Annotated in this window: 57 protein-coding genes and 1 tRNA gene (2 of these 58 cut by a window edge); 27 read left to right on the top strand and 31 right to left on the bottom strand. The window is 62.0% G+C overall.

What is annotated here, in order from left to right; genetic code table 11:
* The 5 genes from AACZ65_RS04240 to AACZ65_RS04220 all read right to left on the bottom strand — a co-directional run.
* Positions 1-101, bottom strand: partial view of a PepSY domain-containing protein gene (locus tag AACZ65_RS04240; protein WP_339668296.1) — the start only. Its footprint begins 2,107 nt before the window's first position; the window shows 101 of its 2,208 coding nt (coding positions 1-101); its start codon is at positions 99-101; its stop codon lies beyond the left edge, outside the window.
* A gap of 11 nt (positions 102-112) precedes the next feature.
* On the bottom strand, positions 113-583 hold the full coding sequence (locus tag AACZ65_RS04235) for a DUF2271 domain-containing protein (protein WP_339668294.1): 471 nt from the start codon (positions 581-583) through the stop codon (positions 113-115).
* Positions 584-655: 72 nt separating this feature from the next.
* Entirely contained in the window at positions 656-982 is a 327-nt protein-coding gene (locus tag AACZ65_RS04230; protein WP_339668292.1) for a hypothetical protein, read from the bottom strand.
* Between the two features lie 171 nt (positions 983-1,153).
* Entirely contained in the window at positions 1,154-1,810 is a 657-nt protein-coding gene (locus AACZ65_RS04225; RefSeq protein WP_339668291.1) for a cytochrome b/b6 domain-containing protein, read from the bottom strand.
* Positions 1,803-2,084 carry a PepSY domain-containing protein gene (locus AACZ65_RS04220; RefSeq protein ID WP_339668290.1) on the bottom strand — a complete coding sequence of 94 codons (282 nt, stop codon included), beginning with the start codon at positions 2,082-2,084 and terminating at the stop codon, positions 1,803-1,805. Before AACZ65_RS04220 ends, AACZ65_RS04225 begins: the two co-directional genes overlap by 8 nt.
* Before the next feature lie 145 nt (positions 2,085-2,229).
* On the opposite strand from AACZ65_RS04220, the gene AACZ65_RS04215 reads away from it, so the two are divergent.
* The gene (locus tag AACZ65_RS04215; protein ID WP_339668289.1) at positions 2,230-2,889 is read left to right on the top strand and encodes a response regulator transcription factor; all 660 of its coding nucleotides are present in this window, start codon (positions 2,230-2,232) and stop codon (positions 2,887-2,889) included.
* Positions 2,886-4,253 (top strand): ATP-binding protein, encoded by a 1,368-nt coding sequence (locus AACZ65_RS04210; protein WP_339668288.1) that lies wholly within the window; start codon positions 2,886-2,888, stop codon positions 4,251-4,253. The genes AACZ65_RS04215 and AACZ65_RS04210 overlap by 4 nt, the downstream gene beginning before the upstream one ends.
* Before the next feature lie 266 nt (positions 4,254-4,519).
* Here AACZ65_RS04210 and AACZ65_RS04205 read toward each other — a convergent pair whose 3' ends face one another.
* Complete coding sequence (locus AACZ65_RS04205; protein ID WP_339668286.1) at positions 4,520-5,374, bottom strand: DUF4394 domain-containing protein; 855 nt, start codon at positions 5,372-5,374, stop codon at positions 4,520-4,522.
* A gap of 194 nt (positions 5,375-5,568) precedes the next feature.
* Here AACZ65_RS04205 and AACZ65_RS04200 point away from each other — a divergent pair, with 194 nt between their 5' ends.
* The 4 genes from AACZ65_RS04200 (at position 5,569) to AACZ65_RS04185 (ending at position 8,554) form a co-directional block, all read left to right on the top strand.
* Positions 5,569-6,111 (top strand): sigma-70 family RNA polymerase sigma factor, encoded by a 543-nt coding sequence (locus AACZ65_RS04200; protein WP_339668481.1) that lies wholly within the window; start codon positions 5,569-5,571, stop codon positions 6,109-6,111.
* Entirely contained in the window at positions 6,108-6,803 is a 696-nt protein-coding gene (locus AACZ65_RS04195; RefSeq protein WP_339668284.1) for an anti-sigma factor, read from the top strand. Before AACZ65_RS04200 ends, AACZ65_RS04195 begins: the two co-directional genes overlap by 4 nt.
* 167 nt (positions 6,804-6,970) lie before the next feature.
* Positions 6,971-8,260, top strand: coding sequence for a Gfo/Idh/MocA family oxidoreductase (locus AACZ65_RS04190; protein WP_339668282.1), 1,290 nt, complete (start codon positions 6,971-6,973; stop codon positions 8,258-8,260).
* A 36-nt stretch (positions 8,261-8,296) separates the two neighbouring features.
* Positions 8,297-8,554: a CDGSH iron-sulfur domain-containing protein gene (locus tag AACZ65_RS04185; protein WP_339668480.1), complete on the top strand. Its 258-nt coding sequence runs from the start codon at positions 8,297-8,299 to the stop codon at positions 8,552-8,554.
* A 54-nt stretch (positions 8,555-8,608) separates the two neighbouring features.
* Here the strand turns inward: AACZ65_RS04185 and AACZ65_RS04180 are convergent, their stop codons facing one another.
* Positions 8,609-9,931 carry an acetamidase/formamidase family protein gene (locus tag AACZ65_RS04180; protein WP_339668280.1) on the bottom strand — a complete coding sequence of 441 codons (1,323 nt, stop codon included), beginning with the start codon at positions 9,929-9,931 and terminating at the stop codon, positions 8,609-8,611.
* Positions 9,932-10,104: 173 nt separating this feature from the next.
* Between AACZ65_RS04180 and AACZ65_RS04175 the strand changes: the two genes are divergently transcribed.
* Positions 10,105-11,052 (top strand): DMT family transporter, encoded by a 948-nt coding sequence (locus AACZ65_RS04175; protein WP_339668278.1) that lies wholly within the window; start codon positions 10,105-10,107, stop codon positions 11,050-11,052.
* Positions 11,053-11,222: 170 nt separating this feature from the next.
* Here AACZ65_RS04175 and AACZ65_RS04170 read toward each other — a convergent pair whose 3' ends face one another.
* Together AACZ65_RS04170 and AACZ65_RS04165 are read right to left on the bottom strand one after the other, a co-directional pair.
* Positions 11,223-11,957 (bottom strand): hypothetical protein, encoded by a 735-nt coding sequence (locus AACZ65_RS04170; protein WP_339668276.1) that lies wholly within the window; start codon positions 11,955-11,957, stop codon positions 11,223-11,225.
* Positions 11,958-12,101: 144 nt separating this feature from the next.
* Entirely contained in the window at positions 12,102-13,283 is a 1,182-nt protein-coding gene (locus AACZ65_RS04165) for a hypothetical protein (protein WP_339668274.1), read from the bottom strand.
* A 322-nt stretch (positions 13,284-13,605) separates the two neighbouring features.
* Between AACZ65_RS04165 and AACZ65_RS04160 the strand changes: the two genes are divergently transcribed.
* Complete coding sequence (locus AACZ65_RS04160) at positions 13,606-14,577, top strand: LysR family transcriptional regulator (RefSeq protein WP_339668478.1); 972 nt, start codon at positions 13,606-13,608, stop codon at positions 14,575-14,577.
* Here AACZ65_RS04160 and AACZ65_RS04155 read toward each other — a convergent pair.
* Entirely contained in the window at positions 14,561-16,087 is a 1,527-nt protein-coding gene (locus AACZ65_RS04155; RefSeq protein ID WP_339668273.1) for a trimethylamine methyltransferase family protein, read from the bottom strand. The genes AACZ65_RS04160 and AACZ65_RS04155 overlap by 17 nt on opposite strands.
* 181 nt (positions 16,088-16,268) lie before the next feature.
* Here AACZ65_RS04155 and AACZ65_RS04150 point away from each other — a divergent pair, with 181 nt between their 5' ends.
* Complete coding sequence (locus AACZ65_RS04150; protein ID WP_339668271.1) at positions 16,269-18,704, top strand: FAD-dependent oxidoreductase; 2,436 nt, start codon at positions 16,269-16,271, stop codon at positions 18,702-18,704.
* Positions 18,705-18,866: 162 nt separating this feature from the next.
* Here AACZ65_RS04150 and AACZ65_RS04145 read toward each other — a convergent pair.
* Positions 18,867-18,952 (bottom strand) — tRNA-Leu (locus AACZ65_RS04145).
* A gap of 72 nt (positions 18,953-19,024) precedes the next feature.
* On the bottom strand, positions 19,025-19,504 hold the full coding sequence (locus tag AACZ65_RS04140; protein ID WP_037273900.1) for an Lrp/AsnC ligand binding domain-containing protein: 480 nt from the start codon (positions 19,502-19,504) through the stop codon (positions 19,025-19,027).
* 104 nt (positions 19,505-19,608) lie between these two features.
* Between AACZ65_RS04140 and putA the strand changes: the two genes are divergently transcribed.
* Positions 19,609-23,040: a bifunctional proline dehydrogenase/L-glutamate gamma-semialdehyde dehydrogenase PutA gene (gene putA, locus AACZ65_RS04135; protein ID WP_339668267.1), complete on the top strand. Its 3,432-nt coding sequence runs from the start codon at positions 19,609-19,611 to the stop codon at positions 23,038-23,040.
* Between the two features lie 12 nt (positions 23,041-23,052).
* Here putA and AACZ65_RS04130 read toward each other — a convergent pair whose 3' ends face one another.
* Positions 23,053-23,655 carry a LysE family translocator gene (locus tag AACZ65_RS04130; protein ID WP_339668266.1) on the bottom strand — a complete coding sequence of 201 codons (603 nt, stop codon included), beginning with the start codon at positions 23,653-23,655 and terminating at the stop codon, positions 23,053-23,055.
* A 125-nt stretch (positions 23,656-23,780) separates the two neighbouring features.
* Here AACZ65_RS04130 and AACZ65_RS04125 point away from each other — a divergent pair, with 125 nt between their 5' ends.
* Together AACZ65_RS04125 and AACZ65_RS04120 are read left to right on the top strand one after the other, a co-directional pair.
* Entirely contained in the window at positions 23,781-24,527 is a 747-nt protein-coding gene (locus AACZ65_RS04125) for a rhomboid family intramembrane serine protease (protein WP_339668265.1), read from the top strand.
* On the top strand, positions 24,524-24,892 hold the full coding sequence (locus AACZ65_RS04120; RefSeq protein ID WP_297539993.1) for a GFA family protein: 369 nt from the start codon (positions 24,524-24,526) through the stop codon (positions 24,890-24,892). The genes AACZ65_RS04125 and AACZ65_RS04120 overlap by 4 nt, the downstream gene beginning before the upstream one ends.
* Before the next feature lie 96 nt (positions 24,893-24,988).
* Here AACZ65_RS04120 and AACZ65_RS04115 read toward each other — a convergent pair whose 3' ends face one another.
* Together AACZ65_RS04115 and AACZ65_RS04110 are read right to left on the bottom strand one after the other, a co-directional pair.
* Positions 24,989-25,774, bottom strand: a complete 786-nt coding sequence (locus tag AACZ65_RS04115) for an inositol monophosphatase family protein (protein WP_339668264.1) — start codon at positions 25,772-25,774, stop codon at positions 24,989-24,991.
* A gap of 65 nt (positions 25,775-25,839) precedes the next feature.
* Positions 25,840-28,146 carry a DNA topoisomerase IV subunit A gene (locus tag AACZ65_RS04110; RefSeq protein ID WP_339668263.1) on the bottom strand — a complete coding sequence of 769 codons (2,307 nt, stop codon included), beginning with the start codon at positions 28,144-28,146 and terminating at the stop codon, positions 25,840-25,842.
* A 157-nt stretch (positions 28,147-28,303) separates the two neighbouring features.
* Between AACZ65_RS04110 and AACZ65_RS04105 the strand changes: the two genes are divergently transcribed.
* The 6 genes from AACZ65_RS04105 (at position 28,304) to AACZ65_RS04080 (ending at position 32,517) form a co-directional block, all read left to right on the top strand.
* Positions 28,304-28,924 (top strand): SH3 domain-containing protein, encoded by a 621-nt coding sequence (locus AACZ65_RS04105; protein ID WP_339668262.1) that lies wholly within the window; start codon positions 28,304-28,306, stop codon positions 28,922-28,924.
* 39 nt (positions 28,925-28,963) lie between these two features.
* Positions 28,964-29,794, top strand: coding sequence for an SDR family NAD(P)-dependent oxidoreductase (locus tag AACZ65_RS04100; protein ID WP_339668260.1), 831 nt, complete (start codon positions 28,964-28,966; stop codon positions 29,792-29,794).
* Positions 29,795-29,883: 89 nt separating this feature from the next.
* The gene (locus AACZ65_RS04095) at positions 29,884-30,090 is read left to right on the top strand and encodes a twin transmembrane helix small protein (protein ID WP_339668258.1); all 207 of its coding nucleotides are present in this window, start codon (positions 29,884-29,886) and stop codon (positions 30,088-30,090) included.
* A 3-nt stretch (positions 30,091-30,093) separates the two neighbouring features.
* Positions 30,094-30,666 (top strand): cob(I)yrinic acid a,c-diamide adenosyltransferase, encoded by a 573-nt coding sequence (locus tag AACZ65_RS04090; RefSeq protein WP_037273881.1) that lies wholly within the window; start codon positions 30,094-30,096, stop codon positions 30,664-30,666.
* 166 nt (positions 30,667-30,832) lie between these two features.
* Positions 30,833-31,591, top strand: a complete 759-nt coding sequence (locus AACZ65_RS04085) for an electron transfer flavoprotein subunit beta/FixA family protein (RefSeq protein WP_339668256.1) — start codon at positions 30,833-30,835, stop codon at positions 31,589-31,591.
* Positions 31,591-32,517: an FAD-binding protein gene (locus tag AACZ65_RS04080; RefSeq protein WP_339668255.1), complete on the top strand. Its 927-nt coding sequence runs from the start codon at positions 31,591-31,593 to the stop codon at positions 32,515-32,517. Before AACZ65_RS04085 ends, AACZ65_RS04080 begins: the two co-directional genes overlap by 1 nt.
* 48 nt (positions 32,518-32,565) lie before the next feature.
* On the opposite strand, the gene AACZ65_RS04075 is transcribed toward AACZ65_RS04080, so the two are convergent.
* Positions 32,566-33,426: a DUF6473 family protein gene (locus AACZ65_RS04075; protein WP_339668254.1), complete on the bottom strand. Its 861-nt coding sequence runs from the start codon at positions 33,424-33,426 to the stop codon at positions 32,566-32,568.
* Positions 33,427-33,559: 133 nt separating this feature from the next.
* Between AACZ65_RS04075 and AACZ65_RS04070 the strand changes: the two genes are divergently transcribed.
* Positions 33,560-34,435 carry a 3-hydroxybutyryl-CoA dehydrogenase gene (locus AACZ65_RS04070; protein ID WP_339668253.1) on the top strand — a complete coding sequence of 292 codons (876 nt, stop codon included), beginning with the start codon at positions 33,560-33,562 and terminating at the stop codon, positions 34,433-34,435.
* A gap of 3 nt (positions 34,436-34,438) precedes the next feature.
* Here AACZ65_RS04070 and AACZ65_RS04065 read toward each other — a convergent pair whose 3' ends face one another.
* Genes AACZ65_RS04065 through AACZ65_RS04035 form a run of 7 tightly spaced genes read right to left on the bottom strand, consistent with a single transcriptional unit; the run spans position 34,439 to position 39,874 of the window.
* Entirely contained in the window at positions 34,439-35,326 is an 888-nt protein-coding gene (locus AACZ65_RS04065) for a lysophospholipid acyltransferase family protein (RefSeq protein ID WP_037273871.1), read from the bottom strand.
* Between the two features lie 48 nt (positions 35,327-35,374).
* Positions 35,375-35,650 (bottom strand): HPr family phosphocarrier protein, encoded by a 276-nt coding sequence (locus AACZ65_RS04060; RefSeq protein WP_037273870.1) that lies wholly within the window; start codon positions 35,648-35,650, stop codon positions 35,375-35,377.
* A gap of 16 nt (positions 35,651-35,666) precedes the next feature.
* On the bottom strand, positions 35,667-36,059 hold the full coding sequence (locus AACZ65_RS04055) for a PTS fructose transporter subunit IIA (protein ID WP_339668251.1): 393 nt from the start codon (positions 36,057-36,059) through the stop codon (positions 35,667-35,669).
* Complete coding sequence (gene rapZ / locus AACZ65_RS04050) at positions 36,056-37,003, bottom strand: RNase adapter RapZ (protein ID WP_339668249.1); 948 nt, start codon at positions 37,001-37,003, stop codon at positions 36,056-36,058. The genes AACZ65_RS04055 and rapZ overlap by 4 nt, the downstream gene beginning before the upstream one ends.
* A 12-nt stretch (positions 37,004-37,015) precedes the next feature.
* Complete coding sequence (locus AACZ65_RS04045; protein ID WP_037273865.1) at positions 37,016-37,456, bottom strand: serine kinase; 441 nt, start codon at positions 37,454-37,456, stop codon at positions 37,016-37,018.
* A gap of 4 nt (positions 37,457-37,460) precedes the next feature.
* Positions 37,461-39,173: a sensor histidine kinase gene (locus tag AACZ65_RS04040; RefSeq protein WP_339668246.1), complete on the bottom strand. Its 1,713-nt coding sequence runs from the start codon at positions 39,171-39,173 to the stop codon at positions 37,461-37,463.
* Positions 39,173-39,874: a response regulator transcription factor gene (locus AACZ65_RS04035; RefSeq protein WP_037273860.1), complete on the bottom strand. Its 702-nt coding sequence runs from the start codon at positions 39,872-39,874 to the stop codon at positions 39,173-39,175. Before AACZ65_RS04035 ends, AACZ65_RS04040 begins: the two co-directional genes overlap by 1 nt.
* Positions 39,875-40,244: 370 nt before the next feature.
* Here AACZ65_RS04035 and AACZ65_RS04030 point away from each other — a divergent pair, with 370 nt between their 5' ends.
* From AACZ65_RS04030 to AACZ65_RS04010, 5 genes are all read left to right on the top strand, one after another.
* Positions 40,245-41,843, top strand: a complete 1,599-nt coding sequence (locus AACZ65_RS04030) for a phosphoenolpyruvate carboxykinase (RefSeq protein WP_339668244.1) — start codon at positions 40,245-40,247, stop codon at positions 41,841-41,843.
* Positions 41,844-41,993: 150 nt separating this feature from the next.
* Positions 41,994-42,455, top strand: a complete 462-nt coding sequence (locus AACZ65_RS04025; RefSeq protein WP_037273858.1) for a RidA family protein — start codon at positions 41,994-41,996, stop codon at positions 42,453-42,455.
* Positions 42,452-43,219: a glycerophosphodiester phosphodiesterase family protein gene (locus AACZ65_RS04020; protein ID WP_339668241.1), complete on the top strand. Its 768-nt coding sequence runs from the start codon at positions 42,452-42,454 to the stop codon at positions 43,217-43,219. Before AACZ65_RS04025 ends, AACZ65_RS04020 begins: the two co-directional genes overlap by 4 nt.
* 56 nt (positions 43,220-43,275) lie before the next feature.
* Positions 43,276-44,460, top strand: a complete 1,185-nt coding sequence (locus AACZ65_RS04015) for a GNAT family N-acetyltransferase (RefSeq protein WP_339668239.1) — start codon at positions 43,276-43,278, stop codon at positions 44,458-44,460.
* Complete coding sequence (locus AACZ65_RS04010) at positions 44,457-44,753, top strand: 4a-hydroxytetrahydrobiopterin dehydratase (RefSeq protein WP_297540031.1); 297 nt, start codon at positions 44,457-44,459, stop codon at positions 44,751-44,753. Before AACZ65_RS04015 ends, AACZ65_RS04010 begins: the two co-directional genes overlap by 4 nt.
* Positions 44,754-44,817: 64 nt before the next feature.
* Here AACZ65_RS04010 and AACZ65_RS04005 read toward each other — a convergent pair whose 3' ends face one another.
* Genes AACZ65_RS04005 through AACZ65_RS03985 form a run of 5 tightly spaced genes read right to left on the bottom strand, consistent with a single transcriptional unit; the run spans position 44,818 to position 47,835 of the window.
* On the bottom strand, positions 44,818-45,198 hold the full coding sequence (locus tag AACZ65_RS04005) for a hypothetical protein (protein WP_037273849.1): 381 nt from the start codon (positions 45,196-45,198) through the stop codon (positions 44,818-44,820).
* 13 nt (positions 45,199-45,211) lie between these two features.
* Positions 45,212-45,514 carry a flagellar biosynthesis anti-sigma factor FlgM gene (gene flgM / locus AACZ65_RS04000; RefSeq protein WP_037273846.1) on the bottom strand — a complete coding sequence of 101 codons (303 nt, stop codon included), beginning with the start codon at positions 45,512-45,514 and terminating at the stop codon, positions 45,212-45,214.
* 60 nt (positions 45,515-45,574) lie between these two features.
* Positions 45,575-46,273, bottom strand: coding sequence for a flagellar basal body P-ring formation chaperone FlgA (gene flgA, locus AACZ65_RS03995; RefSeq protein ID WP_339668237.1), 699 nt, complete (start codon positions 46,271-46,273; stop codon positions 45,575-45,577).
* Positions 46,270-47,313, bottom strand: a complete 1,044-nt coding sequence (locus AACZ65_RS03990; protein WP_339668236.1) for a flagellar assembly protein T N-terminal domain-containing protein — start codon at positions 47,311-47,313, stop codon at positions 46,270-46,272. The genes flgA and AACZ65_RS03990 overlap by 4 nt, the downstream gene beginning before the upstream one ends.
* 48 nt (positions 47,314-47,361) lie before the next feature.
* Entirely contained in the window at positions 47,362-47,835 is a 474-nt protein-coding gene (locus tag AACZ65_RS03985; protein WP_339668235.1) for a hypothetical protein, read from the bottom strand.
* Between the two features lie 217 nt (positions 47,836-48,052).
* Between AACZ65_RS03985 and flhA the strand changes: the two genes are divergently transcribed.
* The 3 genes from flhA to AACZ65_RS03970 are packed head-to-tail and all read left to right on the top strand — an operon-like array spanning position 48,053 to position 52,031.
* Complete coding sequence (flhA, locus tag AACZ65_RS03980; protein WP_339668234.1) at positions 48,053-50,203, top strand: flagellar biosynthesis protein FlhA; 2,151 nt, start codon at positions 48,053-48,055, stop codon at positions 50,201-50,203.
* A gap of 11 nt (positions 50,204-50,214) precedes the next feature.
* Positions 50,215-51,306 (top strand): hypothetical protein, encoded by a 1,092-nt coding sequence (locus AACZ65_RS03975; RefSeq protein WP_339668232.1) that lies wholly within the window; start codon positions 50,215-50,217, stop codon positions 51,304-51,306.
* Positions 51,303-52,031 (top strand): FliA/WhiG family RNA polymerase sigma factor, encoded by a 729-nt coding sequence (locus tag AACZ65_RS03970; RefSeq protein WP_037273833.1) that lies wholly within the window; start codon positions 51,303-51,305, stop codon positions 52,029-52,031. Before AACZ65_RS03975 ends, AACZ65_RS03970 begins: the two co-directional genes overlap by 4 nt.
* 20 nt (positions 52,032-52,051) lie before the next feature.
* Here the strand turns inward: AACZ65_RS03970 and AACZ65_RS03965 are convergent, their stop codons facing one another.
* The 3 genes in view from AACZ65_RS03965 to AACZ65_RS03955 are tightly spaced (at most 59 nt apart) and all read right to left on the bottom strand, a layout consistent with a single transcriptional unit that may run on beyond the window.
* Entirely contained in the window at positions 52,052-53,062 is a 1,011-nt protein-coding gene (locus AACZ65_RS03965) for a Hint domain-containing protein (protein ID WP_339668230.1), read from the bottom strand.
* A 53-nt stretch (positions 53,063-53,115) separates the two neighbouring features.
* Positions 53,116-54,741 (bottom strand): flagellar filament capping protein FliD, encoded by a 1,626-nt coding sequence (gene fliD / locus AACZ65_RS03960; protein WP_339668228.1) that lies wholly within the window; start codon positions 54,739-54,741, stop codon positions 53,116-53,118.
* A 59-nt stretch (positions 54,742-54,800) separates the two neighbouring features.
* Positions 54,801-55,790: the 3' portion of a flagellar motor protein MotB gene (locus AACZ65_RS03955; RefSeq protein ID WP_339668226.1), read on the bottom strand. Its footprint extends 162 nt past the window's final position; the window shows 990 of its 1,152 coding nt (coding positions 163-1,152); the start codon falls outside the window, past its right edge; the stop codon is at positions 54,801-54,803.

Below are 55,790 nucleotides of genomic sequence, written 5' to 3'. Positions count from 1 at the left end.
TCGGCCGCAGGAAAGACCGACAGCGCCGCGCCGCTCAGGGACAGGATACACATGAGCGCCAAGGCCAACAGACCCGGCCAGCGGTGGATTGCGCGGATCATGGTCCCTCTCCTCACATATCGTAGGCAAAGCTGGCAACGTAGCGGCGACCACGCACCGGCGTGCCAACGCCCGTCGTTGTCAGGGGCACAGCCACCTCATTGGGACTGTCGCGCATGTCCTCGACGGCCGCATCAATGTGGAGCGTATAGCCCGCGTCAAAGAGCGCATCCGCGAGATCAAGGGAAATTTCAAGCGTCCGGCCCGCCCCGACGCTGGCACCCGTGATGCCGTTGACCTGCGCCGTGTCGCCACCCGTGGCGCGATGCCAGTCGCTCAGATGTTTGTAATATTTAGATTTTCCGCCTGCCATCCACAGGCTACCGGCATAGGCTCCCGACGCATCAGTGACGTAGAGCACGAGATATGCGCCATCTCCACCATAATTGGTCAGAGCGGTGGTCAGCGTCACGGGACGGGCCATGGCAAGGCCGGGGAGCGTCAGCGCGGTGGTCAGGGCAAGTGTTGCGAGAAGCGATTTCATCTATGAATTCCTTGTTTTGGTGCGTGGTGTTCAACGTGCGGCGCAGCAGCTTCCGCCGCGCCGCAGAATGGATCAGTTGACTTTGACTTGCGGCGGGGTGCCGGTACCGAAAAGGCCGTTCTGCGGCGGGGCAACGGTGCCGGCAGGGGCGGGATTGCGGGCACCACCGCGATCATCGTCGTCATCGTCGTCATCGTCGTGATCACGGTCATCACGGTCGTCGTCATCGTCATCATCGCTAACCCGCACGAGCGGCAGCGCTTGCGTGCCCTCGTCGAAATGCGCAGCGAGCGGCCAGAGGTCCTCGCCTCCAGAGACGCGCATCGTACTCCAAGCCGGGACACCAATGGCGGCGGTCAATGCGGTCGAGGCGACAAGAAGTGTCAGGGTCTTTTTCATGGCAGGGTCTCCTTTCGTCTGCTGTGCCCAATCTCGGGTGCAGACCTGAGGAAACCCTGACATCACAGCGTTTTTCGCTTCAGCTTGACGTAAGCAAAAAAAAGGCCCCGCAGTTGACTGCGAGGCCAGTTGCAATCTCAGGGGCGGCCAAGACTTGCGGTATGTCGCCCTTTAGCCAATATCATCAGGACCGGCCCCACGTTTTTCCCCTGTGACCATCGCCCGAACAAGGTTTTCGCGGTGCCGGACTGAGGCCAACACGACACCGCCGACGTGCAGCGCCACCAGCACGAGCATCAGGTTGGCCAGTGTTTCGTGGACCTCCTCCAGCACGCCTTCGGCCCCGGATTCCCTGTCGCCGTCATCATCGGCCCAGGCGGGGGCGACGATCTGTGGCATATCCGGCAAGAGTGCCAGACGGCCGGGCTCTGCCATGAGCCAACCGGTAAAGGCGGTGCCCGAGAGCGTCACCAGAAGGGCTATCACCATGGCTGCACCCGCCGGGTTGTGGCCAATGTAGCGCCGCTCGCTGCCACGTGCCATGTCCCCGAGATAGGATACGATCACGCGCGGCCCCCTCAGAAACTGGGCAAACCGGGCGTAGTGACTTCCGACAAAGCCCCAGATGACGCGCAGGGCGATCAAGCCAAGGACGACATAGCCCACAATTTCGTGCAGTGTGTCGAGTTCTTCGGCGCTCAGCCATGCCACGGCGAACGCGACAACAAGGCTCCAATGGAACATCCGCACCACCGGGTCCCAGACCCTGATTTCTGCGGATCTATAGGTTTCCGCTTGCGCCGCCGTTCGCGAGCTTGCGTCACTCATCGTCTTCGTCCTCATATTCGAGCTCTATTACCTCAAGCGTCGCCGGATGGATCGCCACTTCGATCCGTCGGCCCGTCGCATCGCGGCCGTGGATCTCGTAACAACCATCGTCAATCTTGATGCGGCGCACGGTCCAGCCCTTCTCCTGCGCCATTTGGGCCACGGCATCGCGCGGTTTCCAATCGGCCATCGGCACAAAGCAGTCATCGTTCGCCAACGCGCCACCGGCCGGAAACACCGCGAGAAATCCCAGAATTGTCACCGTCTTCTTCATGGGCCAAACTCCTTTTTGCGGCTAACGTGACAGCAACGATGCGCGACAAAGCTGACAGGAGCCTGAAGAGACTGAGCCACGCGCGTCAGCTTTGCGTCATACAGGCCTGCGAGAAACCGGGGCCCGGTAGAAAGGAAAACCACGCATGCGCATCCTGTTGATCGAGGACGACACAGTTCTTGGTGCCGCAGTGCGCGACCAGATCGCGGGCGATGGCCAATCTGTCGATTGGGTCACGCGCCTTGATGCCGCGCACGACGCACAGCGCAGCACGGCCTATGACCTGATCCTTCTTGACCTCATGCTGCCTGATGGGCGCGGCATCGGGTTTCTCAAGAGTTTGCGCGCACGAGGCGACGTGACGCCGGTCATTATCCTGACCGCGCTGGACCAGATTTCTGACCGGATCGAGGGGCTGAACGCGGGGGCCGACGATTATCTAGTCAAGCCGTTCGACTTGGCCGAATTATCCGCGCGCATCGGGTCCGTCGCGCGGCGCTACAGCGGCAACCCAAACCCGATCGTCACCCATGGCCCGCTCGACATCGACCTTGCGGCGCGCAGCGTGCACCGTGATGGCAAATCGGTCCAGTTGACAGCGCGGGAGTGGGCGCTGTTCGAAGCGCTGCTTGCGCGGCCGGGTCAGCTCTTGTCCAAGGCACAGCTGGAAGAAAAACTCTATAGCTTCGACGCCGAGGTGGAGAGCAACACAATCGAGGTGCATGTCAGCCGCCTGCGCAAGAAGCTTGGTGCCGCCATCATCGAAACCGAACGCGGCATGGGCTACCGCTTGGGCAAAGCATGAGGTGGCCCGCCAGTCTTCAGGCGCGGCTTGGGCTTACGCTTGGCCTTGTTCTTACAGTTCTCTGGCTGTTGGCCGCCTCGGTGACAGCCTTGATTGTCCGGGACGAGATGGACGAGGTTTTCGACAGCGCCCTGCGCGAAACCGCAGAGCGCATCCTGCCTTTGGCCGTGATCGACATCGTCGGACGCGAGGATCAAGGCGTCACACAGCGTCTGGCCGCAATCCGAGCACATGACGAGTTCTTTACCTATCTCGTCCGCGATGCCGAGGGGCGTGTCCTTTTGCAATCCCATGCCGCGGATCCGTCCATGTTTCCATCTTGGAACGGTCCGGGATTTCACGAGACCGCCAGCCACCGCTTTTACAGCGACGCAGCCCTTCAGGGCACGGTCCGCATCACCGTTGCCGAACCGCTGGCGCATCGTGCCTCTGTCGCACGGGAAATCCAGATGGGTCTCGGCCTGCCTCTGCTTGTCATGCTGCCAATTTCTCTGGCCGCTATCATCTTCGCCGTTCGTTTCAGTCTTGCGCCGCTCCGCCGGTTCCGCACCACACTCGAGGCACGCGGTGCGCGTGATCTCTCGGAGGTTCCCGCAGACGAGCTGCCAATGGAAATCGCCCCGCTGGCTGCGACCTTGAATAGCTTGCTCTCAAGATTGCGCGACGCTTTCGAGGCCGAGCGCAGCTTTGCGGCGAACGCGGCACATGAACTGCGGACGCCCCTTGCAGGGGCCATCGCGCAAGCTCAACGGCTCAAATCCGAAACATCAGACCCGGCGACAGAGGCGCGCGCCGCAGAGATCGAGGCGACGCTCAAGCGTCTGACCCGGTTTTCCGAGCGCCTCATGCAGCTTGCGCGCGCCGAAGGTGGGCGGCTGCGCACGGATCATCCAACCGATCTGCGAGACGTCGCACGTCTGGTGGTGGACGATCTGGAACGCATGGCCGCGCCCGGGCGCATAACGCTTACCCTGCCGGACAGGGCCGTTCTGTCGGATATCGACCCGGATGCTTTCGCAATCCTCTGCCGGAACCTCGTGGACAACGCGCTTCGCCACGGGGCACAGAGCGCTCCGGTAGATGTGGCATTGACGGCAGCAGGACGGCTGGTGGTGGCCAATGACGGGCCGGTTGTGCCGCGCGACACCCTCAACCGCCTGACGACCAGGTTTGAGCGTGCGCAGGCGACAGAAGAGGGCAGTGGGCTGGGCCTGGCCATCGTTGCCGCCATCGCAAACCGGATCGGAAGTCCGCTTTGTCTGGAGTCGCCGCGTCCGGGGGCAGCGTCCGGGTTCCAAGCGTCCATAATGCTTCCAACAGAGGCCAGCGACAGCCTTGCAACCCGCGCGACCAATGGACCATGACGACGCATGCCAGCCTGCGCCATGCGTGAGATTGGAACGCCCGATACATGAGAAATGTATAAATAAATATAGGCACTTACGACATATTACGACGCAAGATCATACCAAGACTGCGGCACTAAAACCCACCATGCCCTCAGCCGCGATCGATAATTGGGAGCGGGCGCTGGCAACACGATAAAGCCGCCGCACGCGCAAACCCCCGGTCGAGGACCGGGGGCGGCAGTATGCGTGAAGAAGCGCGCCGCAGGCGGCCCGTGCACAGGTTATTGTGCCTGCGCGACCGCGAAGCCGGTAAATCCGCCCATGCCGAGATCGGCCATTTCGGTCAGTGCACCTGAGCCAAGGTCAACTGAGTAGAGGCCAGCGGTCTCCGCTCCTTCGATTTGCAGGATGGCATAGGCCATATCCGTGCCTTCCTCAGGCGAGACGATGTCAAAGCCGCCCCAGTCGGACACATCCACGGTCGCGCCGTCAAGGCTCAGTTTTCCCACGCTGGCCAGTTCACCCGCGTTGTTGGCCAGTGTCACAAGCGCATCAGCACCAGCATCCAGCGCATATTGCGCGGTCGATGCGGCCTTGGCCCCCGGAATGGCGTTGGTATAGGCATTGGCAAAGATTACCGGGTCGGCACCCGCCGACATATCCCCCGCAACATAGAATGCATCGGTAAAGCGGCGGACGGAATTGGCGCGTTCGTCATTGTCGCCGAACCCTTGCGGAAAATAGACAAGGTTAGATCCGTCCGTGCCGACCGCGCGCACGGCGTCGATCTGATTGTTGAAGTCGAAGGCCACGGCCCCTTCGCCGATAACCGCATCTTCCATAAAGGTGGCACCAAGATCCGTGAGTTGGCCCGATTCCGGATCGACCGCATAAATCGCGCCATCGGCATAACCCAGAAGTTGACCTGTCACCGGGCGATAGGCAATCGCGCGCAGGGGCGTGGCGAGGGCGTAGGTTTCAACGGCACCGGCCTGGGACAGATCGGCCATGGTGACAAGCGTGCCGCCATCCGCGGCCAGAGCATAGCCCCTGAGCGTGACGTGATCGTCGGCCTGAGCGGCGGCGCCCAAGGAAACTGCGACGGTGGTCAGGGCAAATGTGGTCTTGAACAACATGGAAAAAGTCCTTTCTTCTTGCATTGGACCGCCCAATGCGGGCCAATTCGTAACAGCCACGACTCGACCGGAGCGAAAGTTTCACGGCGAGGCACATTTTTTGGACAAGGCCAGACCAATCGATACGAATTCCGAAACTGCGCCGCTCTGGCCCGCTACAGACAAAACCGATCCCCCCGCAGAACGCAGGGGGTCTGCGCGTGGCTGAGGATCTCGAATATCTCATTTCGCGCTGCGCGCTTGGTGATCGTGCCGCCTTTGCCGCACTTTATGATGCGACAAGCGCGAAACTTTATGCGGTCTGCGCCCGTGTCTTGGGTCAGGATCATGCCGCCGAGGACGCGATGCAGGACGCTTACGTCAAGATATGGGCCCATGCCGGGCGTTACCGTGTCACCGGGCATTCGCCGATGACGTGGCTCATCACGATTGCGCGTAACACCGCAATTGACCGGCTCAGGGCGCGGAGGCTACATGACGACGTCGAGGATTATCATGGCGGGATCGCTGCGCCGGGCGGAAATCCAGAGCACATCGCAGTGGCGCGGTCAGAGGCTGGGCGTATTCAAAGCTGTCTTGAAGAACTGGAACAGGACCGCCGCACAGCCATCACCGGTGCCTATCTCGACGGTCTCAGCTATGCCGAATTGGCCACGCGCGCGGGTATCCCGCTCAATACCATGCGCACATGGCTCCGGCGCGGGCTTGCAGCCTTGCGGGAGTGTATGAGCCGATGACCGACACCTTGGATGACGATGACATGCTGGCTGCGGAATATGCCATCGGTCTGCTCACGGGCGAGGCGTTTGAGGCGGCGCGCGCGCGCATGGCGTCTGACCCCGCCTTTGCCGCACGCGTCGTGAGTTGGGAGCGGCAGCTTGCGCCTCTGGCCGACCTGCCGTCACTCGCCCCGCCTGCGGGAGCGCGGGCGGCGCTCTTGCACAGGCTGTTCCCTGAACCCGCGCGCACGCCGTTCTGGCGGCGTCTTGGGCTGTGGCAGGCGCTGGCGGGGGGCGCGGTGGCCGTTGCGGTGGCGCTGGCAGTGGTGGATCTGGGGCCGGTTGCGCCGCCTCAGCCTGGGCCGCTCTACGCGGCAGAAATTGCGTCGGATATAGGCGACTTCCGCGTTGTCGCGCTGGTGGACAAGGCACGGGACGAGGTATTTTTAACCCGAACCGCAGGGGCAGCGCCTGCAGGGCGCATCCTGCAAGTCTGGGCGCATGGGCCAGACGAGCCTGCGCAATCCGTAGGGCTCTGGCCCGATGGAGAGAGCGTGGCGCTGGCGCTGCCGCCCGAGATTGCAGCAGTGCGGGGCACGCTGACCTTGGGGATTTCCGAAGAGCCGCCCGGTGGGTCGCCAACGGGCCGGCCATCGGGGCGCGTGTTCGGTACGGTCGATATTCCCGGCGTGACGGGAACGCAGGACTGAGCCGCTTTGCCTTGGTGTGAAAAGGGGGCTTGGAGAAGGCGGCGGCCATGGCGGTTTGAAATCCGCTTGTCGGGGGCAAGCCTGATATGATCAAGTGAAAAGCGGATTATCATCCCCCGGCAGCGGCTTGCGGGTCGCATGCTCTGGGGCAGACGTGGAGATGTGATATGAACCTTGCGCGATTGGCCTCTGAGGCTGCGGATCGAGGGCAGCCTGTTCGGGCGGGGCTGATCGGGGCGGGCAAGTTTGGCTCGATGTTCCTGAGCCAGGTGCCAACCATCGCGGGGCTCGAGGTGACGGCGATTGCGGATCTCGATCCTGCCCGCGCCCGGGCCGCCTGTACCGCGGTCGGCTGGGACGACAGCCGCATCGCCAGCACGGCCTATGTTGACGATGGCGAGGCGCTTGCCGCCCGTGACGACGTTGATGTTGTCATCGAAGCCACCGGCAACCCGCGCGCCGGGATTATCCATGCGCGCGCCGCCATTGCAGGCGGCAAGCACGTCGTGATGGTGAATGTCGAAGCGGATGTGCTGGCTGGCCCCACCCTTGCCGCAGAGGCGCGGGCAGCGGGCGTGGTCTATTCCATGGCTTACGGCGACCAACCGGCGCTGGTGTCAGAGATGGTGGATTGGGCACGCGCCACCGGATTTCACGTCACGGCGGCGGGCAAGGGCACCAAATACCTTCCCGCCTATCACGCCGTCACCCCCGATGACGTCTGGTCGCATTATGGCCTGACTGCAGAACAAGCGGCTGCGGCGGGGATGAATCCGCAGATGTTCAACTCTTTTCTCGACGGCACCAAGAGCGCGATCGAAATGGTGGCGATTGCCAATGCCTGCGGTCTCGATGTTCCTGACAACGGCCTCAGCTTCCCCCCGTGCGGCGTGGACGACCTTGCGCATGTGCTGCGCCCGCGCGCGGTGGGCGGGCAATTGGACGGGCGCGGCATGGTGGAAACCGTATCCTCGCTCGAACGCGACGGGCGGCCTGTGTTCCGCGATCTGCGCTGGGGCGTCTATGTGGTGCTTGAGGCCCCGAACGACTATGCCGCCGCCTGTTTCAAGCAATACGGCCTGCCCACGGATTCCACCGGGCGCTTTGCGTCAATGTACAAGCCCTTTCACCTGATCGGGCTGGAACTGTCGATTTCCGTCCTGAGCGCCGCGCTGCGCCACGAGCCTACCGGCCAAGCGCGCGAGATGCGCGGCACCGTGGCCTCGGTCGCCAAGCGCGCACTGAAGGCGGGAGAGGTGCTGGATGGCGAGGGCGGCTATACCGTCTGGGGCAAGGCGCTCCCGCTCAGCCGCGCGGGCGCGGCGCTGCCCATCGGTCTGGCCCATGGGGTGCGCATGACGCGCGACATCGCGGCGGGGGCGGTGTTGATGCTCGACGATGTCGATCTGTCGGGCAACGACGCGGCCACGCTCTACCGCGCCGCCATCGCAGGGTGATCAGGGCGCAAGAGCACGCATCGAAAGCAAGAGTTCATCACCGGAGCAGAGCATACGTCAGACCCCGTTATCGCACAAAAGGCCCCCTACCCCGTCGAAGTTGAAGAGGGCAAAACCTATTTCTGGTGTGCCTGTGGCAAGAGCGGCAAGCAGCCCTTCTGCGACGGAAGCCACAAGGACACGGGGTTTGCCCCGGTCAAATATACCGCGGAGACAAGCAAGCGGGTGTGCTTTTGCGGCTGCAAGCACAGCGGCAAGCCGCCGCTTTGCGACGGAAGCCATAGTAAGCTCTAGACCAGAGAGGTCATGCCGGCCGGGTTGGGGGACGGTGCCCCCCAACCCGCTGGTTCAGAGATTATACTGTTCGCGCGCGTAGTGACCCAAACCCACAGCATCGAGCCGGGACAGGGGGGCAAGGAATGTCACCTGAATTACCCCCGGCGCCCGACCAATCTCGATCGCGCCGTTGATTGTCGCGCGGTTGCGCACTTCGGCAACGGTCATGCCGAGCAGTTTCGCCGCCCGCTCCAATCCGTTGGTGATCGCGTCATTGAGATTGGCGGCAGTGCCGATGACCGAAATAGGTGCAACCGTCTCGATCTCGGCAACCGACCACTGGTTGGCCAGGCGCTGCGCTTTTGCGCGCTCGTCGGCACTAAAGGGTTTGGCCAGCGGCGGCAGGTCTTCGAGCAGGGGAAAGAGCACGGGCCCGTCGATCGGATAGTTTTTGACCACCTCCACCTGAAGTGTCACGCTGCCCGAGACATCCATCGTGTGACCCGCGATTTCGCCATCGCCCTGCGCCGCGTGCATATCGCCCATGTAGACGCCCGCGCCTTTGACCTTGACTGGCGCAATCAGGATCGCCCCCGGCCGCACCGCGTCGATATCCATATGCCCATCGGTCTTGTGCTCGGCCAATTGTTCGGCGGTGATCGCATAGGCATGGGGCGCACCGACGAGAAACGCGCCGAAATCCCCCGCATTGTGGCTGTCGGGCATGGCCATCGACGGGCAGGTTCCGAGCTGACCCAGAAAGGGCCGCATCCGGACCATGGCACCCGGCATGTCATGCGGCGCATAGCTCAGGATCGAATGTTGACGGCTTGCATCCGGCAGGGCGGCATAGTGGTTGGGGTTCTGGGCGATCCTGTCCGCCGCCGCCTCTGGCAGGGTCAGGCCGACGGTGCGCGTGTCGTCGAAGGTGACGGTGTAGCCGTGGACAATCTCGAACGGTGTCACCGCGTTGCCGCAGGCATCACATTTGACGCACTGCTGCCCGATCCCCTCGACATGGGTTTCGGGCCAGACCGTATCACAGACCGGGCAGCGCGCCGCGACATACGGATCGCCGACACAAAACCCCTCGGGCGAGCTGTCATGCCCCGAAGCCGTGGCAATCGAGGTCACGGTCACATCCCGTATCCGGATCGCCACGCCGTCGCCCACCTCGGCACCCGCCACGGCAACAGGCTGCGTCACCTCGTGACCGCCACGCAACCGAGGTGTGATCATCGGGCCCCAGCAACCGGGGGCCGTGTTGGCGATAATCGTGCCGCCACTTTCAACAGGCCCGAGCATCGGGGCCTCCGGGTCCAGCACGCTATTTGTAAAACCACTCACAACAACGCTGCGCTTTGCTGTGGTCAGGTCGGGGCTTCCGTCAGCCATGGCGATCTCCTTGTGGGATGAGGATGGTGTGGAATGAGACTGTGTGCATGGTAATCTCTGCCGGAACAAAGTCTAGGGTCCTGCTGTGGCGAGGGGTATTGCATAGCCCTTGGGGGCCGCGAGGCGTCGCAAAGAGGGTAGACGCCACCGGGGTGACATCCTATGCGGGGGGCATGAAAAGCGTTGCCTCTGCCTCTCCTTCGACCGACCGCATCCTTGCAGGTGTTGCCCTGATGCTGGGGTTTTGCGTGACCGCGCCCCTTCTCGATGTAGCAGCCAAGCTGGCATCGACCAGCGTGCCGGTGGGCCAGATCACCGCCGCGCGTTTCCTCGTGCAATGCGCGCTGATGGCCCCGTTTGTCTGGATCATGGGGCTGTCGTTGCGCGTGCCTCGCGCGCAATGGCTGGCGCTTTTGTCGCGCGCGGTGCTGCTCTTTGTCTCGACCTTCTGCTTTATCGCCGCAATCCGGGTCATGCCGCTGGCCGATGCGCTGGCGATTGTCTTCGTGGCGCCGTTCATCGTGCTCTTGGTGGGCAAGTTCTATTTGGGTGAGGATGTCGGCCCGCGCCGCGTGGGCGCGGCCATGGTGGGCTTTGTCGGGGTCCTTTTCGTGATCCAGCCCAGTTTCGCGGCCTTTGGCGTAGTGGCACTCTTTCCGCTTGGGACGGCGGTTGGCTTTGCCTTCTATATCCTCGTGACACGCGGGCTGTCGCGGCGGATGCATCCTGTGGCCTTGCAATTTCACACCGGCCTGATCGCCAGCCTTCTTTGTCTGCCGGTGATGATCTTGGCGGAGGGCACGGGGATGGAAATGCTCGATCCGGTCAAACCTCAGGGTATCGCATGGCTCTGGTTGCTCGGGGTCGGGTTCTTCGCCACGCTCAGCCACATGATGATGACCTATGCGCTGTCGCTGGCACCCTCGGCCACACTGGCCCCGCTGCAATATCTGGAACTGCCGGTGGCGACATTGCTGGGCTATCTGGTGTTCCGCGATTTCCCCAACGCGCTGACCCTGACAGGCATCGCCATCATCATCGGGGCGGGTCTCTACATGATCCACCGAGAGAGGGTCACAGCCCGTCAGTTGATGACCGAACGCGCCGCACCACCCATCTGAGGCGGGTGTCACGGCGGATCATGACAGGGTCCGCAACGTCAAACCTCGTGATCCAATTATACCGCGGGAACGAGGCAGTACCGACAGGCAAGGTTGCGGGGGTTGGACTTCGGGTCAGCGATCTGCTGGCCTCGTCATCTTGGCCGTTCGGACAAACGCGCCGCAGCAGTTTACAATATCTCAGAGATAGGCATCGCCCGATCCAACAGCTCTTCGTATACAGCGCTAACTTTGGGGCCCAGTGACTGCGGCATGCCTGCATGCCCATCGCTTGTGCGCAGACTCTGTTCGTAAAAGTGGCTCTCCGCCGGGGTATCGGCTGATACGCCAAAGTGACGGGCTAGATAATCCACCGCCTTGCCATAAACATCGGCAGGCCAATCAAAGTTGACCAGAGGGATGTCGTGGGCCGTTATGTGCTGCAATAATTTACGGTTGTACTTCATCCAAAGCTCCAACGGAGCGATAGCAGGTTGCAGGTTCGGGCCGCGCCGCTGCAGTGAGCGCGCCACGGCAAAAGGGTGCCGAAAGGTCGCCACATAGTGCATGTCCGGCAGCGCCTCTTGCCAGAATGGCAACGTGAACACGGTGCGCGGATCTTTGAACCCCCAGATCGGACGGCCGTCCAGCGATGCAATATGCTTGTCCCGACGCGTCCTCAGTTCATCATTCCACCGCATTTCTTCAGGCGGATTGTCCCAAGACCCACCATTCAGCGTCAGAAGGTCATTGTTGATCTGCATGATCTCGGGACTTTCCTTGTTGCCCCGTCGGTTGAACGTTGCAAAATTGATCACATCACCAAGAAACAGACCGCGTTCCTCCAGGCTTCCTGCCAAACAGCTGGTTCCGCTCCGATGCATTCCAAGGATGCAAACAACCTTTGCCTGATAGATTTCTGCCATCAAATACCGCCCTGCTGTGCCGGAGAGCCATCGCCAGCGTTGATCCGGTTTGGTGTGTAGAACAATTCGTCAAGCGGGTCGATATGCGGACGTTGCACGACAATTGCAAAACAATGGAACTGAAACGAGTGATCCCGCATCCTATCACCCGGCCAAGTCGCAAATCTGCTCAAAAACGCTGTCCATAGTGTGAGAGAAGGACGATGGATCGCGCGCCTGCGCCAGCCGTTTTCGCATCTCTGCGTCCGTCGCCACGCTTTGAACAATAGCCGTGATCTCTTCAACCGGCCGGTCTTCGGCCATATGCACGCCAAGCCCTAGGGCCGCGATACGTCGGGCGTTTTCCAGCTGATCCCCGATAAATCCGGGGGCAACGATCATTGGCACAGCATTCTGCAGACAGTGCCAGATCGTGCCAACGCCACCCAGAAACAGAAACGACGAAAGCCCCGGCATGACTGCGTTGAAGTCGGTCCACCGATGCAAATCGACATCCTTGCCCTGGCTGAGCGACTGAAAGTGCGCGTAGAGGTCGCGATCGTTGCCAAGAAAAAGGCTTACACCCTGACCTTGGGGTATGTCCGCGATCAGCGCCTCTGTCTGGCGCATCAGGTTTTCTTTGCGGCCTTGGTTTCCAAAGGATACGCCAATTCGTCGGACCTCAAGCGCTGGCGCGGGCGTGGTATGGTTGTAGATACTTATGCTCGCGGGATCGTTGATATGCTCGTAGAACCGCGCAGGCAAAAACTGCGCGTTCAAATAAGGAGACCGCAGCCAGCCGCTGTTCAGTCCACCCTTTTGCCAACCAAGCTCTTCCTTTAGCCGCTCGCCGAGATCGCGATACTCTTGGATCGGCTCGGGACTAGGATGAATGTTGACGCGCCCTTGGGCGGGAGACAGGAAAAAACGCCAGTACCCACCGGGCGTCCCCATCGCCGCATAAGGCAGATCAAGCTGGGCGGCGGCAAGTCCGGCGCCGACGAGCAGGCGGTCGATAAAGATAACGTCAGGTCGATGTTGCGCCATTCGCTGCCGAACACGCCTCAAACCGTCGATTCTGCCGTCGTGCAACGCGGGGTTTTTCTCCAAGTCTTCGATCTGACGCATCTGCATCAGACTTAGCTGGTTCAGAAGGCTCTCTTCCTCAACCTGGCAGCCATGCCCGCGTAGCCGTGCGACCTGATCCCCGCAGGTGATCCATATGCAACTGTGCCCTTCGACCTCAAGCTTCTGGCTAAGACGCAAGAACCCGAGACCGCCGAAATCCATGTGCCCATAGGCGCTTGAAACAAGAAACAGGACTTTGATGCTGCTACTCCCGCTCATTCTCTGGGGCTATCTTATCGACAGGTCCAGACCGGTCTTCGGCTTGCTCAACGTATTGCGCATTCGATCCATCGTATCAAGCACAGCAGCTCGCTGGTGCCTAACCAATGGATACCGCGATCCATTTGCGCGAGGACACCCTTGAGACATCAAGAGCGGATACGCGCAAGGCGGTGCAGGAACATGAGCGACACACAAAATCACTAAGCCACGGTGGTCTCCATGCCTCCATTCGAATTAATTGCATTTACATTCCGATCATAGCGGATGACATTTCAGTTTGCAGGTCCGACGCGGGAAAATTTCTGTGAAGCTTTCTCAGATGAGTTTGAAATGGCTGGAGGTTTTTCAACTGACGGCGCGACATGGTTCTGTGAAGGTCGCAGCCCAGCACAGTGGGCTTTCCGTCAGCACAGTATCGCATCATCTGCGCTGCCTAGAAGATGCTTTGGGGTGCCGCCTACTGGATCATGCGAAGCGTCCAATGGCTTTGACCGTTCAAGGGACACTGCTTTTGCCCTATGTCGATGCGGCGATTGCCATGTTGGAAAGCGGAACAATCGCCGTGTTCTCGGATCAGATCGCCGAAACGCGCAACTTGCGCCTCGGATTGATCGAGGATTTTGATAGCGAAGTTGCCCCGTTACTGGCGCGGCAATTGGCAGCAAGCCTGCCTAAATGCCAGTTTTCCCACTATACTCGACCCAGCCATGAGGTGATCGATCTGATACGCCGTCGGGAGTTGGATATTGGCGTCGCGGCGCAACCAAGCGTCGAAGTTGAGGACGTCAATGAATATCCGCTGCTGCGGGACCCCTTCGTTCTTGCGGTTCCTGCCGATAGCGATCTTGTGGCAGAGGATTACGTAGAGGGGCGCACTACCCTGCCCCTGATCCGCTATAGCCAACGTCAACTGATCGGATCACGGATCGAAACACAACTGCGCCGCATGAAGCTGAGCCCGCCCAATCGGTTCGAGTTCGAGAGCAACCAATCGGTGCTTGGACTTGTGGCCGAGGGTCAGGGATGGGCCATCACGACCCCGACCAACTATTACCGCGCCCTGCGCTTTCAGTCGCGTCTGAAACTGCTGCCATTTCCCGGTCGCGGTTTTTCACGCTATATCTCAGTTTATACATCGCCCGGATATGGCAGCGGGGTGGTCGATCTTGTCGTAACGACCTTGCGACTGCAGATTCAGTCAAAGGTGATTGATCCAACCACCGACAAGATGCCGTGGCTCAAGGCGGGTTTTCACCTCTTTCCAGCTACCAAAACTACAGAAGAATTCTGAACTGCGCGCGGATCTCCGTATCTTGTTCGGGTGTCAGATAGGACGGGTGATGACTGGCGAGAATCTTACGGGCCTTGTCCCTCGCCCTGCTCCAGGCGTCCTGCGATCCGTTTCGCGACCAAGTGATGGGCTGGTCCCGGTCCGCGAGCACGGGGTAGAAATAATCCCGCTCCATCGCCGCGAAAGTGTGCTGCCCTCCGAGAAAGTGACCGTCGCCCAGAACCGCCTCGCATATGGCGTCGAAGCCAAGGTTTTCTTCGGTCACTTCGATCCCTCGCAAGGCGCGATAGGTCGCAGAATGCATTTCGTCGTCCAGAACGAAGGCCTCAAAGCTGGCGCCCAGCAATGAAGCCGTCATGCCCGAAGATTCGTAAATCAGGTTGCCCCCTGCCAGAGCTGCAGCCATCGAGGTCAGGCCTTTTTCCACCCCGTATTGGGCATCAATCGCCTTGGCGTCGGTCATGGATGCCGCGACACCGGATGGCAGCCCGAGCCAGTTGCTAAGCTGCGCGGAGGCCGCGTTCAGCACCGCAATTTCGCCTCCACCGCCCGTAAAAGCGCCCGTTCGCAAATCAATGACCAATGGCCAATTAGAAAAGACCATGGGAAAGCCGGGGCTTATGACATTGACCATGACAAGGCTTGCCAATGTCTCGGCCAGCGATTGCGCGAGAAACCCCGCCAAGGTCGCGGGGGCCGTGGCCCCGGATTGGGCCGCCGTGATGCAAGACATCGGGATGTTATGGGCAATGCATTCATAGACTACATCCACCGCGTCCTCACCAAATCGCATGGGTGAAATCACCGGGCTGATATGCGCCTTGACGAAGGGTTTTTCCGCGAACTTCCCCGGACCACCGGCAACGATGTCGTACATCTTGACGATAGGCGCCACATGCCCGGCCAAGGTAAAGGCCGTTGCGACAGGCTTGGTCGTATGTCGCAGCAAGGCATACGAGGTGTTGACATCAAGGTCGAAATTGTCGGGCACATCCGTAGCAATGCAGCAACGTGTGAACCAGCTGACATTGGTCAAAGTGTCCTGAAGCCGGGTGAAATCGTGCAGGTCCTGCAAGGTGGAAGGGCGGTATTGCCCCGTATCCAAATCCAGTGTTTGCACCGCGGCCCCCCCGGTTCCAAAATAGACCCGGTCGCCACCAACCTCTATCGAGCGATCATCATCGCGCCCATGCAGCACAAAGGTCTTGGCCGCCGATTTGATCGCGGCCCGCGTCAATTCGGGCGGAAACAAAAGACGCCCGGCCCCATTATCCACGGCTCCTGCCGCCTTTAGATCCCGGCCGAGCCTGTCTGGCACCTCTCCCAAACCAAGCTCTGCCAACAAGCGGAGCGCTGTCTCGAAGATCGCGACCAGATCCCTCTCGCTCAGTGGTTTGTAGCTGCCGCCTAGCTGACCGGGCGCGGCTGGATTGGCGCTTTGTTTGGCCGCACGCTTGGCCATGCGGTCCTTTCGGCCGGACCGTCTGGTTCCGGGAGAGGCCTCGGTCATGTCAAAACACTCCAGATCTAATGGCATGATCACTTAGCGTGTGGGGCGGCGCAGCCTGCAAGATCAACAAAGGCTGCGCGATAAAATCATAAAATTAATTCGATGATTTCGAACTTATGCCGCTCGTGTTGACACATTCCGCCAAAGTGAGACGGTGCCCGGGAATTCTGGGAGGAATGATATGAAATCGCAAACGCGCGTTGTGGTCATTGGCGGCGGGATCGCTGGATGTTCGACCCTTTATCACCTGACACGCGAGGGATGGACCGACGTGGTTCTGGTCGAGCGCAACGAACTGACCTCGGGCACCACCTGGCATTCTGCGGCGCAGGTGACGAATTTTGGCATGACCCAGACCATGGTTGGTCTCAAATCGCATTCCATTGCGCTCTACAAGGAACTGTCCGAAGACCCGGATTATCCGATCAATTACCACCATGGCGACGGCGGTATCCGGCTAGCCAACACCGAGGCGCAGATGGATGGCTATCGCCATTTTGCCTCAATGGCTCGGGGCATGGGGGTGCATTTCGAGGTGATCGACGCGGCCGAATGCGCGCGCCGGCACCCTCTGATTTCCACCGAAAACCTGTTGGGCGGCCTATGGGATCCTCTGGATGGCGATATCGACCCGGCGCAGCTCTGTCAGGCGCTCGCGCGGCGTGCGCGCGCAGCAGGGGCCGAAGTCTATCGTCATACCCCCGTGACTGGCCTCACCCAGCATCGGGATCACAGCTGGACCGTGCATACAGACAAGGGCGACATCGCCTGCGAGATCGTCGTCAATGCATGCGGCTATCGTGTCAACGAGGTGGGCGTGATGATGGGCGTGCACCACCCTGTGATGTCGATGGAACATCAGTATTTCCTGACCGAAGAAATTCCTGCGATCCGCGATGCGGGCCACCGCATGCCGCTCTTGCGTTGCCCGATCAGCGATTACTACTGCCGTCAGGAAAAGAACGGGCTTTTGCTCGGATTCTATGAGCAAGGGTGCAAAACCTGGGGCATGGATGGGATCGACCCGAATTTCGTCAACGCGCTCTGCCCTGACGATCTTGACCGGGTCACGGATGTGCTGGAGGGGGCGTTTGCCCGTATGCCGGCGCTGATGGACGTCGGCATACATACCGTTGTCAACGGCCCGATCACCTATACCATCGACGGCGCGCCTCTGGTGGGGCGCATTCCCGGCAAGCGCAATGCATTCTGCATCATCGGCCTGCGGGCGGGACTTGGCGAAGGGGGCGGTCATGGCTGGCTGCTTGCGCAACAGATCGTTCATGGCGAGGCCCAATATGACACCTGGGTCACGGACCCGCGCCGGTTCACCAGCCATGCCAATGTGGAATTGACCGCACTAAAGGCTATCGAGGATTATCAGAACGAATTTCGCTTTCATTTTCCGCATGAACACCGCCCCGCCGGGCGACCGATGAAGACCACGCCGCTGACGCCGATCCTGGCGGCGGCCGGTGCGGCGTTCAAGGTCGTCAACGGGTGGGAGCGAGTGGACTATATGAAACCCGGCCCCGAATTCCACGAGACCCACAGCTTTCGGTTCAACGAAACCTTTGACGTTGTGGCCCGCGAGGTGGCGGCGGTTCAGACAGGTGTCGGCGTTTGCGAGGTGAACGGCTTTAACCGTATCGAACTGACCGGTGCCGGTGTGCACAACTTTCTTGACCGGATGAGCTGCGGCCATATTCCGCGCAAGCCCGGTAAGGTCGGGCTCTGCTATCTTCTCAATCACTTTGGCGCGCTCAAGGCCGAGGCCACGATCGCAAATCTGCCCGCGTCGGACCGTGGCCCTGACCGGGTATGGTATGGATCTGCCGCGGCGGCAGAATATCACGACATGGACTGGTTGCGCGCGCATCTGAGACCCGGGGAAGATGTGCAAATCCGCTCGATCACCAATGACCACACGATCCTTGTCGTGGCCGGGCCAAAATCGCGCGCCGTGATGCAGGCGGTCAGCCGTGCCGACTGGTCCCGCGACGCATTCCCTTGGCTCAGTGCGCGGGAATGCTTTGTCGGCATTGCCCCGGCGGTGGTCATGTCAGTCAGCTACTCGGGGGAACTGGCCTATGAAATCCATGTCCCCAATGCGCATCTCTATGCGGCCTGGCTTGCGCTCCGCGCGGCGGGCGCGACGCATGACATGCAGGTCTTTGGTGCCCGCGCCGTCGAGTCGATGCGCATGGAAAAGGGATATCTGCATTGGAAAGCGGATATCGTGACCGAATTCGACCCGTTCGAGACGGGATTGGAACGGTTCGTCAGGATGGAGAAGGCCGAATTCATCGGTCGCGACGCCCTGTTGGCGCGGCAGGCGTCTGGCCCGCAGCGCAGGCTTGTCACGCTGGCCATTCAGAGCCGCGACGCCCCGGCCCATGGCGGGGCATCGGTGATGGTGGACGGCGCAGTGAAGGGAACAGTGACATCCGGTGATTGGGGTCATCGGCTCGGCATGAACTTGGCATATGCCTTTGTCGACCCCGCGCTTGCGACCCCCGGAACACAGGTCACTATCGACATAATCGGCAGATTGACCCCGGCCGAGGTCATCGCACCGGGCCCCTATGATCCCGATCATGCGATTGTCCGCGCCTGATCCGGCGCGCGATCCATAGATTTAGGGGCTATAGCTCACATCGGGCGTTGCATCGCCCTCAAGCAGCGACAGCGCGACGAGGATCGCACCCGCGCCACCCGGGTGAACACTTAACGGCATCCCGACTTATTCATCCATATCGCTATTTTAACAGCATTATTGTGGTGCCCGCGGCCGGACTCGAACCGGCACGGCCTTGCGGCCGGGAGATTTTAAGTCTCATGTGTCTACCATTCCACCACGCGGGCACGGGGGTATGCGGGGCGGACAATATCCGCTTTGACGTGGGTGTAAAGCCAAACGCAGGGGTGTGGGACGGATCAGATCACATCGGAGAGGGCGTTTTCCTTGACTGCCTGCATCGCAACATAGGTCGAGGTATTGGCCAGATGCGGCAGGGTCGAAATGTGTTCGGCCAGCACCCGGCGATAGTCGGCCATGCTCTGCGTGCGGATCTTCATCAGGTAGTCGAAATTCCCTGCGATCAGATGTACTTGCTCGATCTCGGGAATCTTTGACACGGCGGCGTTGAACTCTGCCAAGGCGGCCTCGCGGGTGTCGTGCAGGCGCACCTCGACAAAACTCACGTGATCGAGGCCAAGGCGGATCGGATCGAACAGCGCGCGGTAGCCGGTGATCACACCGTCCCGCTCCAGCCGCCGAAGGCGGGCTTGCGTGGGCGATTTCGACAACCCAATCTCGCGCGCAAGCTCGGTAACGCTGATCCGCCCGTCGCCGGCCAGAACCCGTAGAATCGCCCGGTCAAAGCGGTCAAGGTCGAGTTGTTCGTTTTGATCCATGGTATGCTCCAAATTCAAACCATCCGGCCTGAAATTTCATTCTAATCAGGAAAAGTCACTGGTTCAATGATGCTATGATGTGCCATCCAACCATGGGGACCCGCATGCCATACGACACCGACATTCGCCGCGCCATCGACCTTGCCACCTATGCGGACGAGGCGGAAACGCTGGCGCGCCTGACCGCTGCTGCCAATCTCTCCGAGGCTGACCGGGCGCGGATCTGCGCGCGGGGTGCCGATCTGGTGCGCGCCATTCGCGGGCAATCAAGCCCCGGTCTGATGGAGGTGTTTCTGGCCGAATATGGCCTCTCGACCGATGAAGGCATTGCGCTCATGTGTCTGGCGGAGGCGCTGTTGCGGGTGCCGGATGCCGACACCATTGACGCGCTGATCGAGGACAAGATCGCGCCGTCGGACTGGGGCAAGCATATGGGGCATTCCACCTCGCCTTTGGTCAATGCCTCAACCTGGGCGTTGATGCTGACAGGCAAGGTGCTCAAGGATGAAAAGCCGGGGCCCGTGGGCCATCTGCGCGGTGCGATCAAGCGGCTGGGCGAGCCTGTCATCCGCACCGCCGTGGGCCGCGCAATGAAGGAAATGGGCCGCCAGTTCGTGCTGGGCGAGACCATTCAGGGCGCCATGGACCGCGCGGCGGGGATGGAGAAAAAGGGCTACAGCTATTCCTATGATATGCTGGGCGAGGCGGCGCGCACCGATGCGGACGCGACCCGCTATCACCTCAGCTATTCCCGTGCGATCACTGCCATCGCCAACGCCTGCACGCAGGCCGACATTCGCAGCAATCCCGGCATTTCGGTGAAACTCTCGGCGCTGCATCCGCGCTACGAGGTGGCGCAGCGCGCGCAGGTGATGGAGGTTCTTGTGCCCCGCCTGCGCAGCCTCGCCCTTTTGGCGAAATCGGCCAAGATGGGTCTCAACATCGACGCAGAAGAGGCGGATCGTCTGTCGCTCTCGCTCGACGTGATCGAGACGGTGTTGGCAGAGCCCGCCCTTGCCGGATGGGACGGGTTCGGTGTGGTGGTGCAGGCCTACGGCCAACGCGCCAGCCATGTGATTGATTTTCTTTATGATCTGGCTACGCGTCTGGATCGCAAGATCATGGTTCGTCTGGTCAAGGGTGCCTATTGGGATACCGAGATCAAGCGCGCGCAGGTGGCGGGGATCGACGGTTTTCCGGTCTTCACCTCCAAGGCCGCAACCGATGTCAGCTATATCGCCAATGCGCGCAAGCTCTTGTCGATGACCGACCGCATCTATCCGCAGTTCGCGACCCACAACGCCCACACCGCCGCCGCCATTCTCGACATGGCGAGTGACAAGGGCGCATTCGAGTTCCAGCGCCTGCACGGCATGGGCGAGGCGCTGCATGACATCATCCTCAAGGCCGAAGGCACCCGCTGTCGCATCTACGCGCCTGTGGGCGCGCATCGCGATCTCTTGGCCTATCTGGTGCGGCGCCTATTGGAAAACGGTGCAAACTCCAGCTTTGTGAACCAGATCGTCAATGAAGAGGTGGCCCCAGAAGAGGTCGCGCGCGATCCCTTTGTCGCCGTGAACGACCCGCAACCGCATCTTCCCAAAGGGCAGGACCTGTTCCAGCCCGAGCGCCCCAATTCGCGCGGCTTCGATCTGCGCCACCAGCCGACGCTGGACCAGATCGAGGCAGCGCGCGCGCCCTTTGCGCAGCACCTCTGGGAAGCCGCGCCGCTGATCGCGGGCACGCCCGCACCGCAAGCAGCGGAGGCCGTCGAGAACCCGGCCGATCCCGCCGATACCCCCGGCACCGTGGCCTGGGCCAGCAAGGCCGATATCGAGGTGGCCTTGAACGCCGCCGCCGCATGGGGTGCCCCCGCCAAGGAGCGTGGCGCGATCCTCAACCGCGTGGCGGACCTCTATGAGGAGAATTATGGCGAGATATTCGCACTACTGACCCGTGAGGCGGGGAAATCCATCCCCGATGCCGTGGCCGAGCTGCGCGAGGCGGTGGATTTCCTGCGCTATTACGCCGCCCACGCCCCCGAGGACGCGCCGATCGGCACCTTTACCTGCATTTCGCCGTGGAACTTCCCCCTGGCCATCTTTACCGGCCAGATCGCGGCGGCCTTGGCCGCCGGCAACGCGGTGCTGTCGAAACCCGCCGAGCAGACACCGCTCATCGCGCATCTGGCGGTGGGCCTCATGCACAAGGCTGGCGTGCCCGTCACGGCCCTGCAACTTCTGCCCGGGGTCGGGGATGTGGGCGCGGCGCTTACCTCTGACGCGCGCGTGGGTGGCGTGGCCTTTACCGGCTCGACCGAAACAGCGCTCAAAATCCGCGCGGCCATGGCCAAGCATCTCGCCCCCGGCGCACCGCTCATCGCGGAAACGGGCGGCATGAATGCGATGATCGTGGATTCGACCGCGCTGCCCGAACAGGCCGTGCAGGCAATTGTCGAAAGCGCCTTTCAATCTGCGGGTCAACGCTGCTCCGCTCTGCGCTGTCTCTATGTGCAGGATGACATCGCGCCGCATTTCCTCGAGATGCTGACCGGTGCGATGGATGCGCTGACCGTCGGAAATCCGTGGCACCTGAGCACGGATTGCGGCCCGGTGATCGACGAAGAGGCGCGCGCCGGCATTGCCGCGCATATCCAGACCGCGCGCGCCGAAGGACGGCTCTTGCACGAGCTTAAAACCCCGAACGCAGGCACCTATATTGCCCCCACGCTGATCAAGGTTGGCGGGGTCGGCGATATCGAGCGCGAAATCTTTGGTCCCGTGCTGCATGTCGCCACGTTCAAATCCGGCGATCTCGACCGGGTGATCGGTGCCATCAATGCCACCGGCTATGGCCTGACCTTTGGCCTGATGACGCGGATCGACGACCGCGTGCAGCATGTGACCGAGGCGGTGCATGCGGGCAATATCTATGTCAACCGCAACCAGATCGGGGCCATCGTAGGCAGCCAGCCGTTTGGCGGCGAGGGCATGTCGGGCACCGGGCCCAAGGCGGGGGGGCCACATTACCTCACGCGCTTTACCGCGCGCCCCGCGTCGGAAAAGGGCGAGAAATGGACCGAGGCCATGTCGGCGCAAGCGGCGCAAAAGGCGCTCGATGCCGCCAATGCCGCCGCCCGTGCGCCCCGCGCGGCCCTTGTTCTGCCGGGGCCGACCGGCGAGTCGAACCGATTGACCACCCATGTACGCCCTGCGCTGTTGTGCATGGGGCCGGGGGCGGATCTGGCGGCAGCGCAGGCGCGCGCGGTCGAGGGGCTGGGCGGTGTGGCGGTTACCGCCACGGGCCGGGTCGACCCAGAGGCGCTTGTAACCATGGGCGGCCTATCGGGCGTGCTCTGGTGGGGCTGCGAAAGCGAGGCGCGCGCCTATGCCGGAGCCATGGCGCGACGTGCAGGCCCGATCCTGCCCTTGATCACCGGCATGCCCGACACCGGCCACGCGCTCCACGAGCGGCATGTCTGTGTCGACACCACGGCGGCGGGCGGCAACGCGGCGCTCTTGAGCGGAATGTCCTGAGGCCCAGGTCGATCAGGCCAAAAGCATCCACAAGGCCACGGTCCCGAGGACCACGCCGAAAGCTGTATTCAGTGCCCGCGCGCTTCCAGCGCGGGCAAAAAGCCGACCCAATCTCGCGCCCATCATGGTCCACAGGGTAAAGGCCACAAGGTTGTTAAGCGTAAAAAGCGTGGTGATACCCAGTACCAACAGTGTCTGGTTGGTGTCCGAAACGCTCAGGAATTGCGTGAACATCAACGCAATGATCACATAGGCCTTGGGATTGAGGAGCAAGAGCACCGCCCCATCCCGAAACGAGGCCGGGCGTGCCTCAATCGCACTGTCGCGTGCCCCGGCACGCAGCAAACCCCAAGCGATCCAGAAAACGTAAAGCGCACCAGCGAGTTTGAGCAAGACGAAAATCCCCGGCGCGGCCTCCAGCGCGCCGACAAAACCGAAACCTATCGCGGCTGTCACCAGCCATGTGGCGATGTGATACCCAAAGCTTGCCGGAAACGTCGCTCGAATCCCAAAGCGCGCACCGTTGGCGGCGAAAAAGAGATTGCCGGGACCGGGACTATAGGCCAGCGGCAAAAGAAAAAGCACCAGCGCAAATGCAAGCTGAGTCATCGTCATCTCCTATGGATGGGAAAACTTTGCGCACCGTTCGCGATATTGGGCGACCCGGTTCTTGCGCAAATCGAGACGGCGGGTGCAATCACCGGCTTTCCGTCCCCCGTGATCCGCGCTAGCTTTCGCCCATGTTCCCGATCCGCGATCATAACCCTTCGGGGCGCACACCCTATGTCACCTACGGGCTGATCGCGCTCAATATCGTGATTTTCATATCCTACTGGCCGCTTTTCGCGAATGAGAGGGCGCTCAATCTCTTTTTCTACGATTGGGCCATGATCCCCGCCAAGGTGACGCAACTGGGGGATTTCAGCGGGTTGCTGACCTCGATGTTCCTGCATGGGGGCGCGCTGCATCTGGCGGGAAACATGCTGTTTCTCTGGATCTTCGGGGATAACATGGAGGATCGGATGGGGCATCTGCCCTATCTCGGCTTTTACCTTGCCACGGGCGTGGCGGCGGGGCTTGCGCATATCCTGGGCAGTCCGGGCTCGATGGTGCCGACCGTCGGGGCCTCGGGCGCGATTGCGGGGGTGATGGGCGGGTATCTCCTGCTCTTTCCACGGGCGCGGGTGGATATCCTGCTGTTTTTCTTCGTGTTCTTTCGCATCATCCCGATTCCCGCAGCGATCATGCTGGTGCTGTGGTTCGCGCTTCAGGTCATGGCCGGGCTCGGCAGCGATCCCGACATGGGCGGGGTCGCCTATTGGGCACATGCGGGTGGGTTTGTTGCGGGCTTGGCATTGACACTGCCGGTCTTTCTGCGGCTTGGCGGCCCGCGTTTCTGGCGCGAGACCCACGGCTCGCCACCGCATCCTGCGCCCGACTACCGCTTTCGTCCCAGTTCCATTCCGACCGTGAGGAAACGCCGATGACCCACCCCCTCAAGGCCACCTGCCATTGCGGCGCGGTTGAACTGCGCGTGACGCTCTCGGAGGGGCTATCGACCGCGCGCCGCTGTGATTGCTCGTTTTGCCGCAGGCGCGGCGCGGCGGCAGTTTCGGCACCCCTGAACGGGGTCGAGGTGCTCCGTGGCGCGGATAATCTCACGCTCTATCAATGGGGCACTGGCACGGCCAAACACTATTTCTGCAAGACTTGCGGAATTTACACGCATCATCGGCGCCGATCGAACCCAAATGAGTATGGCGTCAATCTCGGGGCGATCGAGGGCGTGAACCCGCGTGATCTCGACCCGATTGGATGGGTCGACGGGGTAAACCATCCGTCGGATGCGTGAAGGGCCGTTAGGAAGAGTTTGGCCGAAAGTTGACATCGGCCCTAACCGCCAAAGCGCGGACTCACGGCGTCAAACGCGACGCCGATACTTGCCCGCTCACCCCCGGATCACGCCCGCGAACTTGTCAAAGATCGCCTCGTTGGCGCAGATCACCTCGCCATCGGCCAGAATATTGCCGCCGGGGCGCAGCGGTTCAACGAACCCGCCCGCCTCGCGCACGATGATCACGCCCGCCGCAAGATCCCAAGCGTTCAAACGCCGTTCCCAGAACCCTTCATACCGGCCCGCCGCCACATAAGCCATGTCGAGCGCCGCCGATCCCCAGCGGCGCACGCCCGCGCAGGTCGGCATCAATTTCGCCAGATCTTGCAAGGTTTCGGGCAGGTCGGCCCGCCCGCCAAAGGGCAGTCCGGTGGCAAAGATCGACTCGATCATTTTATTGCGCCCCGAGACACGCAGGCGGCTTTCGTTCATCCAGGCACCCGCGCCTTTTTCAGCAAAGAACGCCTCGTCCTTGCTGGCGTCGTAAATGACGCCCGCGACCACTTCGCCCTTATGTTCCAGCGCGATTGAGACCGCCCAATGCGGCAGGCCGTGCAGGAAATTGGTGGTCCCGTCCAGCGGGTCGACGATCCAGCGGCGGGTAGGGTCCTGCCCCTCTTCCTCGCCGCCTTCTTCGGCCAGCCAGCCATAGGTCGGACGCGCGCCCATCAACTCGGTCTTGAGTATCTTTTCCGCAGCAATATCGGCGCGGCTGACGAAATCGCCCGCGCCTTTCATGCTGACCTGAAGGTTCTCGACCTCGCGGAAATCCTTGGCCAGTGCCCGCCCCGCTTTGCGCGCGGCCTTGAGCATGACGTTGAGATTGGCACTACCTACCATTGCAAGGGCTCCTTTTGGGTCAGGCCGGGGCTATACGCCGCGCATCCGCAACAGACAAGGCCCGATCAGGTAAAGCGGTTGTCTCGGGGGAATCCCCGTGGCGCCATACGGCCGGTGCCCGCACGCTTGCCCAACCATTCGTCTAGATTGCTTTCGGTGCGGGTGCGCCCGGCCGGGTCGCGCCATGTCAACCCGTTTGCCAGATCAAAGGTGGTGGCATCACTCAGCCCGCCATCCTTGTATTTCTGGAGCCGGACACCCTTGCCGCGCCCAAGTTCCGGCAATTCGTCCAAGGCAAAGACCAGCACCTTGCGATTGTCGCCCACGCAGGCCACGTGATCGCCGTTCACCGGGCGGCAAACCACCGCGCGTGCGGGATCACGCAGGTTGAGCACCTGCTTGCCGCTGCGGGTCTGGGCGATCACCTCTTCCTCGGGCACGATGAAACCGTCCCCGGCGTCAGAGGCGACCAGCAATTTGCGCCCCGGCTTGTGAATGAGCAGATCGACTATCCCTGCCTCGTTGGGCAGATCGACCATCAGGCGCAGCGGCTCGCCCATGCCGCGCCCACCGGGCAGGTTCGCAGCACTCAGCGTGTAAAAGCGGCCATTGCTGCCAAAGACCAGAATCCGATCGGTCGTCTCTGCGTGGAACATGAAGCGCGGGCCGTCGCCGTCCTTGAACTTCAACTCGCGGCTCAGATCGAGATGCCCGGTCATGGCCCGGATCCAGCCCATCTGGCTGCACACCACTGTAATCGGCTCGCGGTCGATCATAGCCTCGAGCGGCACGTCTTCGACGCTTCCCGCCTCGGCAAACTGTGTGCGGCGCGCGCCAATGGCGTGGCTCTTGCCAAAGGTCTTCTTGACCTCTTTCAACTGATCCGCCACCGCCACCCACTGCAGGGATACATCGTCGAGCAAATCCTCAAGGCCTGCGCGTTCCGCCATCAGCGCATCCCGCTCGGCGCGCAGTTCCATTTCTTCCAAGCGCCGCAAGGAGCGCAGGCGCATGTTGAGGATCGCCTCGGCCTGCACTTCGGTCAGCCCCGGCTCGTCGGACGGAGGGTGCGGCACATAATCCGCCTCGGACATGGCGCGCGGCACGGTGCGGCTCCAATCCTCGCGCATCAGGGCCGACTTCGGATCGTCGTCATAGCGGATGATGTCGATCACCCGGTCGAGATTGAGGAAGGCCACGATCAAGCCTTCCAGAACCTCTAGCCGGTGGTCGATCTTTTCCATCCGGTGCGCCGAGCGGCGCAACAGCACCTCTTGCCGGAAATCGAGAAAGGCGCGCAGCACCTCCTTCAGCGAGCAGACCTTGGGCGTGACCCCGTCGATCAACACATTCATGTTGAGCGAGAACCGCACTTCCAATTCGGAGTTGCGATACATCATGCCCATCAACACCTCGGGATCGACATTCTTGGAGCGCGGCTCAAGGATCAGGCGCACATCATCGGCGCTCTCGTCGCGGACATCAGCAAGGATCGGCACCTTGCGGGTCTGGATCAGTTCGGCAATGCGCTCGATCAGCTTGGATTTCTGCACCTGATAGGGAATCTCTGTGACGACAATCTGCCACTGACCGCGCCCCAGATCCTCCAACTCCCATTTGCAACGCAAACGGAAGGCACCGCGCCCAGTCAGATAGGCCTGCGCGATACTCTCAGGCGGTTCGACGATGACACCGCCTGTGGGGAAATCGGGACCGGGGATGTATTGCAAAAGCGTATCGTCGCGGGCGTCGGGGGCCTTGATCAGATGCAGGCAGGCGTCGATCAATTCGGCGATGTTATGCGGCGGAATGTTGGTTGCCATGCCCACAGCAATGCCCGAAGAGCCATTGGCCAGCAGATTTGGAAAGGATGCGGGCAGAACCACGGGTTCGCGCAGCGTGCCGTCGTAATTGTCGCGGAAATCCACCGCATCCTCGGCCAGACCGTCCAGCAGCGCCTCGGCAAAGGCGGTCATCCGTGCCTCTGTATAGCGGCTGGCCGCGGGGTTATCGCCGTCGATATTGCCGAAATTGCCCTGCCCGTCCACCAGCGGATACCGCACCGCGAAATCCTGCGCCAGACGCGCCATCGCATCATAGATCGCGGCATCGCCATGCGGGTGATAGTTGCCCATCACATCACCGGAAATCTTTGCCGACTTGCGAAAGCCCCCGGTGCTGGAAAGCCGGAGTTCGCGCATCGCATAGAGGATGCGCCGATGCACCGGCTTCAACCCGTCGCGCGCATCCGGCAACGCCCGGTGCATGATCGTGGACAGCGCATAGGTGAGATAGCGCTCGCCGATCGCGCGGCGCAGCGGCTCTGACACAGCCTCGGGCTGAATATTGGGGTCGTCCAGCAGATCACTCATGTATGTGGTGATAGCCCTGCCATCCTGCGGCGTAAAGCATTCAGAGGCCACAGGTTTCAATCTTTTCCGATTTCCCCCTCATAGAGACGGGCGAATCGGATATACTGTATCTGCTGCCAAGCATTCAATTTATCGTGTGGTACTGGGGGGACGCGCAATGTGGCGCTTTATTCTTGTGAGTTTTGCTTTTCTGGGATGGTCTTTTTATGAGTTGAGCGGCGGGGCCGATTATCGCCCTTCGGCCAATTCCATTCAGGCGCGTGCCCTGCTCGACAATCAGCGGCCTGTAGCGCGGCCCTTGCGCGTCAATGTGATCGAATTGGCGCAGGATGGCACCCCGCGGCACGACGCGGAGGTAACGCGCACCATTACATCACTGCATGATCTGGGTCTCAATATGGGAGAGAAGGTGGTGTTGACGCTGGCCTCTGCGGAGGGAGATGTCGAACCGGCCCCCATTGCGGTAAGCCTACCCACCGCACGGGTCACCACGCCCGCCGCAATTCCCGACACACCCGAAGTCACGAAACCCGTTCAAGAGGCTGTGTTGGAGGTCGAAACACTGGCACCCGCCCCTGACTTGCGTCGGGTGTCCGGCAATTCGGTCAATCTGCGCACTGGTCCCGGAACAGGCTTTGGCCGTATAGCCAGCCTCAAGCGCGGCACCGACGTGATCGTGCTCAACGACCCCGGCGAAGGCTGGATCAAGCTGCGGGTGGTCGAAACGGGGCGCATTGGCTGGATGGCGGAAACCCTGCTCACGCTGGCCGCTGACTAAGGCTTGCATCGCGCCGTTCCACGCGCCACAAGGTCGGGCATGACAGAGCGCTCTATCCTGATCACTGGCTGTTCCTCGGGCATCGGCTATGACGCCGCGCAGGGCATGCGTGCGCGCGGCTGGCGGGTCTTTGCCGCCTGTCGCAAAGAGGCGGATTGCGAGCGCCTGCGCGCCGAAGGCTTCGAAAGTCCGCGCATTGATTACAACGATGAGACCAGCATCCAGCAGGCCGTGGCCGAGGTTCTGGCCGCCACTGGCGGACGGCTTGATGCGCTTTTCAACAACGGGGCCTATGCCTGTCCGGGGCTGGTCGAGGATCTGCCGCGCGGGGCACTGCGTGAGATTTTCGAGAGCAATGTCTTTGGCTGGCATGATCTGACGCGACAGGTGATTCCAGCCATGCGCGCGCAGGGTCACGGACGCATCGTGCAATGCTCGTCGGTACTGGGCCTTGTGACTCTCGGCTGGCGCGGTGCGTATGTGAGCACGAAATTCGCCCTCGAGGGGCTAACCGATACGCTGCGGATCGAAATGCGCGGTAGTGGCATCCATGTCAGCCTGATCGAACCCGGCCCAGTGACCACCAAGATCCGCGAGAATGCCCGCGCGCCTTTCGAGCGCTGGATCGACTGGGAAAACGCGCATCGCGCAGACGAATATCGAGACAAACTGCGTCCGCGTCTCTATGGCCCCTACGCCAAGGACAATTTCGAACTGCCCCCCGAGGCGGTCACGAAAAAGCTGATCCACGCCATCGAATCGCCCCGGCCGCAGGCGCGCTATTACGTGACCACGCCCACCTATCTCATGGGTACGCTGCGCCGCCTGCTGCCAACGCGCCTGCTGGACTGGGTGATCTCGAAAGCGTGACGGGCACACACCCGCGTCATATTTTCCCTTTCGCTTTTCCCGCCGCACCGCCTAGATGTGCCCCAGAACAAACCCCGAAAGGACGCCGCATGTTGCAAGATCCGCTTTTCATCCTCGTCGCTGTGGGCTGTATCACGGTTGCGCTGATCCTGATCCGGGGCATTTCCACCTTTGGCAAAGAGGGGGTGGAGAATGCAAAACGCTCGAACAAATACATGCAATGGCGGTTGATCGCGCAGTTCGTGGCGATCATTCTCATTCTGGTTTTCGTCTATTTCCGCAGGCAGGGAGGATAATCCATGGTCGTTCTCAACAGAATTTACACGCGCACTGGCGATGCCGGGGAAACCGCGCTCGGCAACGGCACGCGCGTGGCAAAACATTCGGCCCGCGTCACCGCATACGGCACGGTGGATGAGGTCAACGCGACCGTGGGTCTCGCGCGCCTTTATGCCAAGGATGAGACGGACGATGCGCTGGCACGCATCCAGAATGACCTCTTCGACCTTGGGGCCGATCTCTGCCGCCCGGATATGGAGCGGGACGCCGATGCCGAATACCCGCCGCTGCGCATGTCCTCCAGCCAGGTAGACCGGCTGGAAGCAGAAATTGACGCGATGAACAAGCATCTGGAGCCGCTGCGCAGCTTTATTCTACCCGGCGGGTCGCCCTTGGCCGCGCATCTGCATCTGTGTCGCACCGTGTCGCGGCGGGCCGAACGGCTGACGGTGGAGTTGTCGGCGCTGGAGAATGTCAACGAAGCGGCGCTCAAGTATCTCAACCGCCTGAGCGATTGGTTTTTCGTGGCATCCCGCATGGCCAATGACAGTGGCAAGGCGGATGTTTTGTGGGTTCCCGGCGCGAACCGCTGAAATACTCTGGCAACATTCTTGCGCTGAAAACCTGAAACGCGACGTCGCCAGACGCTAACGTGACGATTTTGCCCTGTTTCCCGCGCGGCAGAGCCGGTATCAACGCGCTGGAGAGCTTATCCGGGGGGTGCTACGCCCCCCACCACCATTAAGGGAGACCATGCCAATGAAGGTGCTCGTACCTGTCAAACGTGTGATCGACTATAACGTGAAGGTTCGTGTCAAGGCGGACGGGAGCGGGGTCGATCTTGCGAATGTGAAGATGTCGATGAACCCGTTTGACGAGATTGCCGTCGAAGAGGCGATTCGCCTCAAGGAGGCGGGCAAGGCGAGCGAAGTGATCGCGGTGTCCATTGGCGTGAAACAGGCGCAGGAGACCTTGCGCACGGCGTTGGCGATGGGCGCGGACCGCGCCATCCTCGTGATTGCCGCCGATGACGTGCATCAGGACGTCGAGCCGCTTAGCGTCGCCAAGATCCTCGCCAAGATCGTCGAAGAAGAGCAGCCCGGCCTCGTGCTCTGCGGCAAGCAGGCGATCGACAATGACATGAATGCGACGGGCCAGATGCTCTCGGCACTTCTGGGCTGGTCGCAGGCAACCTTTGCCTCCAAACTCGACGTCGAGGGCGACCACGCGCTCGTCACCCGCGAGGTGGATGGCGGCTTGCAGACCATCAAGGTCAAGACGCCCACCATCGTCACGGTGGACCTGCGCCTCAACGAGCCGCGCTATGCGTCGCTGCCCAATATCATGAAGGCCAAGAAAAAGCCGCTGGATGAGAAGACCGCCGCCGATTACGGCGTCGATGTCACGCCCCGGCTGGAAATCACAGGCACATCCGAGCCCGCAAGCCGCGCGGCCGGTGTGATCCTCGGCTCGGTGGACGAGCTGGTTGCGAAACTCAAGGAAGTGGGAGCCGTATGATGTCCGTTCTTCTTCTCGCCGAAGTCACCGATGGGGAACTCGCGCTGGACGCCACCGCCAAGGCGGTGACGGCAGCCGCCAAACTGGGCGATGTGACCGTTCTTTGCTGCGGTGCCTCTGCGGCGGCAGCGGGTGCCGATGCGGCGAAAATCGCCGGGGTGAAAAAGGTGCTGGTCGCCGAGGATGCCTCGCTTGGGCACCGCTTGGCCGAACCCACCGCTGCGCTGATTGTCAGCCTCGCGGGCGACTATAGCCATATCGTGGCCCCCGCCACCACGGATGCCAAGAACGTGCTGCCGCGCGTCGCGGCGCTGTTGGATGTGATGGTGATCTCCGACGCCTCGGGCGTCGTGGACGCCGATACGTTCGAGCGCCCGATCTATGCCGGCAACGCGATCCAGACCGTAAAATCGCGCGATGCGAAAAAGGTCATCTCGTTCCGCACCTCGACCTTTGACGCGGCAGGCGAACAGGCGGCAGCGCCGGTCGAGACCATTTCGGCAGTGGCCAACCCCGGCCTGTCGGAATGGATCGAGGACAAGGTGGCAGCAAGCGACCGCCCCGAACTGACATCGGCAGGTGTCGTCGTCTCGGGCGGGCGCGGTGTCGGGTCCAAGGACGATTTCGCGTTGATCGAGAAACTCGCGGACAAGTTGGGCGCCGCTGTGGGCGCAAGCCGCGCCGCGGTCGACTCGGGCTATGCGCCGAACGACTGGCAGGTCGGCCAGACCGGCAAGGTCGTGGCCCCCAACCTCTATGTCGCGGTGGGCATTTCGGGTGCGATCCAGCATCTTGCGGGCATGAAAGACAGCAAGATCATCGTCGCCATCAACAAAGACGAAGAAGCGCCGATTTTCCAGGTGGCCGATTATGGCCTCGTGGCGGACCTTTTCACCGCCCTGCCGGAACTGACCGAGAAACTCTGAGGTCAAGCAGAACCAAAACAAACCCGCGTCCTAACCGACGCGGGTTTTTTAATTGGCCAAGAGGTTTTCCAGAACAGGCGACAGCGCCCGCGCTGCCTCGGAATGGGCGAGCAATCCGGGCAGATCGGCAGCGACGGCCTCTTGCATCGGGTCAAAGCGCATACCGCGCGTGCCCTGTGCGCAAGCCTCTGGGCTGATCACCACCTCGACCACCCGCGCCGCGCGTGCGCCCACCGCGCGCAGCATGGCGCGGCTGACATAGGCCGGATCATCCGCAATACCCGCCGCCTCATGCCCAAGACCCGGCAGATGCCGCGAGAACCACATCAGCACGACCGGCGCGGCAATGCGCTCGAGCAGCGTCTGCATGGCCGTTACCCAGGCCTCTTGCAGGCCCTCACGCAGCACGGCAAATCGGTCTGGCGAAACATCCTCCAAGCGCCGCATCATATGGCGCGTGAAGTGGAATTCCGTAAAATCAACCTCGGGATAAAGACGCCGCAAGCGCTGTGTCGCCTCAAGAAAGCGGTCATTGCGGCGCGGATGCACGCGGTAGTACGGATTGCTGAGGTTCATTGCCCCGGGCACCTGCAACACGACGGCGCGTGCGCGCGATACTATGTCCAGCAGCCCCTCATCCTTGAGAAAGGCATCGACACCGGCATTGGGCCAGCCGAAATTAACACAAGGAAGCGCCAAAGACCGCTCCATCAGATCGGGATAGGGCCGGTCGATGAAGGTGCCATAGGTTTCCGTGCCGCCAAGACAGGCCACGAAATCGCCCGTCAACCGACGCTGCGGCCCGCGAAACACCAGTTTTGACCCGTCATAAGTTACAGGCCGATAATCGAGGGGCCTGTGCCCCACGCGCTCAAATCCCATGTCACCCACCTTGATCCACTCACCCATTGAAAGGGTGGACGATTCCTCTTGCTAAATCGCTAAACGACCAATTCTCAGATTATTTTACCTGTCTCATGCCCTTGCGGCTTGCGCCCGCCGCGGCCTATGCTGCTGCAGCAATCGGACAGGGATCGGGCGGATGGAGATCACGAGAATCGGTGTGGTTGGCGCGGGCCAGATGGGCAATGGGATCGCCCATGTCATGGCCATCGCGGGCTATGACGTGCTGCTGAACGACATCAGCGCCGAAGCGCTAGAACGTGCCATGGCGGCGATTCGCAAGAATATGGAACGTCAGGTCAGCCGAGGGAAAATCGCGCAAGACGAGATGGCGGCCGCACTTGCCCGGATTGTCACCACGCAGACCCTCACCGAACTGGGCAAGACCGACCTGGTGATCGAGGCCGCGACCGAGCGCGAGGCGGTGAAGCAGGCAATCTTCGACGAACTCTTGCCGCATCTGGAACCGCATACGATCCTGACCTCGAACACCTCGTCGATTTCGATCACGCGATTGGCCAGCCGCACCGACCGGCCCGAGAAGTTCATGGGGTTTCATTTCATGAACCCCGTGCCTGTGATGCAACTGGTCGAATTGATCCGAGGCATCGCCACCGACAAGGACACCTATAACGCCTGTCTCGCCGTGGTCGAAAAGCTGGGTAAGACCGCCGCCTCAGCCGAGGACTTCCCGGCCTTCATCGTCAACCGCATCCTGATGCCGATGATCAACGAGGCGGTCTATACGCTGTATGAGGGGGTCGGAAACGTCAAATCCATCGACGAATCCCTGAAGCTGGGGGCAAATCATCCGATGGGACCGCTGGAACTGGCGGATTTCATCGGGCTGGATACCTGTCTGGCGATCATGAACGTGCTGCACGATGGGCTGGCAGATACAAAATATCGCCCCTGCCCGCTCTTGACGAAATATGTCGAAGCGGGTTGGCTTGGCCGCAAGACCGGGCGCGGGTTCTATGACTATCGCGGTGAAGTGGCCGTGCCGACGCGTTGAGCGTTATTTGCTGGTCTCGCCCAACGAGAGCGTATGCGCGCGCAGCCATTCCATGAAACCGCGCGGATCGCTTTCGAGCATCGCCATACGTTCGTCGCTGATCGGCGCGCCCACCACCGGCTTTTGCGGGTGGTTGCAACTGTTGACCACCTCATGCAGCAAAAGCCCCTGCCGCAACGTGGCCGAAATCCGGTTGGCCATCTGATACCAGCGTGAATTGGCGCCGGGGAAATAGATTGGCACGACACGCGCGCCCGACCGCCGGATCATCTGCGCTGTAAAAACGTTCCATTCCCGCTCGATCACCGGCCCGAACATCGTATCGCTCGAGGCCACGACGCCTGAGGGGAACACGCTGATCACCCCGCCCTCCTTGAGATGCGCCATCGCCTTGGCGCGCATTTCGACCGATTTGCGCTGAGCATCGGGTTCATGTGGGAAAGGGACAGAGATCATATAAGAGGCCGCCACCTCATCGATCCCGGTCAAGAGCGCCCGTGTGAGGATCTTGTAGTCACTGCGCCGCCGCCCGATCAAATCGGCCAGGATCATCCCATCCACCAGACCATGCGGATGGTTGGCCACAACCACCACCGGCCCGTCCAACGGGATATGCGCCACCTCGTCATCCGGGGTCAGAAGCGGAATACCCATAGTATCCAAGGCCGCGCGCCAAAACGCCTGACCCGTCGGTGCGCCACGCTTCTCGAACTTGCGGATCATGCGCAGGATTGTGATCTTACCGGTCATCCACTCCATCAGGCGGATGATGAACGATGTGAGACCATTGTCGAAACTGTTGGCATAAGTCAGGCTGCGGCGGTCGTATTTGGTGAAGAGAACCGTATCGCCCGTCTCTGTGCCGGACTCTGGCTGCGCCTTGGTGTTCACTGCTTTGTTCCTGTCCCGCTCATGTCGCGACTGCCTGATCCTGCGCGCCTACATGCTCTCGCCAAATCTGTCCGCAACCAGTGCCGCAACCGCCTCGGCCAGAGGGGTTGCGTCCGGCCCGACGATTTCGACGTCAATAGTGGTTCCTTTGGCCGCTGCCAACATCAAAAGCCCCATGATGCTGTCACCAGAGGCAGATTGCCCATTGCACGACACCTCGGCGCGGGCATCAAAACCCTCGACCACCTCAACCAACTTTGCGGCGGCCCGGGCATGCAGCCCCTTTTCGTTGACGATCTCCATGCGGCGCGTCACCTTGTCCATGCTCACCCTCGCCTCCTCACTCTTCCGAAACATTATGGCTGTCGATATATTTGCGCCCTGCCTCGAGCGCCGCGCGCACCGCGTCGGGCAGCGCCATGTGCCGGCTCTTGGCGAGCTTGATCAGCATCGGTAGGTTGGCCCCATAGAGAATACGCCGGTCATTGGGGCGGCAGGCACGCAGCGACAGGTTCGAGGGCGATCCTCCAAAGATATCGGTCACGAGCACGACCCCTCCGCCGGTATCGACCGCATCGGCGGCGGCACAGATCTCGTCCTGCTTTGCGGCGCGATCATCGTCGCTCTCGATGGAAATCGCCATCACGCCGCTCTGGGCGCCTACCACATGCTCGACCGCCCTGAGATACTCATTGGCCAGCCCGCCATGCGCCACGATCACGATCCCGATCAAGACTGCGTCACTCCTAAGACGTCGTGGGTGTGGCCGGGGGCCACTGTCCCACTGCGCCGCTCCAGCTCCCGATGCCTTATTGACACTTGCCAGCCGTCTTTCGCAAGGGTCGCACCCAAAGTTTCTGCCATGGCCACGCTGCGATGTTGCCCACCGGTGCAGCCAAAGCCGATCGAGAGATAAGCCTTGCCTTCGGTCTCATAGGCCGGAAGCAGGAGTTCGACCATCTCTGTCACCCGGCGGCGAAATTCCGCGAAGAGCGGATCACCCGCGATATGCGTCGCGACCTCGGGCGCACGTCCGTCCAAGCGACGCAACTCCGGCTGCCAATAGGGATTGCGCAGGAATCTACAGTCAAACACCATATCGAGGCCGCGGGGCAAGCCGCGCTTGTAGGAAAACGAATGCACCGAGACCGCAAGGCTTTCAGCCTCGCCGGGACCGAACCAGCGGCCCAGTTCGGCGCGAAGGTCATGCGGCGTCATGTCGGAGGTGTCGATCAACAGGTCAGCGCGCGCGCGCACGGCCGCGAGCAGATCGAATTCGCGCGCGATTCCAGTCTCTGCACTCTCGTCCGGAGCCAGCGGATGCCGCCTGCGGGTTTCCGAGAACCGACGTTGCAGGATTTCGGCGCGACAATCGAGATAGAGCACCTGAAGCGGCTGGCCGGGGTGCCAATCGCTTTGGTCGATCATCCCCGCAAGCGCGTTGGTCGAGAAATCCCGGTTGCGCGCGTCAATGCCAAGCGCCAGAGGCTTGTCGGATTGTGGCCCCTCCAATAGGCGTGGCAAGAGCGAGAGAGGCATATTGTCGATCGCCTCGTAACCCATATCCTCAAGCGCGCGAATTGCGGTACTGCGCCCAGCACCCGAGGGGCCCGTCACCAGAACAAGGCGATTGCGCGCCTCCCCGGCTCTTGGGCGGGCATCAGGCTCGGGCGGCATGGCGTGACTCCTTCAGATCAGCGTCCCATGGATGAGATATAGCAGGACCGCCGCCGGAAAATGCGCATGATCCGCTTTTTTTACAAGCGGCACGCTCTGCCCCAATAGATCGGCATGGGTCAGCGACGGCATGCGCTCCGTCGTCTCGGCATCCAGATCAACGATCAGGGCAAGCGGCTGCGGCCCGGAAGAGGGTATTTTCAGGATCCCCATGCCGCGCGCCTCGATTTTTCCCCGGATGGTTTCCGGCGCATCCGCCATGATGCACCCCTCCGCAACCCATACACGGGTGCGGTCATCGGAAACCAAACCCGCGCCAAGCGCCAGAAGTTGGAGGGCAAGGCCGGACTTGCCGCGCCCCGACGCCCCGCGGATCAGCACTGCCCGCCCGGAATGGGCCACGCAGGTGGCGTGCAGGATGACGTGGCCGGAGGATTGCGTGCCTGTTGTCACCGGCTTAGACCGGCAAGCCCACGACAAAGCGCGCGCCCAGCGGATCAGAGGTGGCATCGGCATGGGTAGGGCGGATGTTCTCGGCCCAGATCACGCCATCATGCGCCTCGACGATTTGCTTGGAGATGGCAAGGCCAAGTCCGGAGTTATTGCCGAAATCCCCCTCGGGCCGCTCGGAATAAAAGCGTTGGAACACTTTTTCCAGCGCCTGTTCGGGAATGCCCGGTCCGGTATCCTCGACCACCACCAGCACGCGGTTGGCGCGGCGCCGGGCCCAGACGCGGATTGCGTCGCCCTCTTCGCAGAAACTGATCGCATTGGTGATGAGATTGACAAAGACCTGCGCCAGCCGCCCCTCCAGCCCGGTGATGACAATCGGCTGCGGCGGGAAATCCATGATGAACTCGATCCCGTTCTTCTGTGCCTCTTCGCCCAGATAAGTCCCGAGGTTCTGCAACATCTTGAGCAGATCGAACGCCTCTTGTTCTTCCTTGACCAGTTCACTGTCGAGCCGCGAAGCGTTGGAAATGTCGCTCACCAAACGGTCCAGACGGCGCACATCATGTTCGATCACCTCCAACAACCGCTCACGCTGATCCTCGCGCTTGGCGATGCGCATGGTGCCCACCGCCGAACGCAGGCTGGCCAGCGGGTTCTTGATCTCATGTGCCACATCGGCGGCGAATTGTTCGTTGCTGTCGATCCGGTGATAGAGGGCCGATACCATGCCGCGCAACGCGCCGCTCAGGCGCCCGATTTCGTCGGGGCGCGCGGTCAGGTCGGGGATGCGGATACGCCCCTTGGCCCCCTTGCCCTTGTTGCGGTCCCGCCCGATTTCCGCCGCCGCTGCAAGATCGGCCAGCGGGTTGGAAATGGTCGAGGCAAGGATAAGGCTGAGGCCAACAGAGACCAGCGTGGCAATCAGGAACATCTGGAGCACGCGCTCACGCTCGACCCGGGCCAATTTATCAATCTCGCCGCTGGCATTGGCCAACGCGACCACCGCGACGGGCGTGTCGCCCTGCAGCACCGGCGCAGCTACGGTCAGCACGACACCTTGCGCGGTCTCGGCAGTGCGCATTTCTACGCCCCCACCGACCGCCAGATCGACCATGTCGCGCGCCACATCCTCGACTCCGCGACTGGCGGCGACCTGATCCACGTCGGAAAACGGGCTGGAAATCTGTTCCCACACCCGGCTGAGAAAGTCCGTCATCGGCGTTGCGGGCAAGGACGCGGTGCGGTCATGTCCAATCGAGTTGCCCTGCTTGCGCCCCACCAGCATCCCGGTGCGGTCAAACAGAAACACCTCGGCTCCGGTCTGAATATCCAGATTCTCTAGCGTACTGACCATATCCACACCGTCGCCGGTGGCAAAACTGACCGGCGCACCGATTGGTAGCCGCGCCTCAACCACATCAGCAATCAGGGCAGTTTGCACCAGCAGGCTATTGGCACGCTGCATCGCCAGATTGTCGCGCGACGAGTTGAGATAGAGAATGCCCACAACCAGCACGTTGAGGGCAATCAGGTTGAAGGTGATGATCTTGCGCGTGAGCGAGGAGTCACGAAAGCTGAACCAGCCGCGCTTGGCGCGGCGGGCATTCAGTTCTCCTTCGTCCAGACGATCCGGTGCGACAAAATCATCGCCAAGGACAAGGTCGTTATCCTTACGCGGCTGCACGCTCCGCACCCCTATCCGCTCGACCAGAGCCATTATTCTTCGTTATACCGATACCCGATACCATACAGCGTCTCAATCGCCGAAAACTCGGGATCGACCATGCGCAGCTTCTTGCGCAACCGCTTGATGTGGCTGTCGATGGTGCGGTCGTCGACATAGACCTGATCGTCATAGGCCACATCCATCAGCTGATCGCGGCTCTTGACGAAGCCGGGCCGCTTGGCCAGCGCTTGAAGCAGCAGGAATTCGGTCACGGTCAGCGACACGTCCTGCCCTTTCCAGCTGACCGAATGGCGCAGCGGATCCATCAGCAGATTGCCGCGTTCGATCACCTTGGTTTCTTCGGTCTCGACCACGACATGCCCGTTGGCGGCATCCTGACGCCGCAGAAGGGCGCGGATACGTTCCACCAGCAAGCGCTGCGAGAACGGCTTTTTCACATAGTCATCGGCGCCCATGCGCAGACCCAGCACCTCGTCGATCTCATCATCCTTGGAGGTGAGGAAGATCACGGGCATCTGCGATTTCTGGCGCAGGCGTTGCAAGAGATCCATTCCATCCATGCGCGGCATCTTGATGTCGAGCACGGCCATGTCGGGCAATTTCTTGCTGAAGGCGTCAAAGGCCTGTTGGCCATCATTATAGGTTTCAACCTCAAAGCCTTCGGCTTCGAGTGTCATGGATACGGATGTCAGAATATTCCTGTCATCGTCCACGAGGGCGATTTTGGACATAGTTCTATTCCTTTTACTGCTCGGTCTGCCTGCATTTTTTGTGCCACTATGCTCTGTTTCCAGTCGTTTGATCAATTCAAATCTGCGAATCAGTCGGGTCGCCATGGTCGATTGACGCAGAAATTTCTTGAGAATGGCTAAATTGACTCACTTTACACGCTCAGAGGGTGCAATGTTTGCGCCAACATGCACGTGGTTGCGCTAACCTGCGGCTGGTTGCGCTAACCATATGAATCTGCCCTGTTATTTTTCAAAGGCTGCGTGCTAAGAGCGGCCCAGCCGGGCATGTTGCCCGACCGACGCCGCTGCGGCGGCGCCCTGAACGATCCGACGACACCGGCGCGGATCTGGCGAACAGGAGCTTGATAATATGACAATCGGACGGGTGAACCCGCATTTCCAGCTTGAGGATCAAGGCATCACGGGGCTGGGGAATGTCCATTACAACCTCATCGAACCAGCGCTGATCGAAGCGGCGCTCAAAAATGGCGAGGGCACGCTTGGCCAGGGCGGCACGCTGCTCGTGACAACGGGCAAATTCACCGGCCGATCGCCCAAGGATAAACATATCGTCAAGACCGACAGCGTCGCTGATACGATCTGGTGGGAAAACAACGCCGCAATGTCGCCAGAAGGGTTCGAGGCGCTCTATGCCGACATGCTGACCTATCTCAAGGGACGCGATGTTTTCGTTCAGGATCTGATTGGTGGTGCTGACCCCGCACATTCCATCAACATGCGGATGATTTCGGAACTGGCGTGGCACAGCCTCTTCAACCGCACCATGCTCCGCCGTCCCGAGCGCGCGGCGCTCGACAGTTTCACCGCCGATTTCACCGTCATCAATTGCCCCGGCTTCAAGGCGGACCCTGCGCGTCACGGCTGCCGCTCAGAGACGGTGATCGCAATGAATTTCGACCGCAAGCTGATCCTCGTGGGCAATACCGAATACGCAGGTGAAAACAAGAAATCGGTTTTCTCGCTTCTGAACTACCTCTTGCCGGAAAAAGGCATCATGCCGATGCATTGCTCGGCCAACCACGCGCAGGGCAATCCGGTTGATACCGCCATCTTCTTTGGCCTCTCAGGCACCGGCAAGACCACGCTGTCGGCAGATCCTGACCGCACGCTCTTGGGCGATGACGAACATGGCTGGTCGGACCGCGGCACCTTCAATTTCGAGGGGGGCTGCTATGCCAAGACCGTCAATCTGAGCGCCGAGGCCGAGCCGGAAATCTATGCCACCTGCGGCATGTTCGGGACCATCATCGAAAACATGGTGTTCGACCCCGAAACGCTCGAGTTGGATTTCGAGGATGACAGCCTGACGCCCAACATGCGCTGCGCCTACCCGCTGCATTACATCTCGAACGCATCCGAGACCGCCCTTGGCGGGCATCCCAAGAATGTCATCATGCTGACCTGCGATGCCTTTGGCGTGCTGCCGCCGATTTCGCGGCTGACCCCAGCGCAGGCGATGTATCATTTCCTGTCGGGCTTCACCTCCAAGATGGCAGGGACGGAACGTGGCGTGACAGAACCGCAGCCAGTGTTTTCGACCTGTTTCGGTGCCCCCTTCATGCCGCGCCGCCCCGAAGTTTACGGCAATCTTTTGCGGGAAAAGATCGCCAAACACGGCGCAACCTGCTGGTTGGTCAATACCGGCTGGACTGGCGGCGCCTTTGGGACCGGATCGCGGATGCCGATCAAGGCCACGCGCGCGCTCTTGACCGCGGCGCTTGACGGCTCGCTCAACGGGGTCGAGTTCCGCAAGGACCCAAATTTCGGCTTTGAGGTGCCTGTGGCGGTGCCCGGTGTCGCCGAGGTTCTGCTGGACCCGCGCCGCACCTGGCCCGATCCCGCCGCCTATGATGCGCAAGCGGCCCAATTGGTGCAAATGTTCGCAGATAATTTCGCACAATTTGTACCTTTCATCGACGAGGATGTACGCGCTGCCTCGCTGGGCTAAGTCCACAGCCAAACAGATCCAGACCCTCGCCGTGACCGGCGGGGGTTTTTCTTTGGGCGCAATTCGCGCACGTCCTGTCGAATTTCCGATTTCCTTCCCTCGGCTCTGCGGTTAGCGTCCCGCCAAAGCATCCAGACAGGAGACCGAGACATGAGCCAGTTCGAGAAAAAACTTGCCGAAATGGGCGTCACCCTACCCGAGGCTCCGGCCCCTGCGGCCAATTACGTGCCCTATGTGCAGGCCGGTGACATGCTCTTTGTCTCGGGCCAGATCGCCAAGGAGGGCGACACGCTCTTAACCGGCAAACTGGGCGCTGATCTGGATGTGGCCGATGGGGCCAAGGCCGCCCGCGCCTGTGCGATTGCCCTTTTGGCGCAGGTGAAGGCCGCTTGTGGTGGTGATCTTGACCGGCTGGTTCGGGTGGTGAAACTGACCGGGTTCGTCAACTCCACCGCAGATTTCACTCAGCAACCCGCCGTGATCAATGGCGCGTCGGATTTTATCGGCGAGGCCTTGGGCGACGCCGGCAAACACGCCCGCGCCGCGGTATCCGCCCCCTCTCTGCCCTTTGGCGTGGCGGTGGAAATCGACGGGGTATTCCAAATCAAATGAGCGCGCTGCCCGACGGTTTCCGCCGTATCCCCCTTGCCCATCGGGGCCTGCATGACCTGACCGCAGGCCGCCCCGAGAATTCGCGCGCGGGCATCGCGGCGGCGATTGCTGCGGGCTACGGGATCGAGATTGACCTGCAACTGAGCCGTGACAATCAGGCGATGGTGTTTCACGACTACGATCTTGGTCGTCTCACGGCGGAAAAAGGCCCCGTGCGACAACGCGATGCGGCGCACCTCGCGCAAATCCCGCTCTTGGGCGGGGATGAGGGGATACCCGACCTACCACAGATCCTCAGCCTTGTGGCGGGCCGCGTGCCGCTCTTGATCGAACTCAAGGATCAGCAGGGGCAGATGGGCGCAAGCTGTGGCACGCTCGAGGCCGCCACCGCCGCAGCCCTTGCAGGATATGCAGGCCCCGTGGCGGTCATGTCCTTCAACCCGGACATGGTGGCGCAGATGGCCAAGCTCGCCCCGGAGACCCCGCGCGGCATCGTCACCTGCGCCTATTCGGCCGAGGATTGGCCGCTCTTGCGCGCTGAAACCCGCGCGCGCCTGCGCGACATTCCCGATTATGACGCGACAGGGGCGAGCTTTGTCAGCCATGACATCGACGATCTGAACGCCCCGCGCCTCGACACCCTGCGCGCCTTGGGGGCCGCAATCCTCTGCTGGACCGTGCGCAGCCCAGAGTCCGAGGCCGGGGCCCGCAAACGCGCCGACAATATCACCTTCGAGGGCTATTTACCCGATCACCCGGCTTGATCCGCGCGCCGCGTGACCCAAGTAAACCGCCGGGGCAAAAGGGGCCGTCAGCGCCAATGACGCAAGGTCAAATCACAATCACCCTGCATGACCGCCTGTCCGACATTGGGCAGGCCGATTGGGATGCCTGCGCCTGCCCCGAGGCCACCACGGGCCGCCCCGAAGATCCCTTCACCACCTACCGTTTTCTCGAGGCGCTGGAGGACAGCCGTTCGGTCGGCGCGGGCAGCGGCTGGCAAGCTCATTACCTGAGCGCCGAACAGGAGGGCCAGATCATCGCCGTGGCCCCGCTCTACCTCAAATCCCATTCTCAGGGCGAATACATCTTTGATCACAACTGGGCACATGCCTATGAGCGGGCGGGCGGGCGCTATTATCCGAAATTCCAGATTGCCGTTCCCTTTACCCCGGCCACGGGGCGTCGCCTGCTGACCCGTCCGGGGTTCGAGGCGGTGGGCCGGGCGGCGCTGGTCGAGGGCGCGCGCGATGTCGCGCAGCGCAATGGGCTCTCGTCGCTGCATATCACCTTCTGCACCGGGGAAGAGGCAGAGGCGGGGGCCACCCTTGGCCTCATGCCCCGGCGCACCCAGCAGTATCACTGGGTCAATCGCGGCTATGCCGATTTCGATGGCTTTCTGGCCGACCTGTCGTCACGCAAACGCAAGGCGATCCGCAAGGAACGCGCCCGCGCAGCGGATTTCGGCGGCGAGATCGTCACCCTCACCGGGGATCAGATACAGCCTGAACACTGGGATGCGGTCTGGACCTTTTATCAGGACACCGGCGCGCGCAAATGGGGCACACCCTATCTGACCCGCGCGTTTTTCAACCGCGCGCATGACACCCTGCGCGATGACATCCTGCTCATCCTCGCGCTGCGGGGGGGGCGGCCCGTGGCGGGGGCCATGAACCTGATCGGCGCATCGGCGCTTTATGGCCGGTATTGGGGCTGTATCGAGGATCACCCCTACCTCCATTTCGAACTCTGCTATTACAGGGCGATCGAGTTTGCGATTGAAGCGGGGCTGCAAAGGGTAGAGGCTGGCGCGCAGGGCGAACACAAGCTGGCGCGTGGCTATCTGCCGGTGCCGACCCATTCGCTACATTGGCTGCGCGATCCAGGCTTTGCCGAGGCGGTGGCGCAGTATCTCAAGGCCGAACGCGCCGCCGTTGACGAGGATATCGAAATTCTCACCAGCTATGGGCCGTTTCGCAAGACATCAGAAGAGGAACACGAATGAGCGAGAAACTCAGCGACACCGCCCGCAAAACCACACTGGCCCCGCTGCTGGAGAACGGCTGGACCATGGTCGAGGGGCGCGACGCCATCACCAAGACCTATAAATTCGCCGATTTTCCCGAGGCCATGGGGTTCATGACCCGCGCCGCAATCTGGGCAGAAAAATGGAACCATCACCCGGAATGGTTCAACGTCTATTCCAAGGTCGAAGTCACGCTGACCACGCATGACGTCGACGGCCTGAGCAGTCTTGACGTGAAACTCGCGCGCAAGTTCGACGGGTTGGCGGGCTGATCGCGGATACGAAAACGCCCCGGCGATTGGGCCGGGGCGTTTCATCTTGAGTATATGCACCGCGTCAGTGCTTGCGCAGCTTGCGGATCGCCTCCAGTTCCGACGCGCTGATGCCGGTGTTGCGGGCGATACTGTCGGGCTTTTGTCCAAAGCGGGCCATGTCGATCGCCTGTTCGATCATCCGATCACTGACCAGCCAATCGAAGTCGCGGCGCATTTCATCCATGCGGTCAGCGATGCTCATCAGCGAGGCCTCGTCGCTCAGGCCCAACTTGTGCCCCAGACGGCGCGCGATCTGATCAATCTCCGCATCACTCAGCCGCAACATCTGACCGCTCAGATGCGCCAAGGTCTTTGCAATACGAACAGAGACCGCCACCAGCAGCGGCAGCGTGATCATGCAAAGCACCGCAAGCGCGTAGAGGGTAATTTCAAAGTAGGTCATGCTCTGCCTCGTCTCAGCGCGTCATCGCGCTGTAGTCTTGAAAAATGCTATCTGCGATGCGCTTGGCATCCACAGGATAGTTGCCGTTCGCGACAGCCTCCTTGATCCGCGAGACGCGCTCTGCGTCAAAGGGCGGGCCCTGTTCGACCATCTTGTCGATCACCCCGACCGAAGCCGAGGAGCTGAGTTTCACGGAATCCACCGCGCTGACCGGCTTGTGAGCCTTGGCACCAGCGGCACCGCCCGGCGCGCCTTCGGTCGACACCGGCATGAGCCGCGGTCGCGCGGCGTGGGAAGAATTGACTGAATCGACCATCTGATCTCTCCGGTGAGGCGTCATTGGGACGCTGTTCTTGGAGTGAAAAACGGCAGGTGTTCACCGAATGTTAGGACGCACCATCACTTTGTTGCGGCCCGTCACCGTGACGTGCACCACTTCGCCGCTTCCCGCGTTGGTTACGCGGATATCCTGCCCCAATTGACCGGGTTCAAGCGCGACGCCCGCCGCCTCGATCCGGATTCCGCCCAAAATAGTAACAATCGTTACCGGCCCGCCGTCCGTGACTTGCCAGTCATGGTCGAGGTGCCGCGCCAAGAGCGGCTGACCGGCCCCAAGGTTGCTCTTGAGACGGCGACCAATGGCGGTCTCCAGGGAAACGATCAGATCGCCACTTGTCCGCGTGCCAATCGGTGCTTCGCGCAGATGTGCGGCCTCAAGAATGGTGCCACGCGGCAGGCTCTCGGCCAGCACCAGTGCCGGGCGTTGCGGCTGATCCCCGGGCGCGCCCGGCAGGCGCGGCGCGGCGGTGCCGCCTTCGATGCGGATCACCCGGCTCCAGCCGCCCGGCCCGGCGCAGCTCACTTGTACTGCCTGCCAACCGCCCTGATGCGGGGTGACGTCGAGAAGTTCCGCGCAGGGCGGATAGGGGCGGTTGGCCGCAACGACAGGTGCGCCGCCCTGCCCGGCGTCGGCCAGCACCTGCACGATCCGCGCCTGTACCGCCTGTCCATCGAGCGCCGCCGCGTGATGCGGCACGAGGCAAGCCAAAAGCACGGCAATACCGCCCCGGATCACAGCCCTGCCTCGACGAAATAGACACGCAACCCATTGAAACTGGCCGGGGTGCGCGTGGGATCAAGCGGGCGGAGCGTGGTATGGCGATTGTCGAGCGTGATCACTTCCAAAAGGCCAAAGCCGTCATTGGGATCATCGACAAAGGCAAGGCTTGCCCGCGTCAACCCATGCCGCCGCCCCAAGGGCACGCTTAGACCGTCTGAAGCGAGGACCAGACGCGCCTCGGCAGGCTGACAGGCCAGCCCATCCAGCATGGCGCGTACCTCCTGCAAAAGGCCCGCAGTCAAGTCGGCCTCGGCGCGGCTGCGGCTCTGGCCTGCGACGTATCCGACAACCCCTCCACGCGGCACCACGGCCTCGCGCTGAAAGCGACGGGAAAGGGTACTGCCATCCTGACCAGTCAAGGACAGGTCGAGCGCCAGACGCAGCACCTTGCCTTGCCGGTCCACAGTGATGCGCTGGCTCATGCGGTGATCGCCCGGCGCGGGCAGCGACTGCCCGCGGGTCAGCGCGGTGTAATCCAGCGCTGCCGCAACAGGCGCGTTGGCCACCGGCGCAATGCGTTCAAGATCGGTGTCGGGATGGGTGCGCAGCACCTCCATCAAATCACGCGCCAACCCCTGTGCCAAGGGTACGGCCCAAGCCGAGGCCTCGGGTGCCACGCGGATTTGCGGCGGCGTGGCACTGACCGTCATGCGCCGGCGCGACGCACAGGCCCCCACCGGCATCGGGCCAACTTCGGCAGCCACCCGCACTAGCCATTGCCCGTCCTGCAACTGGGCGGACAGGATACGGTGGGTCAGAATACGCCCCGTGGGACGCAGGATGGTCAGATCGGCGGTGATACGCCCCTTGTCCATCACGGTATGCCCACGCAGGGTCGCTCCACCCGACAATGCCGCAGATACCAGCGCCTCGCCGATCGCACGGCGGCGCGCGGCGTCCTGATCGGCCGGAGAGGCGACATAGGCCCGCCCCTCGGCCTCAACCCAGAGCGTTGCCTCCTTGGCCCCGGCCGCGGCACAAATAAGGCCGCTCAAGAGGACCATAAACCAGAATTGCGGTCTGAACACATGCCCCCACATGGCCTAGCCCCGCTGACGCACGGCGCGCAGGATGTAGCGGACCGTATCGGGATCGAGCGCCAACACGACCTCAAAGGAATCGTTGCCCATGGGCGTGATCCGCAGTGTGCGCGCGCCCCGGATTTCACCCGCCACGACCGCGCGCACCGCGTCACTGCGCAGCACCTGATCGTGCAGCGTGCTTTCGGAATTGATGCGTATGCCGTGGATTTGCTCGGTCAGATCACGAATCGCCTCGAGCCGCGCGGCACGGATCGCCATCAGGCGACGCTCATTCAGCGAACTCCCCGGCTGGGTCGAGACCTGCGACAGGCCAAGCCCCGTGAACTGTACGATCTCGGGGGCACTTGCTGCTTCGGGCACCGGAAGACCCGACAGATCATCCCGGAGCTGGGCCACGGCCTCGGTTCGGGGGCTGGCGTCAGGCGGCAGGGCATCCACCGCCCGACCGGACGACATGCACGCGCCTAGCGGCATCAATGCCAAGGGCAGAAGCAGGGGACGAAGTAATCTGGATAACATGGGAACCTCTTTTGACGGGGCCGGACAGGCGCGGTTTTCAGCGCCAGACCTGCAAGGCCCGTGCCAGCCCCGACCCAGTTCAGGCCCTCTCCCTTCCTCCGTGCCAAGCCCGCAAAATTGGCACGCGACTTGCACCCATTCCCCCGATGCGACGCAACACAAGGGATACCCGATGGCCGCGCTGAGCCGTGCCTCTTACCGCCCGCAACTCGGGGCTGGCCTGCTGCCTGTGGGCATCCTCGCCGTTGTGGCGATGATGGTGCTGCCGCTGCCCTTGGCGCTGCTCGACATCTTCTTTGTGTTCAACATCCTCTTGTCGCTTCTGGTGCTGATGGTCGCGCTCTACAGCTATCGGCCGCTTGATTTCTCGTCCTTTCCGTCGGTCCTGCTGATTGCCACCGTGTTCCGCCTCGCGCTCAACGTGGCCTCGACCCGGATCGTGCTGACCTCGGGACACGAGGGCAGCGGTGCCGCTGGCAAGGTGATCGAAGCCTTTGGCAATTTCGTGATCGCGGGCAATTTCGCTGTGGGTCTGGTGGTCTTTGTCATCCTCGTGATCATCAACCTCATGGTCATCACCAAGGGTGCCGGTCGTGTGTCCGAGGTTTCGGCCCGCTTTACGCTCGATGCCATGCCGGGCAAGCAGATGGCGATTGACGCCGATCTCAACGCAGGGATCCTCACCCCCGAACAGGCCCGCGCCCGCCGCGCCGAAGTGGGCGAAGAGGCGGATTTCTACGGTGCCATGGATGGTGCGTCGAAATTCGTCAAGGGCGACGCCATAGCCGGCATCCTGATTTTGGCCGCCAATATTCTGGGCGGCATCGTCATTGGCACCTCGCAACATGCGCTCTCTCTTGGACAGGCGGCGGAAACCTATGTGCTACTGTCCATCGGCGATGGCCTAGTGGCGCAGATCCCCTCGCTCCTGCTCTCGATCGCCACGGCGGTGATCGTGACGCGCGTGGCCTCGACCAAGGACATGACAGGCCATATCGGAAGCCAGATCGGCATGCACCGGGCATGGCTGCCGGTGGCGGCGGTCATGGCCATCATGGGCCTCATTCCAGGCATGCCCAACCTGCTCTTTATCGTGGCGGCACTGGCTGCAGGCGGTGTGGCATGGGCCACCCGCAAACAACTTGCCCCCGGCGAAACCGCCGACGCCCCGGCCCCCGGTCAAGCGCCGCGTCGGGCCGCCCTGCCCGCCCCCACCGGCGCAGGTACCAGCCAGCCGGGCGCACGCGCCGACTCCAGCGGTGCCATCACCGCCGAGGACGTCACGGATTATGCACCTATCACCATCCAGATCGGCTTTGGCCTCATTCCTCTGATCGAAGAGAGCGCGGGCGGCGCGCTTGTCTCGCGTATCACCGGCATCCGGCGCGAGGTTTCGACCGCGATGGGCTTTGTCATTCCGGGCGTGCGCATCCGCGACGATATGGGCCTCCCCGCCAACAGCTACCGCATCCGCATCCGTCAGGCCATCGTGGCCGAGGACGCGGCCTATCCTGACCGCAAACTGGCGTTGCCAGGCGGCGGCACCACCCGCAAACTGCGCGGCATCGAGGTCAAGGACCCGTCCTTTGGCATGGATGCCGTGTGGATTCAGCCACATCAACAGACCGAGGCCGAAGCCGATGACTACGTCGTGGTCGAACCCGCCTCTGTGGTCGCCACCCATCTCAGTCAGATGCTCTATGCCCATGCCGCCGACCTCTTGGGCGCGGATGACGTGCAGGGGCTCTTGGACAATCTCGAACGATCCGCCCCGACGCTGGTGGAATCCGTGGTGCCGAAACTGGTGCCGCTGCATGTGCTGACTGCCGTTTTGCGCGCGCTCTTGCGTGAGCGCATGCCGATTGCCGACCTGCCCCGCATTCTAGAGGATCTCCCCGGGATGTCCGCGCGCCTCAGTGAACCGCAAGACATGGCCGAGGCGCTGCGCCCGGCACTCGCCCCGCAACTCCTGCAACAGATTGCACCGCTCAAGGAAAGCCTGCATCTGATCACGCTCGCCCCCGATCTCGAAGACCTGCTGACCCGCTCGCAGCACGACACCGCTGGACTGATCGTCGAGCAGGGGCTGACGCGCCAGATTCTTGGCCAATTGAACGAGGCACAGGAATCACTGGCCGGTCAGGGCCGTCAGGCGGTCGTGGTGGTGTCTGCCGCGCTACGGCGTGCCTTTGCTGCCTTCCTGCGCACCCATGGCGTCGATGCCATCGTGATGGCGGTCTCCGAACTGCCCGACAACCGCCGCGTCGAAATCGCGGCCTCTATCGGCGGTGCCAGATCCACCCCGCCCAAACCGTCCAACTGAGGATGTGACCGATGAGCACGATGACCTTTCGCGCCCTCGACAGCGTAACCGCGCTGGAACAGGTGCAACGCCGCCTCGGGCCGGACGCCCTGATCTTGTCCAATGATCTGATCGACGGGCAGGTGGTGATCGTCGCCAGCGATGATGCCCCAGAAAGCATCGCGCATCCCGCGCCGCGTCTGCGGGCGGTGCCCTCGTCTCAGCGCGTTGACGTGGTGGTGAATGATCCGATTGACCCGATCATGCCGCCTGCCCCCGTGTTGACGGCGCCTGCGTCGCGCTTGCCCAGCTTTCTGAATGCCCAGGCCCCAAAACCCTTTGATCGAATACTTGGCGAGGTCAAGGCAACCGCCCCGACCACAGCCCCTGTCCCCGAGACGACCGAAGGCCAAGCTCCGGACATCCAGACGCCCCAGCCAGAGCCTGAAACACCGGCACCGAGCCTGCCTGATCCTCTGATCCTGCGCGACCGTCTCCTCTCGACGCCACGGATCGTCCTTGTCGGGCCGGTCGGTGCGGGCAAATCGCAGATCGCCCTGCAACTGGCCCTGATGCGCCTCACCCGCACACCGGGCGTCACTGTAGAATTCTGCTTTTGTGGCACCGGATCGCACGGTGACGGCGCCGTCTTGGCACAGAAATCGCATCTGCTGGGTATGACAACCCTGTTTGACACACCCGACACCCTCGCCGCGCCCCAGACAGGCACGGTCCAGATCGTCGTGATTTCGGGGCGGGGCAACGACGGCGCGACATTGGCCGAGGCCGCACTGAGCCTGCCAGAGGCCCGCGCCGCGCTGGTCGTGCCCGGTGGTCTGCGCCCCGAGCGCATCGCCGCTCTTCAGCACCGTTGGGCAGGACGGACCATATCCGCGATCCTGTCGGGCTGCGAGGACATGCCGGACGCGACCACAGATGTGGCGGCCTTGCGGTCTGTGGGCCTCGTGCCGCTCTGGTGTGCGTCCAACGACCGGCTGGTCGACGGGTTGCGCGTCATCGAGGACGACACCGCGACCGAAGCCGCGACCGTCGATGACCAAACCGACACGTCACAGCCCACGCTCTTTCGCCACCACGGCCCCGATGCGGAGTCCCGGTCATGATCGCCCCCCAAGCCTATGCCGAACAACAGCCCAACCCGGCCCGTCTGGTCGAACAGCACATGCCACTGGTGCAACGGCTCGCCTGGCACTTTCATGGTCGCGTTGGCCGTTTTATCGAGATCGACGATTTGTTGCAGGCGGGCTACCTCGGGCTGATCGACGCCTCACAGCGCTATTCGGTCTGTGACGGGGTCAGCTTTGCAGCTTATGCAGCCATCCGCATTCGCGGTTCGATCATCGACCATCTGCGGCGTAATTCGAACCTCTGCCGCAACTCTATCACCATGCGCCAGAAAATCGAGGCCACCCGCCGCAAGCTGTCGCAACAGCTGGGGCGCGAACCCGAGGTGCCGGAGCTGGCCAAATCGCTCGACCTCACGACCGAAGAATTCCAAGATTGGGAAAATCGCTTTCAGACCAATCAGCTTCAGTCGCTCGACGAGGTTTATACCGACCACTCGCTCCTTTTCAGCGACCATGGCACTACCCCCGAGGATGAGGTTGAACATATCCAGCTCAAGGCGCTGCTGCAAAGCGCGCTGGAAGACCTGCCCGAACGCTCGGCGCTGGTGCTGCAACTCTACTATGTCGAAGAGCTCAACGTCTATGAAATCGCCGCCATCCTCGATGTCACGACCGGGCGTGTGTCACAGATCAAGAAGGCGGCCATCGGACAATTGCGCGACTTGATGCAGGCAAGGCTGCATCACGACGCGGCGGAGTGATCCGCCAAGGCACGCGCGCGTCAGCTTGCCATGGCGATTTCTGTCTCGGGCGCGGCCTCGGGCCAGAGCGCAAGCGCCCGCCGGGTTTGCCAGACGCCCAAGGTTTCGGCCAGCGGCGGATAGGTCTGTCCGGCATAACCAGCCGCAGCCAAGGCGGCATAAATCTCGGCTCGTCGCTCCGGGGATAACCGCGCGATGATCTCTGGACAGGGATAGAGGCTCTCGATTGCCGTGCCATTGGCGAGGATCAGCGCGTGCCGATCCAGCAACAGGTGATGGTAGGCAATCCGCCCAGCCAGATGCGCAACGCGCACCCCCGGCATACCCACAAAACCCAATGCCGGACCAAGACAAAGCGCCCCATCGGTATCCGGCTCCGGGACCGGCAAGGGCAGATGATGCAACGGCGACAACTTGAGCGGGCGCATGGGATGCCCCGCACCCAGCGCACCCACTTCAAAGCGGACGGGGGCCACGGAATTGGAGGTGAGCGGATCAAGATCGACCTCACTCACGCCCGCCCAGATCACCACCCGCTCTGCGCCAGAGGCATCCAGCACCCGATCGCCCACGTCCAGTGTCTGCACCTTTCGCGCGCCCGTCGGGGTCAGGATTTCGGTGCCCGCAGCCAGACCCAGTGGGCCGCCTGCATCGCAGCGATAGCCAATGGGGGCCAGATCGACGATCAGCGCCACCATGTTCGGCGCATAGGGCGCTCCTTGGGGGTAAACAAAATAGGTTTCGCCGGTATCTTCCTGCCGCAACAGGAGCAGATCATGGGCCTCGCCCTCAGGCTCGATGACATCGAGCAGGGGCATGCCCGGCTGGATATGCCCGGATCCGAGCACGATGCATGGTGCGTCGCGCAGCGTCACACGCGTTCCCACCTCGAGCAGGAAGCCATCCACCGATAGCGTACCTTCGCGCAACTCTCCGAGATCATCGCGCAGAACCGCCTCACGCACGTAGGTAGGGCACGTCGCAAAAGACGCGCCGCCATAGACCTGATAGACCACATGCCACTCAGCCATGCCGCTTGCCTTTCTGTGGTGCCGTCCCGCATCCCGGTGCGCAGTTTTGCGGATCACCGATCCGCATTCCACCCATCCACGAGGTTGGTCAGGTAATCGCCGGTCGAATTGAGCTGCGTCACGATCATTTCCATCTGTGTGAACTGGCTCAGATAGCGCGTGCGCACCTCTTCGGATCGCCCGTCCAGCGCCTCGAGCGCGGTGGTCTCGGTGGCGATCGAGGCCCCCAGTGCATCCTCACGCTGCGCCAGCGCATTGCCGTCGGCCAAGACACCTGACAAAAAGGATTGCAGGCTGCTGACCATGCTGGGTTGAAAATTGATCTCTGCCTGCTCAGTTTCGGCCGCGACGGTCAGCGTCAGACCACGCATCGGCCCCGAGGGCACGCGGTAGGTCCAATCGCCATTCTCCTGCGCCGAACCGATCAATCCAACACCGCCGAGCGTGGCCTCACCTGTCGCGGCATCGCGCGTCAGCGCAAAGTGCCCCGCCGTGGCAGCGGTGCCCGGAGTTCCAGCGATCTGCACATCCTTGCCCACCAGATCGTCACGGATCAGCGGATCGAGCAGCCCAGGATTGGCGCTCAGGGCTGCGGAAAAGCGATCCGCGTCAAGGGCGAGGCTCCCGTCGCGTTCGGTGCGAATTCCGATGTCCGACAGATGCACGCCCTGCACGCCAAACCCGCGCGAGAGCACGGATTGCATGCCACGCAACACACCATCGGCCAGACTGTCACCTGCCAGGTCACCTGCCACGCCACCTTCGCCGAAACCGCGCGATGTCAGACTTTTCACAAGGGTCTGCGTGGCATTGATGATGTCCACGAAGCTCTGCATGACCTCCAGCGCGCCCTCGACATTGGCCCGGCCGGAGAGGGTGGCATCGGTCAGGGTCTGCGCTGTGATGTTGACGGTCACGCCGGGCAAGAGATCGTCGATCTGGTTGCTGGACCGGGTGACGGCAATGCCGTTCAGGCTGAGTTTGGCGTCCTGCGCGCCCTGCACCTGCACGGTGCCGGGATCAGCACTGATGTCGAACTGCGCCATGCGCGGATCGGCATCAGCCGCCACGCTGAGTCGCAGCGCATTCTGCGATCCGGTCTCTGATATGACACCCAGCGAATAGGTGCCATCGCCCAAGTCGATCACACGCGCCGACAGCCCCTCGATGCTGCTGAGTGCCTCGGCCATGTCGGCAAGGCTGCTACCGGGTTGAAAGGTGATGGTCTGCGCCGTGCGCGCCCCGGCGCTGAACACCGGCGGAACATCTTCGGACCAAGCGCCAAAGTCCACCGTCAGCGCACCCGCGCCAATCTCGGCATCCGCTTCGGCAAAGCCGACGAAGCTCAGCACTTGTGCCTGCGCCAACTCGGAGACACCAATGCGCGCCGTTGTCAGATCGACCGCGCCAGGATCACTGACCGTCACGGAAACGGCGCTGTTATCGCTGCTCAAGCTACGCGAGGAGAGGCCGCGCATCAGTTCGAGCGCATCGCCCATCTGCTCGGCTTGTCCACGCAATCGATCATAACCCGACAGGCGCAATTCGGCCCGGTCAATCCGCTCAGCGATCAACGCCCGCCGGGGCGTGATCTCGGCCTGTGTCAGTGAGTCGGCCAGTTCCGCGATATTGATCCCTGTGCCGCCGCGATTGAGCGCGACCAGAATCTCGTTTTCCATGATAAGCCCTCTTTGCCCCTGACAACGGCACGCGGCACAGGGCTGTTAGCCCCCGCCCGTCAATAGGTGATCTCGATCTCGATCCGGCGGTTCTGTGCCCGCCCCGATGCGGTGTCATTCTCGGCGACCGGCATGGACTCGCCCCGGCTGGTCGCGGTCAGGCGCTCAGGCTCGATCAACCCTGACCCGGACAACTCACGCACCACCGAAGAGGCCCGCGCAGCGGCAAGGCCCCAATTGTCACGATAGGGCGATGCCGCACCCAGCGGCACCGAGTCCGTATGCCCGGTCACGACAATTTCGCTGGCCTCGCCCATCGCGGCAAAGGCCAGTCGCGCCATCACGTCCCGCGCCTCGCCGGTCAGGTCCGCCCCGCCCGAGGGAAACGCCCCACCTTCGCCCACGGTGATCACAACTTTGTCCTCGCGCTGCTCGACCGATACCAACCCTTCGCCGATTTCCTGTTGCAAGGCGACGCGCAATTGAGCGTCGGCGATCGCCGCGTTGCGCGCGGATTGTCCGGCCTGCGTTTCAGCCTCGGCCTTGGCCTGCATAACCTCGGCCATCTCCTGAATATTATCAGCGAGCCCCTGCATCATCACGTCGGACGTGGATTGCCCGGTCGCTTCTGCGGCCTGCTGCAGGGCATCAGCCGCCTCGGTCAACTGTGCCGGCAGGCGCTGGGCATCGGGCGCATCAAAGCTCATCACCACCTCGCCATCTCGGGTTTCGACCTTAAGCTGCCCAGTTTGCAACGCCTCCTGCAGGGCCTGAGCCAATTCGCGCGCTTCGGATTGGCCGGGCGCATCGGCCCCCTCGCCTTCGGCGGCACCTTTGCCATCCTCCTCGGTCACGGGGCGCTGAATTTCGGGCTGCTCGGTCTCGGTCGTGTCCTGTGTCATCTGCTCGGTGACGGACATCTCGGGTGAGGGGCTAAAGGAAAGATCAAGAATAGTGGTGCCCTTGGGTTGCTCCATCACCGGCACCTGCCGTTGCACACCAAAGGCCATGCTGAGCGATCCCGCCACCATCTTGAACTTGGGTTGGTT

The organism is uncultured Roseovarius sp., assembly GCF_963972555.1.
In the GTDB taxonomy this organism is placed as follows: Bacteria; Pseudomonadota; Alphaproteobacteria; order Rhodobacterales; family Rhodobacteraceae; genus Roseovarius; species Roseovarius mucosus.
Note: the sequence above shows the minus strand (reverse complement) of the source record. Positions and strands in the feature narration are given on the sequence as shown.

Excerpts from the sequence above, each read along its gene's own strand:
- AACZ65_RS04235 (WP_339668294.1), bottom strand. The coding sequence starts at position 583 with ATGAAATCGCTTCTCGCAACACTTGCCCTGACCACCGCGCTGACGCTC.
- AACZ65_RS04230 (WP_339668292.1), bottom strand. The coding sequence starts at position 982 with ATGAAAAAGACCCTGACACTTCTTGTCGCCTCGACCGCATTGACCGCC.
- AACZ65_RS04225 (WP_339668291.1), bottom strand. The coding sequence starts at position 1,810 with ATGAGTGACGCAAGCTCGCGAACGGCGGCGCAAGCGGAAACCTATAGA.
- AACZ65_RS04220 (WP_339668290.1), bottom strand. The coding sequence starts at position 2,084 with ATGAAGAAGACGGTGACAATTCTGGGATTTCTCGCGGTGTTTCCGGCC.
- AACZ65_RS04215 (WP_339668289.1), top strand. The coding sequence starts at position 2,230 with ATGCGCATCCTGTTGATCGAGGACGACACAGTTCTTGGTGCCGCAGTG.
- AACZ65_RS04210 (WP_339668288.1), top strand. The coding sequence starts at position 2,886 with ATGAGGTGGCCCGCCAGTCTTCAGGCGCGGCTTGGGCTTACGCTTGGC.
- AACZ65_RS04205 (WP_339668286.1), bottom strand. The coding sequence starts at position 5,374 with ATGTTGTTCAAGACCACATTTGCCCTGACCACCGTCGCAGTTTCCTTG.
- AACZ65_RS04195 (WP_339668284.1), top strand. The coding sequence starts at position 6,108 with ATGACCGACACCTTGGATGACGATGACATGCTGGCTGCGGAATATGCC.
- AACZ65_RS04190 (WP_339668282.1), top strand. The coding sequence starts at position 6,971 with ATGAACCTTGCGCGATTGGCCTCTGAGGCTGCGGATCGAGGGCAGCCT.
- AACZ65_RS04180 (WP_339668280.1), bottom strand. The coding sequence starts at position 9,931 with ATGGCTGACGGAAGCCCCGACCTGACCACAGCAAAGCGCAGCGTTGTT.
- AACZ65_RS04175 (WP_339668278.1), top strand. The coding sequence starts at position 10,105 with ATGAAAAGCGTTGCCTCTGCCTCTCCTTCGACCGACCGCATCCTTGCA.
- AACZ65_RS04170 (WP_339668276.1), bottom strand. The coding sequence starts at position 11,957 with ATGGCAGAAATCTATCAGGCAAAGGTTGTTTGCATCCTTGGAATGCAT.
- AACZ65_RS04165 (WP_339668274.1), bottom strand. The coding sequence starts at position 13,283 with ATGAGCGGGAGTAGCAGCATCAAAGTCCTGTTTCTTGTTTCAAGCGCC.
- AACZ65_RS04160 (WP_339668478.1), top strand. The coding sequence starts at position 13,606 with ATGAGTTTGAAATGGCTGGAGGTTTTTCAACTGACGGCGCGACATGGT.
- AACZ65_RS04155 (WP_339668273.1), bottom strand. The coding sequence starts at position 16,087 with ATGACCGAGGCCTCTCCCGGAACCAGACGGTCCGGCCGAAAGGACCGC.
- AACZ65_RS04150 (WP_339668271.1), top strand. The coding sequence starts at position 16,269 with ATGAAATCGCAAACGCGCGTTGTGGTCATTGGCGGCGGGATCGCTGGA.
- AACZ65_RS04140 (WP_037273900.1), bottom strand. The coding sequence starts at position 19,504 with ATGGATCAAAACGAACAACTCGACCTTGACCGCTTTGACCGGGCGATT.
- putA (WP_339668267.1), top strand. The coding sequence starts at position 19,609 with ATGCCATACGACACCGACATTCGCCGCGCCATCGACCTTGCCACCTAT.
- AACZ65_RS04130 (WP_339668266.1), bottom strand. The coding sequence starts at position 23,655 with ATGACGATGACTCAGCTTGCATTTGCGCTGGTGCTTTTTCTTTTGCCG.
- AACZ65_RS04125 (WP_339668265.1), top strand. The coding sequence starts at position 23,781 with ATGTTCCCGATCCGCGATCATAACCCTTCGGGGCGCACACCCTATGTC.
- AACZ65_RS04120 (WP_297539993.1), top strand. The coding sequence starts at position 24,524 with ATGACCCACCCCCTCAAGGCCACCTGCCATTGCGGCGCGGTTGAACTG.
- AACZ65_RS04115 (WP_339668264.1), bottom strand. The coding sequence starts at position 25,774 with ATGGTAGGTAGTGCCAATCTCAACGTCATGCTCAAGGCCGCGCGCAAA.
- AACZ65_RS04110 (WP_339668263.1), bottom strand. The coding sequence starts at position 28,146 with ATGAGTGATCTGCTGGACGACCCCAATATTCAGCCCGAGGCTGTGTCA.
- AACZ65_RS04105 (WP_339668262.1), top strand. The coding sequence starts at position 28,304 with ATGTGGCGCTTTATTCTTGTGAGTTTTGCTTTTCTGGGATGGTCTTTT.
- AACZ65_RS04100 (WP_339668260.1), top strand. The coding sequence starts at position 28,964 with ATGACAGAGCGCTCTATCCTGATCACTGGCTGTTCCTCGGGCATCGGC.
- AACZ65_RS04095 (WP_339668258.1), top strand. The coding sequence starts at position 29,884 with ATGTTGCAAGATCCGCTTTTCATCCTCGTCGCTGTGGGCTGTATCACG.
- AACZ65_RS04090 (WP_037273881.1), top strand. The coding sequence starts at position 30,094 with ATGGTCGTTCTCAACAGAATTTACACGCGCACTGGCGATGCCGGGGAA.
- AACZ65_RS04085 (WP_339668256.1), top strand. The coding sequence starts at position 30,833 with ATGAAGGTGCTCGTACCTGTCAAACGTGTGATCGACTATAACGTGAAG.
- AACZ65_RS04080 (WP_339668255.1), top strand. The coding sequence starts at position 31,591 with ATGTCCGTTCTTCTTCTCGCCGAAGTCACCGATGGGGAACTCGCGCTG.
- AACZ65_RS04075 (WP_339668254.1), bottom strand. The coding sequence starts at position 33,426 with ATGGGTGAGTGGATCAAGGTGGGTGACATGGGATTTGAGCGCGTGGGG.
- AACZ65_RS04070 (WP_339668253.1), top strand. The coding sequence starts at position 33,560 with ATGGAGATCACGAGAATCGGTGTGGTTGGCGCGGGCCAGATGGGCAAT.
- AACZ65_RS04060 (WP_037273870.1), bottom strand. The coding sequence starts at position 35,650 with ATGGACAAGGTGACGCGCCGCATGGAGATCGTCAACGAAAAGGGGCTG.
- rapZ (WP_339668249.1), bottom strand. The coding sequence starts at position 37,003 with ATGCCGCCCGAGCCTGATGCCCGCCCAAGAGCCGGGGAGGCGCGCAAT.
- AACZ65_RS04040 (WP_339668246.1), bottom strand. The coding sequence starts at position 39,173 with ATGGCTCTGGTCGAGCGGATAGGGGTGCGGAGCGTGCAGCCGCGTAAG.
- AACZ65_RS04035 (WP_037273860.1), bottom strand. The coding sequence starts at position 39,874 with ATGTCCAAAATCGCCCTCGTGGACGATGACAGGAATATTCTGACATCC.
- AACZ65_RS04030 (WP_339668244.1), top strand. The coding sequence starts at position 40,245 with ATGACAATCGGACGGGTGAACCCGCATTTCCAGCTTGAGGATCAAGGC.
- AACZ65_RS04025 (WP_037273858.1), top strand. The coding sequence starts at position 41,994 with ATGAGCCAGTTCGAGAAAAAACTTGCCGAAATGGGCGTCACCCTACCC.
- AACZ65_RS04020 (WP_339668241.1), top strand. The coding sequence starts at position 42,452 with ATGAGCGCGCTGCCCGACGGTTTCCGCCGTATCCCCCTTGCCCATCGG.
- AACZ65_RS04015 (WP_339668239.1), top strand. The coding sequence starts at position 43,276 with ATGACGCAAGGTCAAATCACAATCACCCTGCATGACCGCCTGTCCGAC.
- AACZ65_RS04010 (WP_297540031.1), top strand. The coding sequence starts at position 44,457 with ATGAGCGAGAAACTCAGCGACACCGCCCGCAAAACCACACTGGCCCCG.
- AACZ65_RS04005 (WP_037273849.1), bottom strand. The coding sequence starts at position 45,198 with ATGACCTACTTTGAAATTACCCTCTACGCGCTTGCGGTGCTTTGCATG.
- flgM (WP_037273846.1), bottom strand. The coding sequence starts at position 45,514 with ATGGTCGATTCAGTCAATTCTTCCCACGCCGCGCGACCGCGGCTCATG.
- AACZ65_RS03985 (WP_339668235.1), bottom strand. The coding sequence starts at position 47,835 with ATGCCGCTAGGCGCGTGCATGTCGTCCGGTCGGGCGGTGGATGCCCTG.
- flhA (WP_339668234.1), top strand. The coding sequence starts at position 48,053 with ATGGCCGCGCTGAGCCGTGCCTCTTACCGCCCGCAACTCGGGGCTGGC.
- AACZ65_RS03975 (WP_339668232.1), top strand. The coding sequence starts at position 50,215 with ATGAGCACGATGACCTTTCGCGCCCTCGACAGCGTAACCGCGCTGGAA.
- AACZ65_RS03970 (WP_037273833.1), top strand. The coding sequence starts at position 51,303 with ATGATCGCCCCCCAAGCCTATGCCGAACAACAGCCCAACCCGGCCCGT.
- AACZ65_RS03965 (WP_339668230.1), bottom strand. The coding sequence starts at position 53,062 with ATGGCTGAGTGGCATGTGGTCTATCAGGTCTATGGCGGCGCGTCTTTT.
- fliD (WP_339668228.1), bottom strand. The coding sequence starts at position 54,741 with ATGGAAAACGAGATTCTGGTCGCGCTCAATCGCGGCGGCACAGGGATC.